The following is a 56,697-nucleotide window of genomic DNA, read 5'->3' as shown; positions in this document are numbered from 1 at the left end:
CCCCCTTCGGCAATAGCACTTCCATAAAGCTCGGTTGTCCGGTCTGCTTCACTGCCATCGCGATCTCCCAAGGCCACGTCTCAGAGAATCACAATCGCCGAATTACGCAACAGGCCCCTTGTGGGAGAGGGTCGCTTCGCGAAGCGAAGCGGGGTGAGGGGTCTGTCTCCGCGGGTCGAGCTCTCATTGAAAGAACTGCAACTGCCGAGAGAACCCCTCATCCGTCGCGGACTTCGTCCGCGCCACCTTCTCCCACAAGGGGAGAAGGAAGGGGCAGGGGCCTTGTTTTCTTCAAATTGCGTCGCAATTGATGTAATCAGATAAGCCGATCATTACGCTGCGCAGGCAAAAGCGCGCGCACTGTTTTCAGGAGAATTTCGATGTCGCTGGATTCGGACGTCATCGTCGATCGTCGCAGGATTCGCCGCAAGCTGACCTTCTGGCGCGTTGCCGCCGCCGTGGTCGCGATCCTCGCCGTGGTTGCGGTCGGTGTCGTCGTGGCGCCGGGCGGCCGCGGCACGCTGGCTTCGACGAGCTCGATCGCGCGCGTGAAAATCGACGGGCTGATCCGCAGCGACTCCGACCGCGTCGAGGCGCTGGAGCGGCTGGAGAAGTCGCAGGCCGCCGCCGTCATCGTGCACATCAACTCGCCCGGCGGCACCACCGCCGGCTCCGAACAGCTCTACGATTCGCTGGTGCGGCTGAAGGCGAAAAAGCCGCTGGTGGTCGTCGTCGAAGGACTGGCCGCGTCCGGCGGCTACATCACCGCGATCGCCGCCGACCACATCGTGGCGCAGCAAAGCTCGCTGGTCGGCTCGATCGGCGTGCTGTTCCAGTTTCCGAATTTCACCGAGCTGATGAAGACCGTCGGCGTGAAGGTCGAGGAAATCAAGTCCTCGCCGCTCAAGGCTGCGCCCAACGGGTTCGAGCCAACCAGCCCCGAGGCACGCGCCGCAATCGACGCGCTGGTCAAGGATTCCTATGCCTGGTTCCGCGGTCTGGTGAAGGAACGCCGCGGCATGGACGACGCGCAGATCGAGAAGGTCGCCGACGGCCGCGTTTTCACCGGCCGCCAGGCGGTCGAGCTGAAACTCGTCGACGCGCTCGGCGACGAGAAGGCCGCGGTGGCGTGGCTGGAAGCGAACAAGAACATCAAGAAGGGACTGCCGGTGCGGGACTACAAGCTGCAGCCGCGCTTCGGTGACCTGACCTTCCTGCGCGCGGCCACCTCGATCACCCTGGAGGCAGTCGGCCTGGGTGGCATCGCCCGCCGTCTCGAGCAGTCCGGGGTCAGCCAGGCGGTGGACCGCCTCTCGATGGACGGGATGCTGGCGCTCTGGCAGCCCGCCGCCTCCAACTAGGGGGCGGAATTCGCCCCCCTCCCGCGCCGCACCCGCTTTGCTTGTGTCGCGACAGGGCCATCCGGGGCCGCCTGTCACGTCCTTTCGCGCTGCCCAAAATTGATTTAGCGTCTTGACAGATCAAGGCATTTTCACGGAAATGGCTGAAGTAAACGGTCCCGGGTCCATTCCTCGATGATCAAATCCGAACTCGTTCAGCGCATAGCCGAGCACAACCCGCATCTCTACCAGCGGGACGTCGAGAATATCGTCAACGCGATTCTCGATGAGATCGTGGCTGCCTTGGCGCGCGGCGACCGGGTCGAGCTGCGCGGCTTCGGCGCCTTCTCGGTCAAGCATCGCCCGGCCCGCGCCGGGCGCAATCCCCGCACCGGCGCCCATGTGCCGGTCGACCAGAAGAGCGTGCCGTTCTTCAAGACCGGCAAGGAAATGCGCGAGCGGCTGAATCGCGAGCCGGCGACGCCCGAGGCCGGCAGCTAAAGCGTTTTTCAGCGGCCCGGCTCGGCCTGCAGCACTCGCCGCCGGACCCGTCCGGTAACCTCGATTCAGACGGGAGATGGTCATGCGAAAATTCCTCACCGCGCTGGTCGTCATTCCCCTCGGCATCTTCTTCGTCATCTTCGCGGTCGCCAACCGCCATCTGGTGACGGTGTCGTTCGACCCGTTCAATTCGGTGACGCCGACGGTCGCGGTGACGCTGCCGCTGTTCGTGGTGATCATTGCGGTGGCGATCCTCGGCGTTCTGGCCGGGGGCATGGCGAGCTGGTTCCGGCAGGGCAAATGGCGCCGTGCCGCCCGCCAGCATGAGGCCGAGGCCCGCCAGATGCGGACCCAACTGGCCGACTTGCGCAGCCAGGCGGCGCGCGAGCAGCGCTATCCGGCGCTCGCGCAGGGGGGCATTTACGGGTCCGTCGAGCGAGACAAGCAGGGCGCGACGTTGTAGAACCCGCCCCGTCAGCCGCCCGAAATTTCAGCCCTTTTGCGGTCCGAAGGAACCATGTCCCTGCTCGTCAAGATTTGCGGCCTGTCCACGCGCGAGACGCTCGACGTCGCGCTGGAGGCTGGCGCGGACATGGTCGGCTTCGTGTTCTTCCCGCCCTCGCCACGGCACCTTTCGCTCGAGACGGCGCGCGAGCTCGGTCGCCACGCCGGGGGGCGTGCCGTGAAGGTGGCGCTCACGGTCGATGCCGACGACGCGACCTTCGAGAACATCATCGATGCGCTGCATCCCGATATCCTGCAGATCCACGGCAAGGAGACGACGGCGCGGGTGCGCGACATCAAGCAGAAGTTCGGCTTGCCCGTGATGAAGGCGCTGCCGGTGGAGACCGTAGCCGACCTCGCGGGCCTGCCCGGCTATGCTGCGGTTGCCGACCGCATCCTGTTCGACGCCCGCGCGCCCAGGGGCGCCACGCGTCCGGGCGGGCTGGGCGCGGCTTTCGACTGGCATCTGCTGGAAAACCTCGATCTCAGGCTGCCCTTCATGGTGTCGGGCGGCTTGCATGCCGGCAACGTCGCCGAGGCGGTCCGCGTCACGCGGGCCGGCGGCGTTGACGTGTCGTCAGGCGTGGAGCGCACGCCCGGCGTCAAGGACCCCGACATGATCCGCGACTTCATCCGCGCCGCGCGCGCCACACACCTCTCTTTACCTCACGGGGATCGCGTCAGCGATCCGGGTGAGGGGGAGTCTCCGCGCGCTCAACTCTCAACGAATTTGCGGGGCTAGCCCCTCACCCCAACCCTCTCCCCGCAAGGGCGGGGAGAGGGAGTAAGAGGCCAACACAAGAATTGACGGTTCGATGAATCCAAGACTCCCAAATTCCTTCCGCAGCGGTCCCGACGAGCACGGGCATTTTGGCAAGTTCGGCGGCCGCTTTGTCGCGGAAACGCTGATGCCGCTGATCCTCGATCTTGAAAAGGCCTATGCCGCGGCCAAGGCCGATCCGGCGTTCCAGGCCGAGATGAACGGCTATCTCAAGGATTATGTCGGCCGGCCGTCGCCGCTGTATTTCGCCGAGCGTCTCACCGAGCACCTCGGCGGCGCCAAGATCTACCTGAAGCGCGAGGAGCTGAACCACACCGGCTCGCACAAGGTGAACAACGTGCTCGGCCAGATCATGGTCGCGCGGCGCATGGGCAAGAAGCGCATCATCGCCGAGACCGGCGCCGGCCAGCATGGCGTTGCGACCGCGACGCTGTGCGCGCGCTTTGGGCTCGAATGCGTGGTCTATATGGGCGCGGTCGACGTCGCCCGTCAGGCGCCGAACGTGTTCCGCATGGAGATGCTGGGCGCCAAGGTCGTGCCCGTGCAGTCGGGCACGCGCACGCTGAAGGATGCCATGAACGAGGCGCTGCGCGACTGGGTCACCAACGTGCACAACACCTTCTACTGCATCGGCACGGTGGCGGGCCCGCATCCCTATCCGATGATGGTGCGCGACTTCCAGTCGGTAATCGGCGATGAGACGCGCCAGCAGATGTTGGAGCACGAAGGCCGTCTTCCGAATTCGCTGATCGCCTGCATCGGCGGCGGCTCCAATGCAATGGGGCTGTTCCACCCCTTCCTCGACGAACCCTCCGTTGAAATCTTTGGCGTCGAGGCGGCCGGCCATGGCCTGATGCAACTTCATGCCGCCTCGATCGCAGGCGGACGGCCGGGCGTGTTGCATGGCAACCGCACCTATCTCTTGATGGACGACGACGGCCAGATCCAGGACGCGCATTCGATCTCGGCCGGGCTCGACTATCCCGGCATCGGGCCGGAGCATTCCTGGCTGCACGAGACCGGCCGCGTGACCTATCTGTCGGCAACCGACGACGAGGCGCTCGACGCCTTCATGCTGCTGTCCCGGCTGGAGGGCATCCCGCCGGCGCTGGAGTCGGCACATGCAATCGCCAAGGTCAAGGAGCTCGCGCCGAAGCGGCCCAGGGATCACCTGATGGTCGTCAACCTGTCCGGCCGCGGCGACAAGGACATTCCGCAGATCACGGAGATCCTGAAAGGCAGGAAGCAGTGACCACCCGTATCGACACGCGCTTTGCCGAACTCGCGAAGGAAGGCCGCTCGGCCTTCGTCACCTTCCTGATGGCCGGCGATCCCGATCCCGCCACCTCGCTCGACATCATCAAGGCGCTGCCCAAGGCCGGCGCCGACGTCATCGAGATCGGCATGCCCTTTACCGATCCGATGGCGGACGGGCCGTCGATTCAGGCTGCGGGTCTGCGCGCGCTCAAGGGCGGCATGACGCTCAGGAAGACGCTGGAGCTGGTGCGCGGCTTCCGCAAGGACGACAACGCCACGCCGCTGGTGCTGATGGGCTACTACAATCCGATCTACATCTATGGCGTCGACAGGTTCCTCGTGGATGCCAAGGCCGCCGGCGTCGATGGCCTCATCATCGTCGACCTGCCGCCGGAGGAGGATGACGAGCTTTGCATCCCCGCGCTGAAGGCCGGGCTCAACTTCATTCGCCTGGCGACGCCGACCACCGATGACAAGCGACTGCCGGCCGTGCTCGCGAACACGTCGGGCTTTGTCTATTACGTCTCCATCACCGGGATCACGGGCGCGGCTGCGGCCGACTCCGCTGCCGTTGGCGATGCAGTCGCGCGCATCAAGCGGCATACGAAGCTGCCGGTGTGTGTCGGCTTCGGTATCCGCACGCCGGAGGCGGCGCGCGCGATTGCGGAGACGGCCAATGGCGCCGTGGTTGGCACCGCACTGGTGGATGCGCTACGTGATAGCCTCGATGCGCAGGGGAAAGCGACCGGCAAGACCGTCGCGGCGGTGGCTGATATGGTGGCCTCGCTGGCGCAGGGCGTCCGCGGAGCGAAGCAGGCGGCTGAATAGGCCATTTTTGCCTGCGATTTAGCTTCAAGAGATGGCTTGCCCGGGGTTGTCCGGGCCGCCATATAGTCCGGTAATCCAGATGAATGCGTACCCACCCGCATTTCGGAGCGAACCATGAACTGGCTCACCAACGTCGTCCGGCCGAAAATCCGCAACATGCTGCGGCGTGAGACGCCGGAGAATCTCTGGATCAAGTGCCCGGATTCCGGGCAGCTCGTGTTCTACAAGGACGTCGAGGCCAACCAGTTCGTCATCCCCGGCTCCAACTACCACATGCGCATGGGCGCGGTGGCACGTCTGAAGTCGATCTTCGACAACGAGACCTGGTACGACATCGCGCTGCCGGAGGTCACGGTCGATCCCCTGAAATTCCGCGACGAGCGCAAATATGTCGACCGCCTGAAAGACGCCCGCGCCAAGACCGGGCTGAACGATGCGGTGAAGGTCGGCTACGGCAAGCTGGAGGGCGCCGCCGTCGTGGTCGCGGTGCAGGATTTCGATTTCATGGGCGGCTCGCTCGGCATGGCAGCGGGCGAAGCCATGGTGCGCGGCATGGAGCTCGCGCTGGAGAAGAAGTCGCCCTTCATCGTGTTCGCCGCTTCCGGCGGCGCGCGGATGCAGGAAGGCATCCTGTCGCTGATGCAGATGCCGCGTACGACGGTAGCCGTGCAGATGCTGCGCGAGGCAAAGCTGCCCTACATCGTGGTGCTGACCAATCCGACCACCGGCGGCGTCACCGCGTCCTACGCGATGCTGGGCGATGTCCAGATTGCCGAGCCCGGCGCGCTCATCGGCTTCGCCGGCGCGCGCGTCATCGAGCAGACCATCCGCGAGAAGCTGCCGGAGGGTTTCCAGCGCGCCGAGTATCTGCGCGACCACGGCATGGTCGACATGGTGGTGCATCGCCATGAGATGCGCCCGACGCTGGCGCGGCTCTGCCGCCTCCTGATGAAGTCGCCGGCGGCGGAGACCGAATCCAAGCCGGCGCCCGAGGTCACCGATCCCACGCAGATCATATCGGCGCCGGAATCGGTGCCGGCTGCGCCGCACGCGTGAACGCGCCTGCGGCCAGTCCCGCCTCGCCGCTCCACGAAGTGATCGCGCGGCTGTCGGCGCTGCATCCGGTCAAGATCGACCTCAGCCTCGAGCGCATGCACCGCGTGCTGGAGCGGCTCGGCCATCCCGAGCGCAATTTGCCGCCGGTGATCCACGTCGCCGGCACCAACGGCAAGGGCTCGACCGTCGCCTATCTGCGGGCGACGCTGGAAGCCGCCGACTATCGCGTCCATGCCTTCACGTCGCCCTATCTGGTGCGGGTCAACGAGTGCTTTCGGCTCGGCCGCGCCGGCGGAGGCGTTCTCGCCGGCGACGCTGAACTGACGGCTGCGCTGCGGCGTTGCGAGCAGGCCAATGCCGGCGCGCCGCTTACGGTGTTCGAGAGCAAGACCGCGGCAGCCTTCTGCCTGTTCGCCGACAACCCGGCCGATGTCGCGCTGCTCGAAGTCGGCCTCGGCGGGCGGCTGGATTCGACCAACGTGATCGAGAAGCCGCTGGCGAGCGTGATCTCGCCGGTCAGCATGGATCACATGGAATTCCTGGGCGACACGCTGGCCTCGATCGCGGGCGAGAAGGCCGGCATCATCAAGCGCGGCGTGCCTGTGGTCTGTGCCGAGCAGGCCGACGAGGCGATGGCGGTGATCGAGATGCAGGCTGGCCGCATGCGCGCGCCGCTGTTTGCAGCCGGTCAGCAATGGCATGTCGGCATCGAGCGCGGGCGGCTCGTCTATCAGGACGAGCGCGGCCTGATGGATCTTGCCGCACCAAAACTGTTCGGCCGCCATCAATTCGATAACGCCGGGCTTGCGATCGCGACGCTGCGCGCGACAGACGCCTTCAGGATCAGCCATGCCGCGTTCGAGGCCGGCATCGTCGGCGCCGAATGGCCGGCGCGGATGCAGCGGCTCTCGGCGGGCCGGCTGATCGAGCTCGCGCCCGCAGGCTCGGAAATCTGGCTCGACGGCGGCCATAATGCCGAAGGCGGCCGCGTCACAGCGGCGGCGCTCGGCGATCTCGAAGAACGCGTGCCGCGCCAGCTCGTGATCGTCGCGGGCATGATGGGCAACAAGGATGCCGGCGGCTTCCTCGCCAATTTTGCCGGACAGACCCGTCACATCGTTGCGGTGCCGATTCCCGATACGGACAACGCGATGCAGCCCGACCGCCTCGCCGACGCGGCGCGGCAGCTCGGCATGCGCGTGGAGATCGCCGACGGCGTCGAGGCGGCGTTGCGTTCGCTGGCGAAGCTCGCCTATGAAACGCCGCCGCGTATCCTGGTTACCGGCTCGCTCTATCTTGCCGGTCATGTGCTGGCGCTGAACGGCACGCCGCCGGGATAGGAATCGCCGATGCGCTTTGCCGCCATTGCCGACGTGCATGGAAATCGTCTCGCGCTGGAGGCCGTCATCGCCGACATCCGCGCGCATGGCGTCGGTGAGATCGTCAATCTCGGCGACATGGCTAGCGGGCCGCTCGATGCGGCGCGGACCATGGACATGCTGATGGCGCTGGATGCAGTCCACGTGCTCGGCAATCATGATCGCTGGCTGATTGACCGGCCGTTCGAGAAGATGGGCGTGTGGGAGCGTCCCGCCTACCCGCAGCTCAGTCCCGGTCATCTCGACTGGCTACGCACGGTGCCGTCAACGCGCGTGTTCCGCGACCAGGTCTATCTCTGCCATGCGACGCCGGTGGACGACAACACCTACTGGCTGGAGGCCGTGACGCCCGAGGGGGCGGTGAGGATGGCGCCCCTCGATTCGATCGAGAAGGAGGCGGAAGGAATCCCGCAATCGCTGATCCTTTGCGGCCACACCCATGTCGCGCGCGCGGTGAGGCTTCGCGACGGGCGCCTGGTGGTCAATCCCGGCAGTGTCGGCAGCCCCGGCTTCTCCTACGACGTTCCGTATCCGCACCTGATTGAGGCGGGCACGCCTGATGCCCGCTACGCGATCCTGGAGCTGACTCCTGCGGGCTGGAGCGTGACCTTCCGCCACGTTCCCTACGACCACGAAGCGATGGCGGCACTGGCGCGGCGCAACGGCGACGCGGAGTTTGCATCCGCGCTGATGACGGGCTGGGTCGGTTAGCTCCGGCCAAAACAAAAACGGCCGGCTGAGCCGGCCGTTTCGTCATTCACAATTCGAAAGCCGATCAGACGGCAGCGGAGATCCACTGCTGCAGCTTTGCCTTCGGCGCAGCGCCGACCTGGCGGGAAGCCATCTCGCCGCCCTTGAAGATCATCAGGGTCGGGATCGACATCACGCCGTATTTCGACGCCGTCTTCGGGCTCTCGTCGACGTTGAGCTTCACGATCTTGACCTTGTCGCCCATGGAGCCGGCGATCTCGTCGAGCGCGGGCGCGATCATGCGGCAGGGGCCGCACCATTCGGCCCAGAAATCGACCACGACAGGGCCGCTCGCCTTGAGCACTTCGGCTTCGAAATCGGCGTCAGAAACCTTGCCAACGGCCATGGGATACCTCGTTCGTTTACAGGATAAGGGGGCGCGGGAATCGCGCCCGAACAGCATGTGGCCAACCTATGAACGGCTCCTTGCCGGGTCAAGCAGGCTCACGCCGAGATGATGAGGATGCGAGGCCCGCGTCCAGCGCGGAGGTGGAAATCTCCATCAAATCAGGGGTTTCGGTCCAAAGCAGCGCCGCCCGGACGGGCTGCTGGGGATAAAGTTTTCCAAGCACCGCCCGGTAGAGGGCAAGCTGCCGGACATAGCCCTGGGGGGCCTCCTCGGGCGTCGCCGGCGGCGCGTGGTTGGTCTTGTAGTCCACGATCAGGATTTCGGCCGGGGTCACCACCAGCCGGTCGATCTGGCCGGAAACCAGCCGTCCCTCCAGCCGGCCGACGATCGGCACCTCGGCGCGGCTGCCGGGCGCGAACACCGCCGAAAAGCGCGGCTCGGATATCAGCGCCAGCACCTGCGCCGCCAGCGCCTCGCGTTCGGAGTCTGTCCAGGTCTCCGCATTGCGGACGAGATAATCCAGCGCGAGATCGCGGCGGCGGCCGGCGGCGAGATCGGGCAGCGATTGCAGCAGGCGATGCACCAGCACGCCGCGCTGCAACGCACGGGCGCGCTGCGCGATCGCTTCGCTGCTGCGGAAGGTCGTGGCCTCGCCCTCACCGGGATCGGAGGGCCGCAGCCTGGTGTCGATGAACGGCTCGGGCGGAGCGGGCACGCGCAGCCAATCGGGCAGCGAGACCGGCAAGTTTGCTGCGGCGTCGGCGTCGGCTTCCGCCACGGTCTTTTCGTCTTCGGCTCGCCTGTAGCTTTTCACCACACCGTCGTCGGCCGGGATCTCCTCGAATGCCAGACCGGAGCTCGCAAGGCCGCGCTCGACCAAATCGTACCAGGAATCCTCACGGACGCTGTTCCGGTTTCCTGGCATGCAGCCGGCGACGATCAGCCGGTCGGCCGCGCGCGTCATCGCGACATAAAGCAGGCGGCGATATTCATGCTCGGTCTCCTCCAGCATCGCAATGCGCGCGCTGGCTACGCCGGGCGGATCGTCCGCCTTGCGCCCGGCCCAGACCATGACCTCACCGCCATTTCCCCGCGGCACGCGAACGAGCCGCAGGCGCTGGGTGTCCGATGGCGATGTCGTGGTGTCGGCCATGATCACAACGGAGGCTTCCAGACCCTTGGCGCCGTGCACGGTCATCACGCGAACCTCGTCGCGCGAGATTTCCATGTCGCGCTTCACCTCGGTGTCGGCGGCGCGCAGCCAGGCCATGAACCCCTGCAGCGACGCCGGGGCTTTCCTCTCATAGGCGAGCGCCAGCTCGAGGAATTCGTCGAGCGCGTCATTGGCCTCATGTCCGAGCCGGCGCAGGATGCGCGCACGGCCGCCGTCACCGCCGAGCAGCCAGGCATAGAACGCAAACGGAGTCTCGGTGCGGAAGCGTTGCTCGCATTGCTCGAGGCGATCGAGCGCATCCTTGAGCCTGCTGTTTCCGTCAGCGTGCGCAGTCAGCGATACGCGCAGCGATCCCTTGCGATTCCAGGCGAGCGTGAACAAGTCTTCCTCGCCGAGGCCGAACAGCGGGCTCTTCAGGGCGACGGCGAGCGCCAGATCGTCCTGCGGCAGCAGCAGGGCGTCGGCAAGACTCATCAGGTCGATGATTGCGATGTGCTCGGTGAGCTTGAGCCGGTCAGCGCCGGCCACGGGGACGCCGGCGTGCTTCAGCGCCTGGATCACGGCATCGAACAGATTGCCGCGTCGGCGCACCAGCACCAACACGTCGCCATAGGAGAGACGGCGGCGATCGCCGAGACGTCCGGTCATGGTGTTGCCGGTGACGAGCCGCCTGATCTCGGCCTGGATGCGTTTCGCCAGTTTCACCTCGGCGCTCGTTACCGGCACGCCGTCGAACGGCGCGCGCCAGCCCTCGATGTCCTGTTTGTCATCGGCGACCGAAAGCTCCCAGAGATCGATCCGGCTCGGGCCGGCATCGGGCAGAGCCTCGTGCAGCGGATAGGCCTTTTCCGCGTGGATGCTGCGATAAATCGCCTCTTCGCGGAACACATGGTCGACGGATTTCAGGATCGCCTGTCCCGAGCGGAACGAATAGGTGAACGGAATGGACTCGAATTTCAGTGCGGCGTCCTCGAACTTCTTCTTCAGTTCCCATCGCCGCGCATCGAATTCCCGCGGCGCGGCACCCTGGAAAGAGAAGATCGACTGCTTCTCGTCGCCGACCGCGAACACGGTGCGCACCACGCCGTCGCGCGAACCCGCGCCCGTGGTGAATTCCGAGATGATATGCGCAATGATGTCCCATTGCCGGGGGCTGGTGTCCTGGGCCTCGTCGATCAGCACATGATCGACGCCGCGGTCGAGCTTGTAGTGCACCCAGGCGGACGCGCCGCTTGCGAGCAGGGCCAGCGTCCTGTCGATCAGGTCGTCATAGTCGAGCAGGCCGCGTTCCAGCTTTTCGCGCCGATAGTTGGCGGCGACCGCAATGGCGATATGCAGCAGGGCCTCGGTGCGGTCGCGCACCATCAGCGCGCGGCGCTTTTCGATCAGGGCCGGAAGCCGCTCCCGCTCGGCATTGAGCAACCGCCCAAGCGCTGGATTGTCGTCCGAAAACTTCTTGGTCACGACCGATTTGCGAAACGTCCGTTCGGTATCGGTCAAGAACACGCAAAGATACTCGTCGGCCTGGGCCGTACCTGTTGTCGCCAGGGCCGCGCGCAGCCGGTCCGCATTGTCGCGCTCGGTCTTGGCACCAAGCTCGAGCGCGCGCGCGAACTCCTCCCAACGCGATCGCGGCAGGTTCGGCCCGTCGACGATCTCGCGCTCGATGTCGTCAAGGCGATCAGTATCGTCCAGGCCAAGCACCGACGACACCTGCTGTGCCGCTGCGCCGGCGCTGCCGGCGGCATCGGTCCAGGCCATGAAATGATCGCGGCTGAGGCACGCCTCGCGCAGGATATCTTTGAAGGTGACGTCGGCGGCGCTCGCCATGGCGGTCAGCAAGGCGCGGCCGATGGCGCTGTCGGGGGCGCGCGAAGCGTCGAGCATCACGGCAAGGCTGGCGCGCTCCATTATCTCGGCCTGGTCGCGGTCGTCGAGCACAGTGAAGCGGGCCGGCACGTTGGCCTCGAAAGGGAACTGCTGCAGCAGGCGCGTGCACAGCGCGTGGATGGTCTGCACCTTCAACCCGCCCGGCGTTTCCAGCGCGCTCGCAAAGAGCTCGCGGGCGGACCTGCGCATTTTCGCCGTCGGATGCGCGATGCCGGCGTTGCTTATCGCGGCATCGAGCTCGTCGTCGTCGAGCGTTACCCAATGGCCGAGCGTGGTGAACACGCGCTCGGCCATGTTGGCGGCGGCCGCCTTGGTAAAGGTGAGGCAGAGGATCTTTTCCGGCGGCACGCCCGATAGCAACAGGCGGATCACGCGCTGCACCAGCACATGCGTCTTGCCCGAGCCGGCATTCGCCGACACGAAGGCCGACGCCGCGGGATCGGAGGCGCGGGCCTGCGCATCGCGGACTGGCGGCGGGATCGTGCGCGGAGCCTTCACCATTCCTCCAGTGCAATGCCGCCCGCGGCGGACCATTCCTTGACGCGGGCAAGGTTGTCGTAGTCGCCGTAACGGGCAGTCCACATCGACAGCACCAGCGACCGATAAGGCTCATCCGGGTTCTCGAACCGGCGGATCAGCGCCTCGAGCTGCGCCCGCGCATGGTCAGCCGCCTCATCGGGCGGCTGCGGCGTGTCGTTCTGCCTGATCTTCAGCGCCAGCGCCTTGTGCTCACCCGGCGGATTGTTGCCGCTGATCCTGACATAGGCGAGTTCGCCGACCGAAGAGCCGGCGTCGATCCCGTCAAAGCCTCCTGCGCGCAGGATCGCCGCCTCCAGCGTGAGCTGCGGGGACAGGCCCATTCGCACCTGCTTCGCCGTCGGCGGTGCGCCGGTCTTGTAGTCGAGGATGGCATAGCTGCCGTCGTGGCGGCGTTCGATGCGGTCGGCGCGCGCCGACAGGATGAATTTCCTGTCGTTGTCGAGCGCGATCTCGAGGTCGCCCTTGATCTCGGCGAGGATAGCGCCGAGATCGCCGCGCCGCGCGGTCTCCCAATCGGCGAACCAGCGCGCGATGCGCTGGAACCGGGGCCACCACAACGCCCGCGCTTCCGGACGCTCCATCAGCGGCTTGAAATGCTTTTCGCCGATGCTGCGCAACGCGCCCAGGATGTCGGAGGGCAATCGGCCGGAATAGGTCTGCGTGAACTCGCCCAGCGCAGCGTGGATTGCAGAGCCGCGATCGGCGGCCGATAGCGGCATGTCCACGGGATCGAGCGGATCGAGCCGCAGGATGTGGCGGGCATAGATCGTGTAGGGATCGCGCAGCCAGTCCTCGATCGCACTTACCGAAAGTCTCGTCGGTCGCGTCTCGCGTGGCGGCTTGGGCGCAGGCTGGTCGATCGGCCTGACTTCAGCCGGCTGATCGATCGCGCCGGCGTAGTAGACGTAGTTGTCGCCGGCCTTCCTCGCCGCCTTCCAGCGCTCTTCGCCCGCGACGGCTTCGAGCCTGTGCAGGAATCGCGAAGCCACCGCCGGCGCACCGCCGACCTTGGCCGAATGCGTGAGGATGACATCCTCATGGCCGAGCAGTTGCGCGAAGTCGTGAGCGGAGAGGCCGATGCGCCGCTCCGGCAGATCGAGGCCGAGGTCGTGACGCATCGGTCGGCTCAGCCAGGGATCGACGCGCGGTGCGGGCGGCCATACGGTTTCGACGAGACCGCCGAGTATCACGCGGTCGGCTTCCGTCAGCCGCGCCTCGAGCTGGCCGAAGATGTGGAGCCTCGCTCCCGGCTGCTCGGGCCGCCGCACCATGCGGTCGGCAAAGGCAGCCTGGAATACTTCGGCATAGTCCGAGATCTCGACCATGAGGCCGGTGTTCTGCTGCCGGCCGAGCAAATCGTCAAAGGCCGATGCCAGCGCCATTCCGTCCTGGCCTTCGAATGCCGAGGCAACCGCGTTTTCGTCGGCGGAGAGACCTGCCAGCACCTCGCGATGGCGTTGCGCCAGTTCGGCAAAGTCATGCGGGCTGGAGGATGAAAGACCTTCGAGCGGCGCCAGCGCCTTGTGAAGCGCAGATATCAGCAACTCCGCCTGGTCGAGGTCGCGATCGCCCACTCTCGTGCGCGGCTCCGCGCGATGGAGCGATGAAGTCTCGTTGCTCTTCAGCTTGTGCAGTTCGTCGCGGAAGCGCACGAAGTCGGCGGCAAGGCCCTCGCTTCCGGCCTGCGGGCGCGTGCCGCGCAGCAACACCAGCTCGAGCACCTCCATGCCGCGCTTCAAGGCGCCATGAGCGTCACCAAGCCGGAACAGCGGATGCTTGAGCAGCGCCAGCAGCGTCGGCGGCTCCAGTCCTCTGGTCGCGGCCTCGGCAGCGAGCCGCGCAAAGATGCCGGCCGGCGTTTCCATCAGTCCATCGCCGCCGGAATCGTCGAAGGCGAGATGCCAGCGGCCGAGCGCGGCGGTCACGCGCCGCGCCAGCGCGCGGTCCGGCGTCACCAGCGCAGCCGACTTGCCGAGATGCCGCGCCTCGCGCATCGCGACCGCAATCGCCAGCGCCTCCATCTCGGGATTGGGCGCCTCGACCACGGCAAGCTTCTTCATGCCGGCGGTGATGTGTGCCGCGATGGCGGGCTGCCGCAGCCGGTCATGCCATTGCCCGGTGGCGCCGGACGGCCGCATCGCCTCCGACATCAGGACTTCGCGGCCTTCCGCCGAAGGCGCGCCGAGAATCTCGACATCGCCGCGCTTGATGCCGAAGCGGTCAAGCAGGGCGTGCATGGCATATTGCGGATGGTTCGACGACGGCGACGTCGTAAATCTTCCGTCGTCGCCTCTTGCGCCGCCGATGCTGTCCCAGGACTCCTCGTCGAGTTCGGTATCGAGGCCCGGCAACACCACGGCGCCATGCGGCAACTTCGCGACGGCATGCAGGAATCTTGCGGTCGAAGGCATCGAGCCGGTGGAGCCTGCGGCGATCACCGGTCCGTCGGCATGTCGCGACAGCCGCGCCGCTTCGGCTTCGATCAGCAGGTCGCGGCGTGCGGCGGGCTCGATCCTGTTCTCCTCGGCGAGAAAAGCCGGCCAGAATTCTCGCGCGATTTGCAGGAACTCCAGCGAGTGCTGCCAGTATTCATCGAACTGGTCCGGTACCAGGCGGTCGAGCGCGCTCCAGTCGACGCCGCGCGTCACCATGTCGTCGATCAGCCGCGCCAGATCGCCGGCCAATGCGAGCGTGGACGCGGGGCCGCCGACCACCAGTGGCGACAGCACCGGACGCCTGGCCCAGGCGGCGACCAGCCTTGTCAGCGCCAGCCGGCGCGCCAGTTCGCCGAGCTTCGGTGGAATGTCGAGCGGGGCGATGCCGCCCGGCTCGGAATCCTCCGAGAAGGCGAGCTCGTCCTCGTCGATGTCACCGAGCGCAACGATGCGCGGCAGGATCGCGGCATCGGTGCCGAGCACATCGAGAAAGATGCCATGCGCCAGCCGTCCTGCGCGCCGGGTCGGCAAGTAAAGCGTCGCGCTGGCCAGCCGTTCGGGCTGCGTGCGCGCCTCAAAGCCTTCCAACAGGCGGCCGTCGACCAGCGCCGCGATGACGGTGCGCAGGAACGGCACGGAAAGGGGAACGCTGAGAACGCGCATGGACTTCCTGATTCGGGATCAGGTCGCATCATGGCATGGCGGGGAGACGGGAGGGAGTCGTGCCCAATGTTCCGTCATGGCCGGGCATAGCCGTTCGAAGAACGGCGTCGCTTCGCTCCGCCTGTGACCCGGCCATCCACGACTTTCTCGCAGGTTGCGCCCAAGACGTGGATGCCCGGGACAAGCCCGGGCATGACGACGTCAGAGAGTTGCCAGGACGCTAGGCCACGCTCTCCAGAAGCGCCTCTTCCGCGGCCTGGACCGCGTCGGGGGTTCCGACATGCATCCAGACGCCGTCGAGACGCAGGCCAAACAGGCGCTCCTGCTCGTTGGCGCGGTCGAACATTTTCGTCAGCGAGAATTCGCCGGATGGCGCGTCGGCGAACAGCGAGGGCGACATGATCGCCGCGCCGGCGTAGACGAACGGCACCACCTGCAGCTCGCGCCGCTTGCGCAGCGCGCCGTCCGGCAGCATCGAATAGTCGCCGCGGCCGGTATAGCCGATGCTGCTGGTGGTCGGCGCCATCAGCAGCAGGATGTCCATGCGCGCGGGATCGAAGGCCTCCGCCAGCCGCGCCAGGTTCGGCCGCACGCCGTCGATCCACATCGTGTCGGCGTTGAGATGGAAGAACGGCGCATTGCCCAGGATCGGCAGCGCCTTGACCACGGCGCCGCCGGTGCCCAGCACATGGTCGCGCTCGTCGGAGATGATGATGCGGGGCTTTTTGCGCAGCCGCGTGTGCTCGATGATCTGGTCGGGCAGGTAGTGCACGTTGACGACGGCCTCGCTGACGCCGGCGGCGGCCAGCTTGTCGAGCACGTGATCGAGCAGGGGCTCGCCGGCGACACGCACCAGCGGCTTCGGCATCCTGTCGGTGAGCGGACGCATGCGCACGCCGAAACCGGCGGCAAGGACCATGGCTTTGGTGGGTTGGACGGACATCAGCGGAAAGCTTCTCGAATTCGTTGGCCGGATCATATCACGGCGATTCGCCCCTGGGTGTGGTCGTCAGGCCATAGTGACCGGATATGACGGCCGTGCGACGGTGCCGTTCAGGCCTCGGCCGTGGCGCGCCGGGTTGCCTTCTTCTTGTCGCCTTGCTTGAGGAAGTTGACGCCGATCTGGTCGCCGTTGACCCAGGCCAGCTCGCAGCGGCGATAGGCAAGGCCGGTCGACGACAGCAGCAGGAAGAATTCCTTCAGGTGCAGGCCCTCGACGGAACCCTCGACCGTCAGCTTGGCGCCGGTCTCCGAAACGTCTTCCATGGTGCAGTCGCGCCGCCAGGTGCCGTCGATGGCCATCATGTGGGCCGGGATGCCCCGCTCGAATACGACTCGCTCGCCTCTGCGTCGCTCTGCCGTCGCCATGGCTTGCTTCCCATATGAACGAGCCACACGCCGGCGTGCGGCACCCTCCGCGAGATTAACGGCTGTTTGGCTAACAAGAGGTAAATCAGGAAGCCGGCGGCGGCACATTGGCCGCATACCAGTCGCGGAATCCGGCCAGCGCCGGATGCGCCAGCGAGCGGTTGAGATAGGTCCAGATCCGCGGCTGGTGCCGCAGATATTGCGGCTTGCCGTCGCGCCGGTTGAGCCGGGCAAAGGTGCCGAGCAGCCGCGTGTTGCGCTGCGCCGACATGATGGCGTAGAGCCCGGCGAAGCCGGCGGCATCGAAGCTTGCCTCGTCGACGCGGCGCGCCTTGATGTAGCGCGAGAGCAAGGTGAGCTCGAGCTGCTCGGGGACGTCGATGCGGGCATCCTGCAGCAGCGACACCAGATCGTAGGCGCCGGGTCCCAGCACCGTATCCTGGAAATCGATGATGCCGATGCGCTTGATGCCTTCGCGATTGGCGAGCCAGATGATGTTCGGCGAATGGAAGTCGCGCATCACCCAGGTCTTTGCAGCGGCGGCGAGCGTCCTGTCGAGCAGCTCGCGCCACATGCCGGTGAACTGCGCCCTGAGCTCGTCGGACAGTGCCGAGCCACGATCGGGCATGTACCACTCCGGCATCAGGCCGATCTCGACCAGCATTGCCTCGGTGTCGAAGGGCGGGATGGTGTAGGTGACATGCGGCGCCAGCGCCAGCGTGTCCGGCAACGGCTGCCGGTGCAGCGCCGCCAGCATGTCGGTGGCTGCCTCGTAGCGCTCAGCGATCGGCGCGGGCGGATCGCCCTCGATCACGCCTTCGGTGCCGAAATCCTCGGTGATGAGAAAACCGGTATCGAGATCGGCGTGGTGGATCGCCGGCGCCGAGAGGCCTTGCGCGCGAAGTCCGTTGTCGATGGCGACGAACGGCTTGACGTCTTCGGCCAGATGCACCGCGGCGCTGTAGGATTTTCCGTTGTAGATGGCCGGCCCGTCCGGCCGTTTCGGCGAGTTCATCAGGATGAACACGCCGTCGTCGCTGATCAGCCGCGCATAGGAGCGGATCGAGGCGTCGCCGGCCATGCGCTTGCGTCTGGCCTCGCCGAAAGCCGCGCCTTCGAGGAACGCGCGCAGCGTCTTCAGCCGCTCGACGGTCGCAGCACATTTGCCGTAGCCGGTGATCTCGGCCGCGCGCGCGGTCGAGCCCAGCGCGGGACGATGGCTGAGCGCGATGTCGATACGGTCGGCAGGCAGCGCGTTGGCTGCGCGCTCCGGCCATTCGATCAGTGCGACGATGCCTTCGGGCAGCGGGGAAAGGCCGATCTCCTCCAGCTCGGACGCGTCGTTGATGCGGTAGAGGTCGGCATGGATCAGCGGGAACGGCGGCAGTTCGTAAGTCTGCGCCAGCGTGAAGGTCGGGCTCGGCACTTCCAGCTCGTCGTCATCGGCGAGATAGCGGATCATGGCGCGCGCCGCCGCCGTCTTGCCGGCGCCGAGATCGCCCGAGAGCGTGATGACGTCGCCGGGGCCGGTCAACAGCGCGAGGTCGGCCATCAGATGCGCGGTCGCGGTCTCGTTCGGAAGCGCGAGCGAGAATGTGGCGGGCGACGTCATTCCGCGGCGTGGCGATGGGCGGCTCGGTCGAGCGGGAATTCGCAGATCACGGTCGTGCCCCTGGCGACATCGGGATCGAAGCGTACATCGCCGCCATGCAGTTCGACGAATGAGCGTACCAGCGACAGGCCGAGGCCGGCGCCGCGATGCCGCGAGCCGTTGGAATAGCTCTCGAACCAGTCGAACACCTTGTCCTTGGCCTCCGGCGGAATGCCGGGCCCGGAATCGGCGACGGTGAAGACGACATGCGTGTCGGTGCGCCGCGCGCTGATGGTCACGACCGCATCATGCGGCGAGAAGCCGACGGCGTTGGCGAGAAGATTATAGAGCACCTGCACCACGCGGCGTTCGTCGCCGGTGAAAGTGCCGATATTGTGTTCGATATCGACCTTCAGCGTGATGCGGTCGGTGGCGAGCCGGTCCTGGATTCCTTCGGCGGCGGCCTCGATCGCCTTCTGGATGTTGACCGGGCCGAGCTCGAGCTTCATCGCGCCGGCGTCGATGGTGGCGAGATCGAGGATGTTGTTGGTCAGCGCCAGCAGCGCATTGGTCGATTTGGTGACGTAGTCGAGATATTCGGCCTGCTTCGGCGTCAGCGGCCCGGTGGAGGGATCGCTGAGGAAATGCGCAAAGCCGATGATGGTGGTGAGCGGCGAGCGCAGCTCGTAGGAGACGTGGTGGACGAAATCCACCTTCATCTGGTCGGCGGTCTCCAGCGCCTCGTTGCGCTCGCGCAGCGCGCGCTCGACGTTCTCGGTGTCGGTGATGTCCTGGAAGGTCAGCATGGTCGCGCCGTCGGGTAGCGGCATGGTCATGCATTCCAGCACGCTGCCGTCCCTGCGCTCGATCTTCTGCGCAACCTGCGCGCGGTTCTCGATCGCGGTGATGGCTTCGCGCAGCGCGCGCCAGGTCAGCGCATCGTCGAACAGCGGCCTGCAGAGGGTTTCCACCGTTTCGACATGCGGCTGCTCGCGCAGAGTTTCCGGCGACAGCTTCCACATCTTCGCAAAAGCCGGGTTGAACAACTGCATGCGGCCGTTGCTGCCGAACACGGCGACGGCCTCGGTGAGATTGTCGAGCGTCTCGCGCTGTACCCGGATCAGGCCGTCGAAGCGGCGGGCCATGTCCAGGCTTTCGGTGACGTTGTCGAAGAGATAGGTGACGCCACCTTCGAGATTGGGCGTGGTGACGACAGCGATGGCGCGGCCGTCGGGCAGGAACCAGGTGTAGGTCTCCGATTCCACCGCGCGGTAGGCCTCGTGCAGCTTGGCCTTCCAGGCGCGGAAGTCCGGCTGCTCCGGCAGTTTGCGGTTGGCGCGCAGGCGATCGAGCACGCTGGAATCGTCGGGATGGGCGTCGAGGAAGGCCTGATCGAGACCCCAGAGCCGGCGATAGGACTCGTTATAGAAGGCCAGCCTGCGGTCGGCGTCGAACACGGCGACGCCCGAGGAGAGCTGGTCGAGGGTGCGGCGGTGCGCTTCCGCCATCCGCTGCAGCGCCGCCTTCAGCTGCGCTACTTCGCTGGCGTCGACGGCGATCGCCGCGCTGCCAGAGGGAAACTTCATCGCCTGCACGTCGTAGGTACGCCGCTCGCCGCTGAGCACCACCGGCAGCCGCGCCGAATAGGCGGCATTGTCGTTGAGCGCCCGGCTCATGTCGGCGCACTGGTCGCTCTCCAGCAGTTCGAGATTGCGATGGATTGCGTCGGCGGTGCCGTTCGCTTCCGTCGCCTTCGCGTAGGCCGCATTGGCGTAGCGCAGCGCGCCCCGCGAATCCTTGGCCCAGATCGGCCAGGGAGCGGCATCGGCGAAATCGCGCAACAGCTCGGTTTCGTCGAGCAGCGTCTTGTAGCGGAGGTTGGCTTCGGCGAGTTCGCGGCGGACGCCGGAAAGTTCGCGAATCCTGACAATGGCTTGCCCGCCGATGGCGCGGCCCATCGCCTCCACGGCGCGTCCCGCCGATGTCGCAAGGTTGAGCAGGAAGCCTTCGCCTTTTTCACGAAGGGCGTCGACCGCGCGGTCCATCTGCAACGCCGGCTCCGGCGGCAGCCAGGAGCCGAAGGCGAGGACCCGCTGCGGCGACTGCTGCAGGGCGTATTCCGGCAAGAGCAGCGAAATGTCGCCGCTGATCAGGGGCCGGTCGTCGCCGGCGGGCCAGGAGACCAGCACCTGCGGCTCGGCGAACAGCAGCGCGCTCAGCCGGTCGGTCTGGGAGGTCAGTTCGTTGATCTCGGCGCGCAGCTTGCTCTCGTTCCGTGCCGCGCGCGTCCGGTTCCGCATCAAGAGGATGGCGGAGACGACGGAGAAGCCGAGCAGCGCCATGGCGGTGGCGAGAACGGCGAATTCCTGGTGATTGAGGTCGAGCCAGTCGGCGAGGGCATCGGTGATCGCGACGTCGGCGGCGAGCGCCGAGCCCACGGGCAGCAAAGCCGAAAAGGCGAGTCCGATCAGGCCGTTGCGCGCCAGTGAGGTGCACGACAGCAGGGTTCGACGCATTGCCGCGACTACGCCCGACATGATTTGCCCCAAAGAACGCTCGGCTTGAACGCAAGACTACAGGCCCGGCGCTACCCCCGCCGTGCACGAATCAAATGAGAATAGTCCCAACGTGACTCGGGGGGTAAGAGTCCAGACCGTGAACGCGAATCCGGCCGTGGAAAATTGCGCCGCAGTTTTGGAAAACTGTCCGTAATCGTACGCTTGTGCGGCTTATGCAGGGCCGGCGAGCTGCTGCTTGATGACCGCGATGACATCGTCGATCTGCGAAAGATCGCCGGTCGCGCGCTTGACCAGCAGCGCGCCTTGCAGGGCTCCGAACATCATCCGCGCGACCTTGGGCGGCGGCGCCTGCAATGCGAATTCGCCGCGAGCCACGCCGCGCTGAAGGATCTTGGTCAGCCACGCCTGATGCGTTCTGAAGAAATGTTCGACCCTTTCGCGTATCTGCGGCGGCAAGGCGAGCATTTCGCCGGCCAGCGCAGCGCTGAGGCACACCCTGTCCGGCGTCCCGGCGAACAGCAGGTAGGGTTGGACATAGAAATCCAGCATCGTCATCGACGATTGCGTCTGGTCTGCCGCGATCTGGTTCAGCGCGGAATCGAACCGCGCGATGTAGCGGTCGATCACGGCGACGCCGAGATCGGCCTTTGACGGAAAGTGGTAATGGATGCTGGCCTTGCGGATGCCGAGCGCGTCCGCAATGTCCTGGTAGGAAAAGGCGCTGTAGCCGCGGGTCTGGATCAGCGTCTCGGCGAGATCGAGGATCTGTTCGGCGGTTTCCGATCTCTGCCTTGTCGCCGTCGTCATTGCTTTCCCGTCACGAGGCCGGGCGCTGATGACCTCGTTTCACCCGATAGGTTGCTCCCTCGGGTGATTGAAGGCTGCGCCGGAATCTGGCCGGGTTCCTGATCCAGGCGCCCGCGCCGTAGTTGCCATATTCATCCCTGAGCGATCCCGACAACAGGAAAATCTCTTCGTCGGCAGGGCAGTCACGCCGGAAAGACGGGCGCCGGGGCCGGACTGCTCCAGCGCCAGCTGCTTTCCGGTCGCTTCGACGAGCAGAAGCGGACGGACCATGACTGTCGGATCTTTGGGCCGTCAGATCCAGCGCAGGATGCTCGCGATGATGGCGATCTGCGCCAGCCAGCCGGCGGTGAAGGCGAGCGTGCGCGCCGCCGGGATTGCCGCCGAGTAGACCACGAAGTGGATGAGCCGCGCGAAGAAGTAGACCACGACCGCCGCCCTGGTGGCGCCGTTGGAAATGTTCAGCAGATGGGCGGTGAGCACGACCGGCGCGAAGATCGCGAGATTCTCGATCGCGTTGGCATGCGCCTTGATGGCGCGGTTGGCCCAGGCGGAATGACCCTCGCTGGTCGGCGAGGTGCCGGCAAGCGCGCCGCCAAGTCCGGCAATTGCGATGCGGTTGAGAACGTAGGGCACCCAGAACAGGGCGGTCATCAGGGCGGTCAGCGTCAGCCAGTAGAGCTCGGTTGTCACGGCAATGATCCTTCGGGTTGGGGAAACACCCATCGCATATCTACCTACTAGTAGGTAAAGTCAATGGCGCTGATTCGTCCCGTTTGAGGCATGTCGGAAATTACAATGAAATGAGCCGCTTAGCGGCCGGTCGAGCCGAAGCCGCCGCTGCCGCGGTCGGTGTCCGGGAGGGAGACGACGGGCACGAGCTGCGCCTGGACCACCGGCGCGATCACCATCTGCGCGATGCGCTCGCCGCGGCGGATGGCAAAGGCGGCCTCGCCGTGATTGATCAGGATGACGCTGATCTCGCCGCGATAATCCGCATCGATCGTGCCGGGCGAATTGAGCACCGTGACGCCGTGTTTGGCCGCCAGCCCCGAGCGCGGGCGCACCTGTGCTTCGAACCCTGGGGGCAAGGCAATCGCGAGTCCCGTCGGCACCATCGCGTGCTTGCCGGGGCCGAGGATCAGCGGCGTGCCTTCCGGCACCGCCGCGAGCAGGTCGAGGCCGGCGGCATCGGCGCTCTGATAGGCCGGCAGCGCAAGGCCTTCGCCATGCGGCAGCTGGCGGATATCGACCTTCACAGTGCTGCTCACGCCTTCGCTCCAACTTGCTGCGCGATACGCGCCACCAGTTCCATCGCGACCTGCTCCTTGGTCATGACAGGCCAGGAATCGACGTCGATCTCGGCGCCGTCCCGCTTCAAGAGGTGCACGGTGTTGCGATCGCCGCCCATCACGCCCGATGCGGGCGAGACGTCATTGGCGACGATCCAGTCGCAGCCCTTGCGCTTGATCTTGGCCTTGGCGTTGTCGATCAGGTGCTCGGTCTCGGCCGCAAAGCCGACGACAAGCGGCGGGCGCTTGTCCTTGAGCTTGGATACCGTGGCCAGGATGTCGGGATTCTCGACCAGCTGCAGCGGCGGCATCCCGGCGGAAGTCTTCTTCAGTTTCTGCGCGCCTTCGCTGGCGACGCGCCAGTCGGCGACCGCTGCGGCAAAGATCGCGATGTCGGCCGGCAATGCGGCTTCCACCTTGTGCAGCATGTCGCGCGCGGACTCCACGCGGATCACGGTGACCCCTGCGGGATCGCGCAGATCGACCGGACCGGTCACCAGAACGACGTCGGCGCCGGCGGCCTGCGCCGCTGCGGCAATCGCAAAACCCTGCTTGCCCGAAGAGCGGTTGGCGATGTAGCGCACGGGATCGATCGGCTCGTGCGTCGGCCCTGCGGTGATCAGGACGCGCTTGCCGGCTAGCGGCCGCGGCCTTGGCGGTCGCAGCATGTGTTCTGCGGCGGCGGCAATCTCGGTGGCTTCCGACATCCGGCCGACGCCGGCTTCGCCCGCTTCCGCCATCTCGCCTGCGTTGGGGCCGACGGTGTGGATGCCGTCGCGGCGCAGCTGCATGACGTTGCGGCGGGTGGCGGCATTGTTCCACATCAACGGATTCATCGCAGGCGCCAGCAGGACAGGCTTGTTGGTGGCGAGCAGGATGGCGCTGGCGAGATCGTCGGCATGGCCATGAGCCATCTTCGCCATCAGGTCGGCGGTGGCGGGCGCCACCACGATCAGGTCGCAGTCTCGCGCCAGCCGAATGTGTCCGGCGTCGAACTCGCTCTCGGGGTCGAACAGGTCGGTGTAGACGCGCTCATGCGACAATGCGCTGGCGGAAAGCGGCGTGACGAATTGCTGCGCGGCTTTGGTCAGCACGCAGCGAACCTCGATCTGGCGCTCCTTCAGCCGGCGGATCAGCTCGAGGGATTTGAAGGCGGCAATGCCGCCGGCGATGATCAGGGTGATGCGCGGCTGGCGGGTGGCGGCGTCCGGCGACGCCGCCGAATACTCGGCCGGAGCGGGCAGGGTGGCCCCGGCGGGCGCATGGTTCTGGGCGGCCTCGCGCAGGATCACCCGCACTTCGTCCTCGACCGACCGGCCGTTGCGGGCGGCGCGCAGCCGCAATTCGTCGCGGATAGCGTCGTCGAGCTTGCGGATGGTGAGACTGGCCATGGGCGGCCCTCAGGACTGAACAGATGCTAGCATTGCTAGCACAACTATGATTGCCTTGCAATCAGAGCCGCATGACGGCGAAGAGAATCCCGATGAAGGTCAGCGCGATGATCCAGACTGCGATCGTCCGCCAGCGGTCCTTTCTGGCCTCGGCGCGGCTGAAGGCGGCAATCGTTTCGGGCGACAGCGTCACGCCCTCCCGGACCATCTTCTCCAGATGCTCCAGCACGGTCACGGCGCGCCCGGCCAGGATGGGCAGGCTGGCCGCCACCCGGCCCAGTTCGCCGGCGCCTGCCATGGCGCCCTGGATACGGCCGATCGGGCCGAGATTGCGCTCGATCCATTCCCGCACCACGGGATCGGCGACCTTCCAGATGTCGAGCTTGGGATCGAAGCCGCGCGCCACGCCCTCGACCACCACCATGGTCTTCTGCAGCAGGATCAACTCCGGGCGCGTCTGCATGTCGAACAGCCCGGTGACCTCGAGCAGCAGCGTCAGCAGCTTCGCCATCGAGATTTCTTCGGCGGTGCGATTATGGATCGGCTCGCCGATGGCGCGGATGGCTTGCGCGAAATTCTCCACGGAGTGGTGGCCCGGCACATAGCCGGCCTCGAAATGCACCTCGGCTACGCGGCGATAATCGCGGGTGATGAAGCCGAGCAGGATTTCCGCAAGGAAGCGCCGCTCCTTCAGCCCGAGCCGGCCCATGATGCCGAAATCGACCGCAACGAGCCGCCCGGCATCGTCGAGGAAGAGGTTGCCGGGATGCATGTCGGCGTGGAAGAACCCGTCGCGCAGCGCATGGCGCAGGAAACTCTGGATCACCTTGCGGCCGAGATCGGGCAGGTCGACCTGCGCCTGGGCTAGCCGCGCATGATCGTTCAGCGCGATGCCGTCGATCCACTCCATCGTCAGCACGTTGTGGGTAGTGCGGTCCCAGTCCACGGTCGGCACGCGGAAATCCGCATCGTCGCTTGTGTTCTCCGCCATCTCGGACATCGCGGCCGCCTCCAGCCGCAAATCCATCTCCATCGCGACCGAGCGCGACATGGTGTTGATGACCTCGATCAGGCGCAGCCGCCGCGCTTCCGCCGAATGCGCTTCCGCCTTTCGCGCGACAAAGAAGAAATCGCCGAGGTCGCGGCGGAAGCGCGAAGCGACATTGGGGCGGAGCACCTTGACCGCCACCGGCTGTCGCACACCCTCCCGCATCACCTCGCCGCGATGCACCTGCGCGATCGAGGCCGCCGCCACTGACGGGCCGAAGCTGGCAAAGGCCTGCGATACAGGCCTTTCCAGCGATTGCGCGACCGCGGCTTCGGCCTCTCCTTGCGAGAACGGCGGCAGGCGATCCTGCAGGTTCTCAAGATCCCGCGCCATGACGACGCCGACCACGTCGGGCCGCGTCGCCAGAAACTGTCCGAGTTTCAGATACGCCGGTCCCAGCCGCGTCAGCGCGCGAGACAGCCGCGGGCCGGACTTGGCGCCGGGCCGCTCCACCAGCCGCGCCAGTTTCATCAGCAGCTGCGCCGGCGGTGGCACCAGGCCCGGATCGATGACGCCGAACACGCCCTCGCGCGCGAACACGAAACCGGCGCGGGCGAGCCTTGCGATGTGGGTTATTGCCGAGATCACAAACGCCAGCCCGAATGCAGCGCGACGATGCCGCCCGACAAGCTCTGCCATTGCACGCGCGAGAAGCCGGCGGCGCGGATCATGTCGGCAAACGCATTGGGCTTGGGAAACTTGCGGATGGATTCGACGAGATACCGGTAGGACTCGGCATCTCCAGTCACCGCACGGCCGAGCGGCGGAATGACGCGGAACGAGAACAGGTCATAGATCCTGTCCAGCCCGGGGACGTCGACGGTGGAGAATTCCAGGCACAGGAAGCGGCTGCCGGGGCGCAGCACGCGATAGGCTTCCTTCAGCGCGAGATCGATCTGCGGCACGTTACGGATGCCGAACGCGATGGTGTAGGCGTCGAAACTGCGATCGGGAAACGGCAATGCCTCGGCATTGCCCTCGACAAACCCGACGCGGTCATCGAGCTGCTGCGCAGCCGCGCGGTTGCGGCCGACCTCGAGCATGTCGACATTGATGTCGCAGACGGTGGCGCGGAACCCTTTGCCCGACGCCTTGGCGGCGCGGAAAGATATATCGCCGGTGCCGCCGGCAACGTCGAGCAGACGGAACGGCGCGTCGTTCTTCGGCGGATTGAGCGTGGTGACCATGATGTCCTTCCAGGCCCGGTGCAGGCCGATCGACATCAGGTCGTTCATCAGGTCGTAACGCGAGGCGACGCTGTGAAACACCTCGTTCACCAGCGTCTGCTTTTCGCCCAGGGGCACGTCCCTGAAGCCGAAATGCGTGGTTTGGTCCGGCCGATCCATCACTCTACTCAAAAGCCCCAACCCGGCGGACCATAGCGCGCCGGCCGCAATGGGGCTATCACACGCCCATCATAAGGTGAATGACCTCCATGCCGGAATTACCCGAAGTCGAGACCGTGCGCCGCGGCCTGCAACCGGTCATGGAAGGCTCGAAAATCCTCAAAGCCGAGGCCCGGCGCAAGGATCTGCGCTTTCCCTTCCAGAAGGATTTTGCCGCCCGCCTGCAGGGCCAGACCGTCACCGGGCTCGGCCGCCGCGCCAAATACCTGATGGCGGACCTCACCTCCGGCGACGTGCTGCTGATGCATCTGGGCATGTCCGGCTCGTTCCGCGTGCTCAAGGGCGAGACGAATTCGACGCCGGGCGAATTCCACTATCCGCGCAGCGAGGACCGCGCCCACGACCATGTCGTGTTCCACATGTCCTCGGGCGCCTCGGTCGTGTTCAACGATCCGCGCCGCTTCGGCTACATGAAGATCATCGCCCGCAACGAGCTGGAAGACGAGCCGCTGCTGGCCGGGCTCGGCCCCGAGCCGCTCGGCAATGAATTCGACGCCGACATGCTGGCGCGCGCCTGCCACAACAAGAAGACCAGCCTGAAGGCCGCGCTGCTCGACCAGCGCGTGGTGGCGGGACTTGGCAACATCTATGTCTGCGAAGCGCTCTATCGCGCGCATCTGTCGCCGCGCCGGCTCGCCGCGACGCTTTCGACGAGGAAGGGCGAGACCACCGATCACGCGCGGCGGCTGGTAGGAGAAATCCACACCGTGCTGAACCAGGCGATCAAGGCCGGCGGCTCGTCGCTGCGCGACCATCGCCAGACCTCCGGCGAGCTCGGCTACTTCCAGCATTCCTTCCAGGTCTACGATCGCGAAGGCGAGAAATGCAGGACACCGCGCTGCGGCGGCACCGTGCGCCGCTTCAACCAGAACGGCCGCTCGACCTTCTGGTGTCCGAAGTGCCAGAAGTAAAATTCAAACCACCGACGTCCGCGTCGTGCCGGCCCCGGGGCCAGAGTACGGCCAACGGCAGACATCGGTGGTTCGGCCCCCGCTTCTGCGGGAACGAGGCCTTATGCGAAGCTGAGCGCTTCGGCTGACGGCTGCACCGCCGGCATCGTTGCGACCGGCAGGTCGCTCAGCTGATCCGGCGCCAGGGTGGCGGCGATGCCGAGCCGGGCCTCGATCCACGACCAGAGGCCGCGGATTTCGTCGGCGGATTTGCCCGACGGCGCGAATTCGCTGACCGCAAGGCCCGCGCTCAGCGCATCCTGGTGGTCGTTGCGCATCACGATGAAGGGCTGCGCCACCACATCGGGAATATCGAGCGCGCCATCGCCGAGCGTCGTCGCCGCATTGGTGAGGCGCTGGCCGCGGATCGGCGTCTGGTTGAGCACGAAGGCGAACGGCTTTGCGGCGCGCCGCACTTCGGCGAGCGTCACGGCGGTTGCCTCGATGTCGACAACGCTCGGGCGCGCCGGGATCAGGCAGAGATCGGCGTTGCCGATCGCGACCGACGTTGACGCGCCGACGCCGCCGGCGGTGTCCACGATCGCGAGCGTCACGCCTTCCTCGGCGAGCCTTGCGAGCCGGTCGGCGATATCGCCGGCCGCATAGATCGGATCGACGCGCGGCTCGGCATAGCTGCGGCGGGCCTGCCAGTTGGAGAGGGTGCCCTGCTGATCGGTTTCGATCAGGCGGACGGTGTGTCCGGCATCAATCGCCGCCCGGGCGAGGCCGATGGCGAGCGTGCTTTTGCCGGAGCCACCTTTCTGGGTGGCCAAAACGATCGTGTGCATTTCGAGGTCCTTTGGATTGCGCTGGTCGGGGTATGCGTACGCCACAAACAGGGTGCATCGCATTCGCGCGTTGCCGGGCAGTTCTTGCCCAGGACGTGCCGGCCCGATCCTCCCAAGGGGATCGCGGAAGTCCGAATCGTTCTGACACCATCATCGCCGATTACAGAAATGTGGCAATTCCGTATGACTACCGCGAAATTTCTGCCTATCCGCAGAAGCACGGAGAATGCCGGGCGGAGGAAAATCGCAGGCGGTTGACCGCGCCCGCAGGGCCGGCGAACATGGCAGCGATCGCTCCACAGAACGAGAAAACAAACGGCGATGGGCGGAAACTGGCGCGACCGTGCGGCGACGGTCTTCGAATGCGACAAGAGGCCTGCCACTTCCAGCCGCGGCATGGTGGTGAGCAATCATCCGCTGGCTTCGGCTGCCGGCATGGAAATGCTCGCGGCCGGCGGCAATGCGGTGGATGCCGCGATCGCGACGTTGTTTGCGCTCACCGTGGTCGAGCCCATGATGGTCGGCATCATCGGCGGCGGCATGGCGCATATCCGGCTGGCCGACGGCAGCCATCGCTTTATCGACGGGCAGAGCACGGTGCCGCTGGCGGTGAAGGCGGACACGTACATTTCGAAGCCGGGTTCGCCGCATGACGTGTTCGATACGGTCGATGACGAGAACCTCAACGGACCGAAAGCGGTCGCCGTCCCCGGCTCGCTGAAGGCCTGGTGCGAGACGCTGGCGCGGTTCGGCAGCATGAGCCTTGCCGATGTGATGCAGCCCGCGATCAGGCACGCCGCGCGCGGTTTTGCGGCGACGCCCTACCTGCACGAATGCATCGCCGATGGCGCCGAAGTGATGCTGAAGGACAAGCCGATCTCGGCGATCTATCTGCCCAAGGGCGTGCCGCTGAAACCGGGAGAGCGGGTGGTGCAGGCGGAATATGCGGAGACGCTGTCCTACATCGCGCAGCATGGCGCGGATGCCCTGTATAACGGCCTGCTCGGCAACGTGCTCGTCGACTACATGAAGGCGAACGGCGGCTTCATCGCGCACGAGGATCTCAGGTCGTACAAGACGGTCGAGCGGCAACCGATCCGCGCCGATTATCGCGGCTGGCAGATCATGGGACCGCCGCCGCCGGCGGCATCGGGCGTGCATATCGCGCAGATGCTGAACATCCTGGAAGGCTTCGATATCGCCGCGCTCGGATTCGGCACGGCACAGACGATCCACTATCTCGCCGAGGTGATGAAGATCGCTTTCGCCGACCGCGAGGCGGCGAGCGGCGATCCCGCCCATGTCAACGTGCCGGTGGAGCGGCTGACGTCCAAGGCCTATGCCGACGAGCGCCGCCGTGCCATCGATCCCGGCCGCGCGCAGGCCTGGGGTGCCGGCGTCGCGCAGCTCGAAGGCGCGCACACCACGCATATGACGGCGGCCGATGCCTATGGCAACGTGGTGGCGACCACGCAGACCATCAACAATTTGTTCGGTGCCAAGATTCTCATCCCGGGCCTCGGCACCATCCCGAACAACTACATGAACCTCTACGATCCCAGGCCGGGCCACGCGCTGTCGCTGGCACCTGGCAAGCGCGTCACCACCTCGATGTCCCCGATGATGGCCTTGCGCGACGGCAAGCTGCGCTTTGCGCTCGGCCTGCCCGGCGGCAAGCGCATTTTCCCGAGCGCGATGCAGGCGTTGGTCAATCTGATCGACCACGGCATGACGCTGCAGGAAGCCGTCGAGGCGCCGCGGGTCTGGACCGAGGGCAATGCGCTGGAAGTCGAGCAGGCGGTGCCGGAGAGCGTGCGCGCCAAACTCGCGGCGATGGGCCACACGGTCGTGGCGATGTCCACGGTTGGCGGCGGCATGAACGGCATCGAATTCGATCAGGACGGTGGCATGTCAGGCGCCGCCTGCTGGCGCGCCGACGGTACGCCGATCGGAATGTCCGGCGGCCTCGCGCGTGCCGGCGTGCGGTTTCGCCTGCGGTGAACGTTGCGCTTGCAGCGCGCTCACTTGTACAGGATGCGCTGCCAGACGGTGCCGCCCAGATATTTGCTGCCGGCGACGAAGTAGACGACGATCAGGGCGAACAGCACGATCGCCGGCGCACCCTCGAGCTTGAAACCTTCCGACGTCGTGCCGCCGGTGAGGTAGCCGATCGCGTAACCTCCGACGAAGAACACCATCAGGAAGTCGAGGATGGCGGCAAGCACCTTGCGCCATGTGGCTGTCTGCGGGACGGAGTCGTTCACGGCCGCCCCCCGCTGCTTGCTCCGGAGATGTCGGCGGCCGCGCGCGCCAGCAGCTCGGCCGGGCCGGCATCGCTCGAGGATTGATTCCTGACCTTGACGTCGATCACCACCGGCTTCCACTCGCCTTCGGAGATGAAGTAGTCGAGTTGATAGGTGAGGCGCGAAGGCGTGGTGTCAAAATGGCCGCGCAGCATCAACTCGCCCCGGCTGCCGATCTCCGGCTTGCTCGAAGCGACGATGGGCATCGCCGCAATGACGTCGATGTGGCGGCCGGCGAAGGACTTGAATCCCTGCTTCAAGGCGTCGGCGGTCAGCTTGTCACGGAATGGCTTGGCCATCTTGGCGAACAGCACGTCGTAATTGCCGGTGAGGTTGGCGTCGTTGAGCGTCAGAAGCGTGGTCTTGACCATCACTTCCTCCACCATCGGCGTGGGCAAAGGCGGCGACTGGGCAGCCGCATTGCCGCACATCGCGATTCCCGCGGCAAACCCTGTCGCAAGCTTCATGGAACGGTTCATGATCATGACCTCATCGCGCAGGATAGTTACGCGCAATTGACGGCAGTCTGCGGGGAATGTCGTTGACATGCGTCAAAACTCCCGGCCCGCAAGGCGGTCGTCCGTACAGGCCGCGCCCTACTTCCGCACACAGATCACGCGCACCACGGAGGCCCTGGCGTCCGCCGACGTGCCGGCTGCGGTGACGCCATTGGCCTTGAGGAAATCCCTGATGGCATCGGCCGGCACCAATGCGGCCTGCGATGGCGCGCCGCCGGCGGGGCCCGCGACCACCACCGGCTTGAGCTGCGCGAGGCCTGCGAACTTGCCGTCGGCGTCGATGGCAACCGCGCCCGAGAAACCGAGCGCCGGCGCCGGCGCGAGATCGGCGCCGCTGACCGAAGCTTTCACGGTACTGACGGCGCTGCCGCCGCCCTGGTTCTGTGGATCGGCGATCCCCGTGAGATCGACGGCGGTCTTGCCGCCGCCACCGGCGAGATTCAGCGGCTTGAGCCCGCGCGCGCCATAGATGCGCAGCAGCGCGAGATCGCGCTCCTTGTCTTCGGCGACGCGGTCGGCATTGCCGAAGCCGGGGATGGCGATGGCGGTGCAGGCATCGACGAGCTGGCGGTCGGTGACGATGCTGCCGTCCTCGGCCACGACGATGCCGGTGCCGTATTCCACCGTCCTGCGCGCCGGCGGTCCGGCCAGCGGTCCCGTCGGAAATGCGTTGAACGCGCTCGACATGGCGATGACGACCGGCTCGACCGTGTTCTCCACCGCCTGGTCGTAGAGGATCGTCATGATGCGGACCTCGTCGCCCTTGAAGGTGCCGCGCAGATAGAACTTCTTCAGGCCCTGCAGCCCGGACAGCACGAAAAAGTCGGGCTTCACCACGTTGTAGTCGACCGCGCGTCCGTTCGCCTTCTTCTCCTGCTCGGCGAGCTTTGCGGTGCTGGGGTTTGCTTCCTTGCGCCGCGACAGCACGATCTGCACCGTGCCGGTCGGCGAGGTCCATTTCGCGCCGCCGGCGTCGCTCGCCTGCTGCGGCACCAGCTTGGTCGGGATGCCGAGCCGCACACCGGTTCCGGCGTCCGTGATGATCTTCCAGCCGACATTTTCCTGCCGCCTCCGCGCGGTGTCGGCGAGGATGCCGCGCTCCTGCGGGTTGAGCACGCCGGTTTGCCTCGCGCCGCGGCTCTTCTGGAATTCCTTGATGGCGTTGACCATGCGCTCGCTGACTTCGCCCGTGATCGCGCCGTTATACTCGCCGACCCAGGCGAGATCCGATTGCAGTGCCAGCCGCTCGGCCTGTGCCATGGCATTGGCGGTGTCGGCCGGGGTTTGTGTCTTTGGCGGACGCACTGGCGTGGTCGCAACCGGCTTCGGCTGGGCGCCTGCGGTAGCCGGCGCCTGCATCTGGGCCTCTGCGGCGCCGCCCATGGCCACCACCAACAATGTTGCCGAAAGCACCGTTCTCATGACTAATCCCGGGATTGCAGCCATGGCCGATTATGCACATCTGCTTGGCAGGCAACAACCGGACGCCGGTTCAGGGGCCGGGACCTCATCCTGAGGAGCGGCCGTCAGGCCGCGTCTCGAAGGATGGGCCACGGGCGAGACAGGGGCCTCATGGTTCTCAAGGCGATGCGCAAGCATCGTCCGGAGCCTCACCATGAGGGGAGAGATCGGATGCTGAGCGACAAGGAACTCGAACGCTACGCCCGCCACATCGTGCTGCGCGAGGTCGGCGGCCCCGGCCAGACGGCGCTGAAGGAGGCTTCGGTGCTGGTGATCGGCGCGGGCGGGCTCGGCGCGCCGGCGCTGATGTATCTGGCCGCAGCCGGAATCGGCACGCTCGGCGTCGTCGACGACGACAGGGTCTCGCTGTCCAACCTGCAGCGCCAGATCATCCACACCACGCCGGAGGTGGGACGGCTCAAGGTCGACAGCGCCGCCGAGCAGGTCCGCGCGCTCAATCCGCACGTGCTGTTCGAATCCCATGCGGTCCGGCTCAACGCCGCCAACGCCATGGCCGTCATCGGCGGCTACGACCTCGTGCTCGACGGCTCAGACAATTTCGAGACGCGCTATCTCGTTTCCGATGCCTGCTATCTCGCGGCCAAGCCGCTGATAACAGCCGCGCTCGGCATGTTCGACGGTTCGCTCACCACCATCCGCGCCCACGAGCGCAATGCGGCAGGCGAGCTGAACCCGACCTATCGCTGCCTGTTCCCGGAGCCACCGCCGGCCGGCACGGTGCCGACCTGTGCGGAGGCCGGCGTGATGGGTGCGCTCGCCGGCGTATTGGGATCGATGATGGCGATGGAGGCGATCCGCGAGATCGTCGGCTTTGGCGATGGCCTGGTCGGCCGCCTCTTGATGGTCGATGCGCTGTCGATGCGGTTCGAGACGCTGCGCTACAAGCGCGATCCGCAAAACCCGCTCAATGGCGATGCACCCGGTATCATCGATCTGAGCGGGCATCGCTGAGCGATCGGGAATTCCACTTCAGTATTTTCGGCGCGCCGGGATCGTTGTAGTCGATCACGATATCGGCTGCTTGCTGCGGATTGCATTCGGCGAGATAGCGCTGCTGCCCGCCGACATAGCGGCGGGTGGACGGGGCCTCGGGATCGAGCGCTTCCGGTGTGCCGTCGCGCGCGGCGTTGCGCGCCGTCGAGACGGCGAAATCGACCTGCAGGAAGATCGAGAGATCCCAGCATTCGCGCAATTCAGTGCGATGCAGGAAGATGCCGTCGACAATCAGCGCGACCGTCTGGGCTGCCTGTTGCGGCCGCGGCACGACGGGCTGATCGGTGCGATGGTCGAAATGTCTTGCGATGTAATTGCCTGAGCTGCCGGACCCCAGCGGATCGAGCAGCAGGCGGCGAAACGCGGCGTAGTCGTAGGAATCCAGGTAGAAGCCGTCGGGTGAATGACGCCCGCGCGCATAGCGAACGGCGCGCGGGTTGTGGAAGCCATCGACACTGGCCCGAATGACTTCGCGGCCCTTCGCGATGACCAGCGGCGCCAGCGCATCCGCCAGCATGGTCTTGCCGGCCCCGTCGACGCCATCGATGGCGACGCGGATGCGCCGGTCCGGATGCAACGTCGCAATGGTGGCGGCGAGACGGTCCAGCAGCGCGTTGCGGGTCTCGCTCACGCCGCTCCGCTCAGCGCATGTTCGGTAGCAGGTAACCGGTAGGGCGTCCCATTTCTACTTTGCATGGGGTTGTTTTCGCGGTTTTGGTTCCGGCACGCCGCCGCGCTCAGAGCATGCTGGGCAGCACGCGATCCGGCGGCTTGTGGTTGTCGAGGAAGGTCCGGATGTTGATGATCACCTTCTCGCCCATGTCGACGCGGCCTTCGATGGTGGCCGAGCCCATATGCGGCAGCAGCGTCACCTTGCCGGCCTTGCCGAGCCGCACCAGCTTCGGATTCACCAGGGGTTCGTGCTCGTAGACGTCGAGGCCGGCGCCGCCGATCTCGCCGGATTCGATCAGCTTGACCATGGCGTCTTCGTCGATCACCCCGCCGCGCGCGGTGTTGACGATATAGGCTTCCCTGCGCATCAGCTTCAGCCGCCGCGCCGACAACAGATGATAGGTCGCCGGCGTATGCGGACAGTTCACCGAGATGATGTCCATCCGCGCCAGCATCTGGTCGAGGCTTTCCCAATAGGTCGCGCCCAACTCCTCGGCGATCTGCGGCGCCACCGGACGGCGGTTGTGGTAGTGGATCTGCAGGCCGAAGGCCCGCGCGCGGCGCGCTACGGCTTGTCCAATCCGGCCCATGCCGACAATGCCGAGGCGCTTGCCGCCGATGCGGTGGCCGAGCATCCAGGTCGGCGACCAGCCCGCCCAGTTCTTGCCTTCGGTGAGGATGGAAGCGCCCTCGATCATCCGCCGCGGCACCGCCAGGATCAGCGCCATGGTCATGTCGGCGGTATCTTCGGTGAGCACCTTCGGCGTATTGGTCACCGTGATGCCGCGGGCATGCGCGGCGGCGACGTCGATATTGTCGACGCCATTGCCGAAATTGGCGATCAGCCTGAGCTTGCAGTCAGGCTGCTTCAATACGTCTTCCTTGATCTCGTCGGTAACGGTCGGCACCAGCACGTCGGCGGTGCACACGGCTTCGGCGATCTGCTCGGACGTCATCGGGGTGTCGTCGAGATTGAGCTTCGCGTCGAACAGCTCGCGCATCCGGGTCTCGATGGAGTCCGGCAGCTTGCGCGTGACGACGACGAGAGGCTTTTTCTTAACCGACATTTCCTGCTTTCATGAGGCTGAGCTTAACAAAAGCCTGCCGTTCAGACCTCATTAACCCGGGTGTTCGACACTGCAATCTTGCAGTGCGGTCCCCGGCGTTTCCTTGGGTTCCCCGACATTTAACCCGGTTTTCCCCGGGAAAATTCGGCTCTTCTTGCGTTCCGTCCTCTCTAGCAGAAGGCCGGGCCAAGACAAGAACCAAGGAACTGCAAGCCGAGGCGATTCCGCAACTGCACAGGGATTTGGGGTGTTGGCGTAAGACGAGCGGGTTCAGCTCCGGGAAGTTGAGCCTGTCGCGTTCTCGACAGGAGACGAGTTGATGGGGTTGGGGCGTTTCGGTGCGGTGGTGGTGCTGGCGGCGATGCTGGGAGCTGTCCCCGGCACGGGTCATGCGGCCAAGGATTCGGCGGCGGCCACCAGCGGGCTGCCCGTTCCGCGCTATGTCAGCCTCAAGTCGGATCACGTGAATGTCAGGGCCGGCCCGACCAAGGACAATGACGTGGCCTGGATCTATACCCGCGCGGGCCTGCCGGTGGAGATCACCGCCGAATTCGAGAACTGGCGCCGGGTGCGCGATTCCGAAGGCTCGGAAGGCTGGGTCTATCACTCCATGCTGTCGGGCCGCCGCACCGCCGTCGTCACCATGAAGAGCAAGAACGAACTCGCGCCGCTCTATGACCGCGCCGATCCCGCAAGCGCGATTGCGGCAAAGCTGCAGGCCGGCGTCGTCGCGCAGGTGAAGAAATGCACGAACGGCTGGTGCCGTGTCACCGGCAGCGGCTTTGACGGCTGGATCGAGCAGCAGCGTCTCTGGGGCGTCTACGCCGACGAGAAGGTGGAATAGTCCCCGCGAGTTGCGGGACAAGTTGACGTCGTCATGCCCGGGCTTGTCCCGGGCATCCACGTCTTTCTTTTTTCGCAGCTCAAGAACATGGATGGCCGGGACAAGCCCGGCCATGACGAAACTCTAACAGCTTGGCTTAGATCTCAGCGCTTCTTGCGCAGGCGCACGACCATGTCGACGCGGGCGATTTCGTAGCCCTCGGGCACGTCGGGCATCTTCGAGAGCACGAGATGGGGGTCGGGGATATCGACCAGCTCGTGATTGTTCTCGAGATAGAAATGGTGGTGCGCCGTCACATTGGTGTCGAAATAGGTTTTCGTGCCGTCGACGCTGACCTGGCGCAGCAAACCCGCATCGGTGAGCTGGTTGAGCGTGTTGTAGACGGTTGCCAGCGACACCGGCACCTTGGCCAGCGTCGCTTCCTCGTAAAGCATTTCCGCGGTGAGGTGCCGCGCGCCCTTGCCGAACAGCAGCCAGCCCAAGGCCATGCGCTGCCGCGTAGGGCGCAATCCAGCGGCCTGCAGCATTTCGTTGACGTCATGCCACGGGCAACCGGTCAGCGCGGGTTGATGTCCGGCCGGGCGTACCGCCATGTTGTCCGCATCGTCGTTGCGGGTCGTTGCGTCGTTGATATCCAAGGTCGGGCCCGTACTCGTACTTCCAGCTCTATTCTGCTGGAATATAGAGGGAAACGCCTCAGATGCAAGTTTTTCGCAACTAGAACTTGACCAAGGTTAAGCGGAACGTTGCAGGCCGGCGCGGCGATTTACCCCGCATCGGCGCTTTGCCGCCTGTGGATGGCATGTTACAGAGCGCCCCGATCCGAGCCATGCGATTTCAGCATTGGCCAATGCCGGTTCCTGCAGGGCATCAGCGCCTGCGCGGCTTGCCTGGGGACGGTGTGCGTCGCCCGCGGGGTTGCTATCCCCGCCCAAAACGCGCAATCCGGAATTCGAGAGGTTCTTGATACGATGCTCAATCGGCGCAACGGCTATGAGTATGAGGATTTGCTGGCCTGCGGCCGAGGCGAATTGTTCGGTCCCGGCAATGCCCAGTTGCCGCTGCCGCCGATGCTGATGTTCGACCGCATCAGCGAGATCACCGATACCGGTGGCGAATATGGCAAGGGCCTGGTCCGCGCTGAGCTCGATGTGAAGCCGGATCTCTGGTTTTTCGGCTGCCATTTCAAGAACGACCCGGTCATGCCGGGCTGCCTGGGGCTCGACGCCCTGTGGCAGATGGTTGGGTTCTACCTCGGCTGGATCGGCGGCGAGGGCCGTGGCCGGGCACTGGGGCTGAGCGAGCTGAAGTTCTCCGGCCAGGTCCTGCCGCACGCCAAAAAGGTCGTCTACCAGACGGATATCAAGCGTGTGATGCGTGGAAAGCTGGTGCTCGGCATTGCCGACGGGTGGCTTTCCATGGACGGCGAGATTATCTATCGCGCGAAGGACCTGAAGGTCGGACTGTTCAGGCAGGGCACGCAGCCCGGCAATTGAACTTGTCTGCAAGCTATCACACCAAGGATGAACGGACAGGGCGAGGCGAACATGAGGCGGGTTGTCATCACGGGGATGGGCATCGTCTCGTCCATCGGAAACAACACCCAGGAAGTGCTGTCGAGCCTGCATGAGGCAAAGTCCGGCATCACCCATGCTTCGAAATACAAGGAGCTTGGCTTCCGTTCGCAGGTGCAGGGCGCACCGACGCTCAATCCCTCCGACGTGATCGACCGCCGCGCCATGCGCTTCCTCGCCGATGGCGCGGGCTGGAATCACATCGCGATGGAGCAGTCGATCCAGGATTCCGGTCTCGAGCCGTCCGAAGTCTCCAACATCCGCACCGGCATCATCATGGGTTCGGGCGGGCCGTCCGCGCGGACCATCGTCGAAGCCGCCGACATTACGCGCACCAAGGGCCCCAAGCGGGTCGGCCCCTTTGCGGTGCCGAAGGCGATGTCGTCGACCGCATCGGCGACGCTCGCCACCTGGTTCAAGATCAAGGGCGTGAACTATTCGATCTCGTCGGCCTGCGCGACGTCGAACCATTGCATCGGCAATGCCTATGAGACGATCCAGATGGGCAAGCAGGATGTCATCTTCGCCGGCGGTTGCGAGGAGCTCGACTGGTCGCTGTCGGTGCTGTTCGACGCCATGGGCGCGATGTCCTCGAAATACAACGACACGCCCGCCACCGCCTCGCGTCCTTACGACGTCAGCCGCGACGGTTTCGTCATCGCCGGCGGCGCCGGTGTTGTCGTTCTGGAAGAGCTCGAGCACGCCAAGGCGCGCGGCGCGCGCATCTATGGCGAGGTGGTCGGTTACGGCGCGACCTCCGACGGCTATGACATGGTGGCGCCGTCCGGCGAAGGCGCCGAGCGCTGCATGCGCATGGCGCTGGCGACCGTGAAGACGCCGGTCGATTACATCAACCCGCACGCCACTTCGACGCCGGCCGGCGATCCCCCGGAGATCGAGGCGATCCGCAAGGTGTTCGGCACCGGCGACAAGTGCCCGCCGATCTCGGCGACCAAGGCGCTCACCGGCCACTCGCTCGGCGCCACGGGCGTGCAGGAAGCGATCTACTCGCTATTGATGATGAACAACGGTTTCGTCTGCGAAAGCGCCCACATCAGCGAGCTCGATCCGGTGTTTGCCGACATGCCGATCGTGCGCAAGCGCATCGACAATGCCAGGCTCGGCACGGTGCTGTCGAACTCCTTCGGCTTCGGCGGCACCAACGCCACGCTGGTGTTCAAGCGGATGGATGCGTGACGTTCTTCGTGCGTGGAATAATTTGAGTTGTGTCGTCATGGCCGGGCTTGTCCCGGCCATCCACGTCTTGGTACTAGGCTAGAAAGCCGTGGATGCCCGGGACATCTGGCGCGAAGACGCGCTTCGCGCTTTTGCCCGGGCCTGACGTAAATGGAGTAGGTGACAATGACGGGCCTGATGCAGGGAAAACGCGGTCTGATCATGGGCATTGCCAATGATCATTCCATCGCCTGGGGCATCGCCCAGGCACTCAAGGCCCAGGGCGCGGAGCTTGCCTTCACCTATCAGGGCGAGGCGCTGGGCAAGCGCGTCAAGCCGCTCGCCGAAGAGCTCAAGGTCGACACCGTCCTGCCCTGTGACGTCGAGGACATCGCCAGCGTCGATGCGGTATTCGCCGCGCTGCGCGCCAAATGGGGCGGCCTCGATTTCCTCGTCCACGCCATCGGCTTCTCCGACAAGAACGAGCTGAAGGGACGTTACGCCGACACCACGCGCGCGAATTTCTCGCGCACCATGGTGATTTCCTGCTTCTCCTTCACGGAGCTGGCCAAACGCGCGGCCGAGCTGATGCCGGAATCCGGCGGCACCATGATCACGCTCACCTTCGGCGGCTCGATGCGGGTGATGCCGAACTACAATGTCATGGGCGTGGCCAAGGCGGCGCTCGAGGCTTCCGTGCGCTACCTCGCGTCCGATTTCGGCCCGCGCAACATTCGCATCAATGCGCTCTCCGCAGGTCCGATCCGCACGCTCGCCGGCTCCGGCATCGGCGACGCGCGCGCCATGTTCGCCTTCCAGCAGAAGAACTCGCCGCTCGGTCGCGGCGTGACGCTGGAGGAACTCGGCGGCTCGGCGCTGTACCTGTTGTCGGGCCTCTCCGGCGGCGTCACCGGCGAAGTGCATTACGTCGATTCCGGCTACAACATCATCTCGATGCCGCGGCCGGAAACGCTGAAGCCCGAGAAGGACTAGCCCGCCGCGATCTTCTCCGCGCGCTGGAACGCCGGGCGCGCCATGCAGCGCGCGATGTAGGCGTCGAACGACGGCCGCGACGGGATCATCTTGAACAGCCGCACGCCGAAATTCAGGCCCGAGCCGATCACGATGTCGGCGGCGGAGAAATTCTCCCCAAGCAGCCACGGTCCCTTCTGCAGGGCGGCATCGAGAACGTCGACCACCCGCTGCGCATCGCCCCAGCCGGCGGCGACCGGGTTCATCTCGATCTTGGTGGCAAGCTGCACGATCGCAGGCTCGATGCAGCTCGGGCCGAAGAACAACCAGTAGAGATATTTCGCGCGCGACGGTTCGCCGACGGGCGGTGCGAGCTTCGCCTCCGGGCAGCGCTCGGCGACATAGGCGCAGATCGCGGCGGCTTCAGCCAGCGTCGCATCTCCGTCCTGCAGCGCCGGCACCTTGCCCATCGGGTTGATCGCGAGATATTCCGGCGTGCGCTGCGCGCCGGTGGCAATATCGGTCAGCACGCGCTCGTAAGGCACGCCGGCTTCTTCCATCAGCCAGAGCGCGGTGAACGAGCGCGAACGCGGCGACCAGTAGAGTTTCATCATCGGACCGTTTCCTCATTCTTCCATCGATAATATTTCATCATGAATCCCGTCGCGCTCGCGACCTCTTCCTTTTCGTGGACAAATCCCTCGCGCTCGTACCAGCGCCAGGCCTTTTCGTTCTCGCGTACGCAGCGCAGCCAGATTTCGTCAGGCAATTGTTGCCGCGTGAAGGCAAGCAGCTGCCGGCCGACGCCCTTGCCCTGATATTCCGGCGCGACGAACAGCTGGTCGAGATATCTGTCCGGCAGATGCAGCGCCAGCATCGCGGCAAGAATGCCGCTGTCGTCGGCGACGAACAGGCTCCAGCCGCCCTCGATTTCCTGACGGACGCGCGCGCGCAGATTGGCGAGCAGGAAGTTGCTGGCCTCCGCAAGTCCGGTGGAGACCCAGCTCTCCATCCAGACGCGGGCGACCTCGTCATATTCGCGCGGCAGCGCAGGGCGGATGATCGGAGCCGGCATGCGGACGTTCTCGGCCAGGGCGGCCGGCGATGCAAGCGTCACGCAAGCGTGCCGTTCAGCTGCGGTGGTTGCGCGCCGGCGGCGCGGTCTGCTTGCCGCGCGGCTTGCCGGCCGACAGGCACACGACTTCGGAGATTTGCGTGAGTTGCCGGGCCAGCGGGCTGGTCTTGCGCCAGACCATGCCGATGGTTCGCGACGGCTGCGGGTTCCTGAAGCGCGCGACCGACACCGCCGCCGAGCGTGTCTCCACCTGGACGGCCATTTCCGGGATCAGCGTGACGCCGACGCCGGCGCTCACCATCTGCACCAGCGTCGACAGCGAACTCGCGTCCAACAGCTCGCGCGGCGAGGAATGCATCTTGCAGAACGACAGCGCCTGGTCGCGGAAGCAGTGGCCTTCTTCCAGCAGCAGCAGCCGCATCTCGCGCAGCATCTCGCGGCTGGGCACTGGCGTTCCCTCGTCCTCGAGAGGCCGCACCAGCAGGAAATCCTCGCTGAACAGGGCCACCTCGGTCAGCGAGGCCTCCGATACCGGCAGCGCAACGATCGCGGTGTCGAGCCGGCCCTCGGAAAGCTCCTGGATCAGCTTGGATGTTAGCGCTTCGCGCACCTGGATATCGAGTTCCGGATGCATCCGCGTCAGGTCGCCGATGATGCGGGGCAGCAGATAGGGCGCAACCGTCGGGATCATGCCGATGCGCAGCCGTCCGGCAAAGCGGTCGCGCGAGGCGCGCGCAAAATCGCCGAGCTCGTCGACCGAGCGCAGGATGTCGCGGACGCGCTCGATCAGCTCCTCGCCGAGCCGGGTGAGCGTGACCTGGCGGGCGCTTCGTTCGAGCAGCGTGCCGCCGAGGCCTTCCTCCATTTCCTTGATCTGCATCGACAAGGCCGGCTGCGAAATCGAGCATGCTTCGGCGGCGCGGCCGAAATGGCCATGTCGGGCCAGCGCATCGAAATACCGGAGCTGACGGAGCGTAGGATTTATCATCAGATTATCTTATCGCTTCGATCATTAAAATCAACTTCCCCTGATGGGATAGCCTGCTTAGATTGCTTCCAATCCCCTCAGGAAACGACCGCCAGGAGACGATCATGGACGACAGAACAAAATGCCCGTTCACGGGCAGCCGTGGACATTCGAACCGCGAATGGTGGCCGGATGCGCTGGACATTTCGGTGCTTCACCGCAATTCCACTTTGTCCGATCCGATGGACGCGGCGTATGACTACGCCAAGGAGTTCAAGTCTCTCGACCTCAAGGCCCTCACCCGGGACCTGCGCGCCCTGATGACGGACTCGCAGCCGTGGTGGCCGGCGGATTTCGGTCACTATGGCGGATTGTTCATCCGCCTGGCGTGGCACGCGGCGGGCACCTACCGCATCACCGACGGCCGCGGAGGCGCCGGCGCCGGACAGCAGCGCTTTGCGCCGCTGAACTCCTGGCCGGATAACGCGAACCTCGACAAGGCGCGCCGCCTGCTGTGGCCGATCAAGCAGAAATACGGCCGCAAGATTTCCTGGGCCGACCTGATGGTTCTGGTCGGCAACGTCGCGCTGGAATCCATGGGATTCAAGACGTTCGGTTTCGCGGGCGGCCGCGCCGATGTCTGGGAGCCGGAGGAGCTCTACTGGGGCCCCGAAGGCTCGTGGCTCGGCGACGAACGCTACAGCGGCGAACGCCAGCTTTCCGAGCCCCTCGGCGCCGTGCAGATGGGCCTGATCTACGTCAATCCGGAAGGTCCTAACGGCAATCCCGACCCGCTCGCGGCGGCCAAGGATATCCGCGAAACCTTCTTCCGCATGGCGATGAATGATGAAGAGACCGTCGCGCTGATCGCCGGCGGCCACACCTTCGGCAAGGCCCACGGTGCCGGCGATCCGTCGCTGGTCGGACCGGAGCCGGAAGCCGGCGCGCTGGAAGATCAGGGCCTGGGGTGGAAGAGCAAGCATGCCACCGGCATCGGCGCCGACGCCATCACCGGCGGCCCGGAAGTCACCTGGACGCAGACACCGACGAAGTGGAGCAACCACTTCTTCAAGAACCTGTTCGAGAACGAGTGGGAGCTGACCAAGAGCCCGGCCGGCGCGAAGCAGTGGAAGGCGAAGAATGCCGAAGCCACGATCCCCGACGCCTTCGACCCCTCGAAGAAGCATGTGCCGACCATGCTGACCACCGACCTGTCGCTGCGCTTCGATCCCGCCTACGAAAAAATCTCGCGGCGCTTCTACGAGCATCCCGACCAATTCGCGGACGCGTTCGCGCGCGCCTGGTTCAAGCTCACCCACCGCGACATGGGCCCGATCCAGCTCTATCTCGGCCCGCTGGTGCCGAAGGAGACGCTGATCTGGCAGGATCCGATTCCGAAGCTCAATCACAAGCTGATCGACGCTCGGGACATCACCGCCCTGAAGGCGAAGATCCTGGCCAGCGGCCTGTCGGTGGCGCAGCTCGTCTCGGCTGCGTGGGCATCGGCGTCGACCTTCCGCGGTTCGGATAAGCGCGGCGGCGCCAATGGCGCGCGCATTCGCCTAAGCCCGCAGAAGGATTGGGAAGTGAACAATCCGGCTGAGCTCGCCAAGGTGCTGGGCAAGCTCGAGGCGGTCCAGGCCGCCTTCAACAAGTCGGCCAAGGGCGGCAAGAAGGTGTCGCTGGCCGACCTGATCGTGCTCGGCGGTGCCGCCGCGGTCGAGAAGGCCGCGAAGGCCGCCGGCGTCAACGTCAAGGTGCCGTTCACGCCGGGACGCATGGACGCCTCGCAGGAGCAGACGGACGCCGATTCCTTTGCGCCGCTGGAGCCGCGCGCCGACGGCTTCCGCAATTATGTCAGCGGCAAGCGGCTTCAGTTCATGAAGCCCGAGGAGGCGCTGATCGATCGCGCGCAACTGCTGCGGATGACGGGTCCGGAGATGACGGTTCTGGTCGGCGGTTTGCGCGTGCTCGGCGCCAATGCCGGCGGATCGAAGGCCGGCGTTTTCACCAAAAAGACGGGTGCGCTGACCAACGACTACTTCGTCAACCTGCTCGACATGGGCACGGTCTGGCACCCGACCGGGGAGAATTCCTACGAGGGCCGCGACCGCAAGACCGACGCGGCGAAGTGGACCGGCACCCGCATCGACCTCATCTTCGGTTCGCACTCGCAGCTCCGCGCCTTCGCGGAAGTCTATGCGTGCAAGGACTCGAAGGAGAAGTTCGCCAAGGACTTCGTGGCGGCGTGGAGCAAGGTGATGGACCTCGACCGCTACGACATTGTTCGTCGCTAGAACCGATCGCCGGTAGTTTGACCGGCAGGCGAACCGGGTGCAGGGATGACCTGCACCCGGTTTTCTCTTGCCTAAACGCCGAGGGTGCCGGCCTTGGCGGCCGCAAAGCGCTCGCCGATCACCTTCCAGTTCACCGTGTTCCACCACGCCTTGAGATAGTCGGCGCGGCGGTTCTGGTAGTTGAGGTAATAGGCGTGTTCCCACACGTCGTTGCCGAGCAGCACGCGCTTGCCGTCCATCATCGGATTGTCCTGGTTGGGACGCGTCTCGATGGCGAGCTTGCCGTCTTTCGTCACGGTCACGAACACCCAGCCGGAACCGAACACCCGTCCGCCGGCCGCATTGAAGTCGGTCTGGAATTTCTCCATGCCGCCGAGGTCGCGGTCGATCGCGGCCAGCACGTCGCCTTCCGCCTTGCCGCCGTTGGGGCCCATGATCTGCCAGAACATGGTGTGGTTGGCATGACCGCCCATGCTGTTGCGCACGCCGGTGCGGATCGCTTCCGGCACGTCGTTGAGATTGCCGAGGATGTCCGGTACCGGCTTGGCCGCGATCTGCGGGTTGTCCTTGGCGAAATTGTTCAGATTGGTGATGAAGGCCTGATGATGCCGGTCGTGATGGATTTCCATCGTCCTGGCGTCGATATGCGGCTCCAGTGAGTTGGCGGGATAGGCGAGCGGATCGAGCTTGAACGGACCCGCCGGTGCCATCTGCCCCTGCGCGAACACGATACGCGGGGCGGCGGCAGCGGCGATGATACCGGTAGCGGCGAACATGAGATGGCGCCGGGATAGGGTTGACATTGGTTTCTCCTGTCAGGGGCGGGTCTGCTGTGCACAACGCGCGACAGCGCGATGAGATACGCGGGAGGCGTCATACCCGTTTTCGAATGCAGTCACGGTGACGCTGCGGCGGAATCGCGCAGGCTATCCTAGGGGCGCAGCGGGTGAGGGAACAAACAAAAAGGGCGGCCTTGCGGCCGCCCTTTCCGGATTGTGATGTCGCAGGCGCCTATTCGCCGGCCGCTTCCCGCGGCGCGGGAGCCTCGGACTTGCCCTTGGCCTCGAGATCCTCGCCGGTGGCCTGGTCGACCGCCTTCATCGACAGCCTCGTCTTGCCGCGGTCGTCGAAGCCGAGCAGCTTGACCTTGACCTTGTCGCCTTCCTTGACGACGTCGGAGGTCTTCTGCACGCGGGCCGAAGCCAGCTGGCTGATATGGACCAGGCCGTCGCGGGCGCCGAAGAAGTTCACGAAGGCGCCGAACTCCATCACCTTGACCACGGTGCCTTCGTAGATCTGGCCGACTTCCGGATCGGAGGCGATCGACTTGATCCACTTGATGGCGGCCTTCATCGCCTCGCCGTCGGCGGAGGCGACCTTCACGGTGCCGTCGTCCTCGATGTTGATCTTGGCGCCGGTCTTCTCCACGATCTCGCGGATCACCTTGCCGCCGGTGCCGATCACTTCGCGGATCTTGTCGGTGGCGATCTTGAAGGTCTCGATGCGCGGCGCGTATTCGCCGAGTTCGGCGCGCGCAGCGGTGAGGGCCTTGGACATCTCGCCGAGGATGTGGATGCGTCCGTCCCTGGCCTGGCCAAGCGCGACACGCATGATCTCCTCGGTGATGCCCTCGATCTTGATGTCCATCTGCAGCGAGGTGATGCCGGCTTCCGTGCCCGCCACCTTGAAGTCCATGTCGCCGAGATGGTCCTCGTCGCCGAGGATGTCGGACAGCACCGCAAAACGCTTGTCCTCGAGAATGAGGCCCATCGCGATGCCCGCGGTCGGCCGCTTCAGCGGCACGCCGGCATCCATCAGCGACAGCGAGGCGCCGCAGACCGATGCCATCGACGACGAGCCGTTGGACTCCGTGATCTCCGACACCACGCGGATCGTGTAGGGGAACTCATGGTGCGGCGGCAGCACGGGATGGATGGCGCGCCAGGCGAGCTTGCCATGTCCGGTCTCGCGCCGCTTGGTGCCGCCGAGACGGCCGGTCTCGCCGACCGAGTAGGGCGGGAAGTTGTAGTGCAGCAGGAACTGCTCCTTGTACGTTCCCGACAGCGCGTCGATGTACTGCTCGTCCTCGCCGGTGCCGAGCGTGGTGACCACCAGCGCCTGGGTCTCGCCGCGGGTGAAAAGCGCCGAGCCATGGGCGCGCGGCAGCACGCCGACCTCGTTGACGATGTTGCGCACCGTCTTGACGTCGCGGCCATCGATGCGGCGGCCGGTGTCGAGGATGTTCCAGCGGACGATCTTGGCTTCCAGTTCCTTGAACACGCCGGCGACGCGGAGCTTGTCGTATTTCGGCTCCTGGCCTTCCGGGAAGTAGTGCGCCATCACCTTTTCCTTGGCGGCGCCGACAGCGGCGTAGCGCTGTTGCTTCACCGGAATGGCGTAGGCGGCGCGCAGCTCCTGCTCGATCATGCCGAGCATTTCCTTCTCGATCGCCGAATTGTCGATGACCGTGACCTCGCGCGGCTCCTTCGCCGCCTTTTCCGCCAGATCGATGATCGCATTGATCACCGGCTGGAAATGGCGGTGGCCGAACATCACGGCGCCGAGCATGACGTCTTCGTTGAGCTCCTTGGCTTCCGATTCCACCATCAGCACGGCGTCCGCCGTGCCGGCGACGACGAGGTCGAGCTGGGTGTCGACCATCTCGTCGAGCGTCGGGTTGAGGATGAATTCGTCGTTGGCGAAGCCGACGCGGGCCGCTCCAATCGGGCCCTTGAACGGTGCGCCGGAAAGCGTCAGTGCGGCGGAAGCCGCCACCAGCGCCACGATGTCGGGATCGTTCTCCATGTCATGCGACAGCACGGTGACGATCACCTGGGTCTCGTTGCGCCAGCCGTCGACGAACAGCGGACGGATCGGGCGGTCGATCAGGCGGGAGACCAGCGTCTCCTTTTCGGTCGGCCGGCCTTCGCGCTTGAAATAGCCGCCGGGAATGCGGCCCGCGGCATAGGTCTTTTCCTGGTAGTCGACGGTGAGCGGCAGGAAGTCCACGCCCTCGCGCGGCGTCTTCGCCGCCACCACGGTGGCGAGCACGACGGTCTCGCCATAGGTCGCCACCACGGCGCCGTCGGCCTGCCGGGCGATCTTGCCGGTCTCAAGCTTGAGGGGACGTCCACCCCAATCGATTTCCACGGAATGCTTATTGAACATATCGGTCTTCTTTCATGGGTTCACGAAAGGCCGTCCGCCCAAAAACAAAAAGACCATGCGCAAGATGGCGAGATGCTGATCGAAAATGCCGATCAGCATCCGGCGATCCTGCCATGGTCTTGATGTCTCGGATGGCGTCCATCCTCTCGTCAGTCTTGGGCACCTTGCCCGGTCCAGCGGCCGGATTGCTGCTGGACGCTTGCTTTGCGCATGACCCGTCATGTCTTTCGGGGTCATGGCCTTGTGCATGATCGTCTTTCGGGAATCGAAAGCCGGATCTTCCGTAAAGATCATGCGAAAACGCGCGCCAGCGGCGCGCGTCGTGACGTGCTCAGCGACGGATGTTGTGCTTCTCGAGCAGCGCCTTGTAACGCGCCTCGTCCTTGTTCTTCAGGTAGTTGAGCAGGGAGCGGCGCGTCGACACGAGCTTCAAGAGGCCACGGCGGGAATGGTTGTCCTTCACGTGGGTCTTGAAATGGTCGGTGAGGGCGTTGATGCGTTCCGACAGGATCGCAACCTGCACCTCGGGAGAGCCGGTATCGCCGGCCTTGGTGGCATTGGTCTTGATGACTTCCGCTTTGCGTTGCGCGGTAATCGACATCGTCAACTTCTTTCATCGTTGCGGCCGGAGCTGGCAACCAGCCCGGTCAGGTTGAACACGCGCTTGGGGATGAGTTCGCCATTGCCCAGTTCGGCAAGCGCCAAAAGCCGGCCTGCCACCGTGACATAGACTGTGCCGCTACTATTGGGCGCATCCCGTCCGCGCAACAAAACGGCCTGGCCCCGATGGAGCCTTGCCGCATCCGCCCGTGTGACGGCCAGTGCCGGGATGTCGTCCAGCGCGGTCTCAACGGGCAGGAGCGCGTCGGCGAGGCTTCCCTCGCCGGACGCGGCTCTATTGCACAAAGCCTCCAATTCTTCCAGCGGAATCATGTCCGCTTCGGTAAACGGGCCCACCAAGGTACGGCGCAGCTCGCAGATATGGCCGAAACAGCCCAAAATCCGGCCGATATCGCGGGCGAGCGCCCGCACATAGGTTCCCTTGCCGCACTCGGCCTCGAACACCGATCGGTTGCTATCTAGTTGTTCTACAAGGGATAAATAGTGAATCTCGATCGGGCGGGGCGCCAGCTCGACCGTCTCGCCGTCCCGCGCCAGGTCATAGGCCCGCTCGCCCTGCACCTTGATGGCCGAATATTGCGGCGGGATCTGCTCGATCAACCCGGTAAAGCGGGGCAAGAGGGCCGAAATCGCCTCCGCCGTCGGGCGCAACTCGCTGGTCCTGACCACCCGGCCCTCGGTGTCGTCGGTGTCGCGCTCCTCGCCCCAGCACACCGTGAAGCGGTAGCGCTTGCGGCCGTCCATCACGAAGGGAACGGTCTTGGTGGCCTCGCCGAGCGCAATCGGCAGTCCGCCGGAAGCGAGCGGATCGAGCGTGCCGGCATGACCGGCGCGCTTGGCATTGAACAGGCGCTTCACCACGGCCACGGCCTGGGTCGAGGTCATGCCGATCGGCTTGTCGAGCACGACCCAGCCATGGACGTCGCGGCGGTCGCGCTTGACCTGCTGCTGCTTGTTGCGCGGATCGTTGTTGGTGCGGCGCGGCTCGCGCTGCGCATCCGGAAAAATATTTTCGTTGGCGTCGCGGGCTTGCGCATTCTGCGCATCCGGCGCGCTGTTCGCCGTGGTCACGGTCATTCCTTGTCGTCCTGTCCGGGTGCGAGGTCTCTCTGCACCGCAGGTGTTCGCAGTAATTTCTCGATCCGTTCCGCTTCGTCGAATCGCTCGTCGGCGCGGAATCGAATCTCAGGTGCAAATTTCAGGTTAACGCGGTGTGCGATCTCGCCGCGCAGATACTTCTTGTTGCGGTCGAGTGCAGCAATCACGAGCTCGGTGTCGCGTCCGCCGAGCGGCATCACGTAGACGGTCGCAAGCTTGAGGTCGGGTGACATCCGCACTTCCGGCACGGTGATGATGTGGCCCTCGAGGTCCGCGTCATGCACGCTGCCCTGTGCGAGGATATCGGCCACCGCATGCCGTACCAGCTCGCCGACGCGCAATTGCCGCTGCGAACCGCCGGGGGCGGAGCCCTTCTTCTGATGATGCCGAGGCATAACGGTTTTCTCAAAACCGCCATGGCCCGCGCGATTGCCGGGCGATGGCGTCTTTCTCGTTTCAATCGGGACAGGGCGTGGATGGCCGGAACGCGTCCGGCCATGACGCCCTTAGTTCAGTTCGCAAAAAATCCAGTCGCTTTGTAAGATTCGGACTTACAGCGAGCGCTGGATCGTCTCCACACGATAGCACTCGATGACGTCACCGGCGCGCATGTCGCCGTAGTTCTCGAACGCCATGCCGCATTCCTGGCCGGACTGAACTTCCTTCACTTCGTCCTTGAAGCGCTTCAGCGTCGACAGCTTGCCTTCGTGCACGACGACGTTGTCGCGAATGAGGCGCACGTTGGCACCGCGTTCCACGGTGCCGTCGGTGACGCGGCAGCCCGCGACCTTGCCGACCTTGGAAATGTTGAAGATTTCCAGGATCTGCGCGTTGCCGAGCATGGTTTCGCGCAGCGTCGGCGCGAGCAGGCCCGACATCGCCTTTTTGATGTCGTCGACCAGGTCGTAAATGATGTTGTAGTAGCGGATCTCGATGCCGTTGCGCTTGGCCGCTGCCGCCGCTTCCTTGTTGGCGCGGACGGAGAAGCCGATGATCGCGGCGTTGAAGCCTTCGGCGAGCGTCACGTCGGACTCGGAGATGCCGCCGACGCCGGCATGCAGGATGCGGGCGGCGACTTCCTCGGTGCCGAGCTTTTCCAGCGAGCCGAGGATCGCTTCCAGCGAGCCCTGCACGTCGGCCTTGACGATCAGCGGGAATTCCTTGCGGCCCGCGGTCTTGAGCTGCGACATCATCTGCTCGAGCGAGCCGCGCATGCCCGAGATCGAGGCGGCGGCATTCTCGCGCTTCTGGTGCGCGCGGTAGCTGGTGACCTGGCGGGCGCGGGCTTCGTTCTCGACCACGGCGAGGCGATCGCCGGCTTCCGGCGGGCCGTTGAAGCCGAGCACCTCGACCGGCACGGACGGGCCGGCCTCCTCGAGATTCTCGCCCTGGTCGGAGATCAGTGCGCGGACGCGGCCCATCTCGGCGCCGGCCACGATGATGTCGCCGATGCGGAGCGTACCGCGCTGGACCAGCACGGTCGCCACCGGACCGCGGCCGCGGTCGAGCTTGGCCTCGATCACGGTGCCTTCGGCGGGACGCTGCGAATTGGTCTTCAGCTCGAGGATGTCGGCCTGCAGCGCGATCATTTCGAGCAGGCGATCGAGGTTGGTCTTGTTCTTGGCGGAAACCTCGACGTCGACGACGTCGCCGCCGAGCGATTCGACCTGCACCTCGTACTGCAGGAGCTCGGTGCGCACGCGCTCCGGCTTCGCATCGGGCTTGTCGATCTTGTTGATCGCCACGATCATCGGCACCTTGGCCGCCTTGGCGTGGTTGATGGCTTCCACCGTCTGCGGCATGACGCCGTCATCGGCCGCCACCACCAGCACGACGATGTCGGTCACCTTGGCGCCGCGGGCGCGCATCGCGGTGAACGCGGCGTGGCCGGGCGTGTCGATGAAGGTGATCTTCTTGCCGCTCTCGGGCGAGGTCACCTGATAGGCGCCGATATGCTGGGTGATGCCGCCGGCTTCGCCGGACACCACATTGGCGTGGCGCAGCGCGTCGAGCAGCGAGGTCTTGCCGTGGTCGACGTGACCCATCACGGTCACCACGGGCGAACGCGGCTCGGTGTCGGTGGAATCGTCGACCGCGTCGAACAGGCCTTCTTCCACGTCGGAGGCGGCGACGCGCTTGACGGTGTGGCCGAGTTCCTCGGCGATCAGCTGCGCGGTATCGGCGTCGATCACGTCGGTGATCTTGTGCATCGCGCCCTGCTTCATCAGCATGCGGATGACGTCGACCGCGCGCTCCGACATGCGGTTGGCGAGTTCCTGGATCGTAATCGCTTCGGGAATAATCACTTCGCGGATCAACTTTTCCTTGGCTTCGTTCGACGCATGGCCCTTCAGGCGCTGGGTGCGGCGGCGGAACGAGGCGATCGAACGCTCACGCACTTCGTCGGCGTTGAGCGCGGTGGTCACGGTAAGGCGGCCGCGCTGCTTCTGCGGGCCGGGCTTGTGGGTGGTCTTCGGCGCGGCGGCGGGGCGGATTGCGCCGCCGGGACCGCGGCGGATCTGTCGCGGACCGTCGTCCTCTTCGACTTCGACGGCAATGCCGGGCGCCTTGACGGAAGGGGGCGTACGGACGGTCGTCGTCGCAGGCTTGGCCGTCGCGGCAGGCTTTGCTGCGGCAGCCTCGGCTTCGCCGAAGCGGCGCTTGGCTTCCTGCTCGGCCTTGCGCTTGGCCTCTTCCTCGTGGCGATGCCGCTCTTCCTCGGCCTTGCGGCGGGCTTCGGCGGCCTCGCGTTCGGCCTGCTCGATGCCTTCGCGGCTGGCGCGGCGCTTGGCTTCCTCTTCGGCGATCCGGCGCTCTTCTTCCTCGCGCACCTTGGCATCGGCGAGCGCGCTGGCGCGGGCGGAACGTTCATCCTCGGTCAGCGTGCGCAGCACGACGCCGGAACCTGAGCGCGGTGCGGCCGGCGCGGCAGGACGTCCACCCGGCGCAGGCCTGGCGGGGGCGGCCTTGGCAACGGGCTCTGGCGCGGGTGCTTCGCCAGGCGAGGCTGCCTCGCCGGGCAGGCGGCGCTTGCCGCGCTTTTCAACCACAACCTGCTTGCTGCGGCCGTGGCTGAAACTCTGGCGCACGGTGCCGGTCTCGACCCGCGGCTTCAGCGTCAGGGTCTTGCTCGGCATGCTCAGCTTGTCGCCAGGCGTTTTGGTATCAACCATTCAGCAGTCCTAATCTCGTTACGCTGTGCGCATCGCGCACATTTGATTGCAGTGTGTCGCGAGCTGGATGACGTCGAATCGTCATCCCGCCCTATCGTTGTTTGAGCATGATCCCTTCGGAAAACCGGTCCCCACTTTTCCGGATCATGCTTCAGAATTCTTTGCCGCCCCCGGCCGTCTTGTCGTCGTCCGCCATCCGGTATCGGACCAGGATCTGGCTACGCGACAGGAAGGTCTTGCCCGCCGGGCCCGCGAGCAGCGCAGCATGTATCACATTTGACCGCCCTAGTGCCAAATCCAATTCTGCGGATGTCAGCACGGTGACAATGGGGAAAGGCGCGGATTCACCATGATTCCCGCCCCTTTGCCTGACGATGGCGTCCAATTTGCGGATTCCATCGGCCGCCCCGTCCGAGGCATGGATCAGGGCCGATACCCCGGACTTGGCCGGCCCCCCATGGAGGGCCTCCTCGACCTTGGCAAAGCCCGCCACCACCTGGCCGGCCTTTGCCACCATGGCCAGCGCCTCGATGGCGCTCTTGACCAGCAGTTTTTCGGTATCGGAGGCCAGGGTCTGCGCGGCGCGGACGTCGCGCTTGAACCCACGGCTGAATTGGTTACGCCGAACCGCTTCCGCAACCCGCGTCCGGGAGGCCGAAATCCAGAGACCGCGGCCCGGCAATTTGCGCTTCAGGTCCGGAATCACCTCGCCTTGCGGCGACAGGACGAAACGGATCAGCTCGTCGACGGGGCGAACCTCGCGGCTGACCGCGCACATCCGCATCGTCGCGGACCTGTCGGTCCGCGGCCCGTTGTCGAGTTCGGGGCTGGCGATGGCGAGCATGCGCGGGGCATCTCCCTAAGCCGCTTTATCTGGCGCGAATCCTTGACGCAAAACCGGTCTCCACTTCTGCCGAACGCGCGGCTCAGGCCGCCGGCTGGTCTTCGGAGGCTTCGGCCTCCGCAGACTGCTTGGCGAGCTCTTCCTCGGTGATCCAGCCCGCCTTGACGCGCGCCTGCATGATCAGGGCTTCGGCGTCTTCGCGGGAAACCTCGATCCCGTCGAGGAAGCCGGCATGCTTGACGGGCTCGGCTCCCTCCTTGCGTTCGGTCCAGCCGACGAGGTCGTCGGTGGCGCAGCCCGCGAGGTCCTCGACCGTCTTGACGTCGTTCTCGCCGAGCTTGACCATCATCTTGGAATTGATGCCGGGGACATCCTTTACGTCGTCCTCGACGCCGAGTTCCTTGCGGCGGCTTTCCAGCTCGGCTTCCAGCGCCTCGAGATATTCCTTGGCGCGGTTCTGCAACTCGTTGGCGGTTTCCTCGTCGAAGCCCTCGATGCCGGCGAGCTCGCGCACGTCGACCAGCGCCAGTTCCTCGACCGAGGTGAAGCCTTCCGACGCCAGCAGCTGACCGACGACCTCGTCGACATTGAGCGCTTCCATGAAGACGCGGGTCGAATTCTCGAAGTCGGCCTGGCGGCGCTCCGATTCCTCCTGCTCGGTCAGGATGTCGATGTCCCAGCCGGTGAGCTGCGAGGCGAGGCGGACGTTCTGGCCGCGGCGGCCGATCGCCAGCGAAAGCTGGTTGTTGGTGTCGGGCACCACGACCTCGATGCGCTCGCGGTCCTCGTCGATGACGACCTTGGCGACTTCGGCCGGCGCCAGCGCGTTGACCACGAAGGTCGCGATGTCGGGCGACCACGGAATGATGTCGATCTTCTCGCCCTGCAGCTCGTTCACCACGGCCTGCACGCGCGAACCGCGCATGCCGACGCAGGCGCCGACGGGGTCGACGGAGGAATCGCGCGAGACCACGCCGATCTTGGCACGCGAGCCGGGATCGCGGGCGACCGCCTTGATCTCGACGATGCCGTCATAGATCTCCGGCACTTCCTGCGCGAACAGCTTCGCCATGAATTGCGGATGGGTGCGGGAGAGGAAAATCTGGGGCCCACGGGTTTCGCGGCGGACGTCGAAGATGTAGGCGCGGACGCGGTCGCCGTTGCGGAACACCTCGCGCGGCAGCATCTCGTCGCGGCGGATGATGGCCTCGCCGCGGCCGAGATCGACGATCACGCTGCCATATTCGACGCGCTTGACCACGCCGTTGACGATGTCGCCGATACGGTCCTTGAATTCCTGGTACTGGCGGTCGCGCTCGGCTTCGCGCACCTTCTGCACGATCACCTGCTTGGCGGATTGCGCGGCGATGCGGCCATATTCCAGCGGCGGCAGGGTGTCGGCGATGGTGTCGCCGATCTGCGCGCCCGGATTGGCGCGGCGGGCATCGGCCAGCGAGATCTGGTTGGCGTGGTTCTCGACGTTCTCGACGACGAGCATGTGGCGCGACAGCCGCAGCTCGCCCTTCTTGGCGTCGATCTCGGCGTGCACGTCGGTCTCGCTGCCGTAGCGGGCGCGCGCCGCTTTCGCGATGGCGTCCTCCATCGCGGCGATCACGATCGAACGGTCGATCGACTTCTCGCGCGCAACGGCGTCTGCGATCTGCAGCAGTTCGAGTTTGTTGGCGCTGACTGCCATGGTCTAGTCTCCTTCGGTAGGATCGATTTCGCCCCTGCGCGCGCGTTCGGCGGCGAGGCGGTGTTGCTTGGTGTTCTCGGGTAGCGGCTTCTGGCTGTTCGGAAGAGTCTTGGGATTCTTCTTGGGATTCCTGGGCTTGTGGCCCTTCGACAGATCGCGCCTGGCATGTTCGGGCAGCGGCGGCGCCAGCCCGAGATCCCGGCGCATCTCGCGCTCGGCGGCCTTGCCGCGCCGCATCGATTCCGCGACCAGCTCGTCGGTGAGGACGAGACGCGCATCGGCGATCTCTTCGATGACCAGCAGTACCTCGGCATCTTCGCCGGCCTTCAAATCGTCGCGCCGGATGCGCACGGCATTGCCTTCGACGCCGGCGATCGACCCGCGAAAGCGCTTGCGGCCGTGGGCTGCAACCGCCATCTCGATCTTCACGAGATGGCCGGCATGGCGCTCGAAATCGGACCTGCGCACCAGCGGGCGGTCGATGCCCGGCGAGGAAATTTCCAGCCGATAGGCGCGCTCGATGGGATCGGCGATGTCGAGCACCGGGGACAGCGCCCGCGACACCGCCTCGCAATCCTCGATCAGCATGGTTCCGTCCGGCCGCTCGGCCATGATCTGCACCGTGCAGCCGGCTTCGCCGGAAACGCGGGTGCGGACGAGGCGATAGCCCATCCCCTGTAGCACCGGCTCCGCAATCGCCGACACCCGCGCCGCCATCCCCGGCTCGACCACGAGGCGTGGCTCGGCCAGCAATCCGGCATCCATTGAAGGCGCGGTTCGATCGGTCATCAGCAGCGTCAAGTTCGCTCGTTTGTGCAGGTTTGACAGGGCCTTAGGCCTGGGCCCGGCCGGCTCCCCGAACAGCCGCCGCGCCCCGCTTCGGGCCGGCCTCGTTCAGGTAATAAAAAAGAGCGGGTCCCGGGGGGCCCACTCTCAATACGCGATCGTATGAGACATGTAAGTTGCTGCCGATATAGCGGTTTTGCCGCAATCCGGCAAGGCCCAATAGACGTCGAGACCCGTCAACAGGCCCCGTTAAGCAAGAATTCAGCTCGCTTCGGGCCGATTTGCTCCGAAACGCTTCGTTCATCTCGCCTGCCTAGATTGCCCAGCAACCCGGCAAAGTGCGCCGGGTTGAGTAGGTTTGATGGCTCTCGCGACGTCGCTGATCCCCGGGCTCGATGAAATCGTCAGGGGTGACGATCCGAACCGTCGTGCCGATGCGGCGCGGCGGATCGCCGAGCTGTTTTTCGAAGGTGCGGCCGGCTTTCGGCCTGAGCATGTCGAGTTCTTCGACGGCATCCTGATCGGGCTCGTGCCCGGCACCGAGCTGACGATCCGCGCCGACATCGCCGAAAAGATGGCTTCCGTCGCCAATGCGCCGCGCAACCTGGTCGGCAAGCTCGCGCGCGAGGACGAGATCATGATCGCGGGTCCGCTGCTGCGCCGCTCCCCCGTCATCGACGAGAAGGTGCTGGTCGAGATCGCGCGCGAAAAGGGCCAGGAGCATCTGCTTGCCATGGCGGAGCGGCCGGCGCTTTCGACCGGCTTGA

At 65.5% G+C, this 56,697-nt stretch carries 51 protein-coding genes and 1 pseudogene (1 of these 52 running past the window's edge); 18 read left to right on the top strand and 34 right to left on the bottom strand.

All coding sequences use genetic code 11. The annotated features are described in order from the left end of the window. Positions 1 to 380: 380 nt before the first annotated feature. From sppA to HZB49_RS28560, 9 genes are all read left to right on the top strand, one after another. Positions 381 to 1,361 (top strand): signal peptide peptidase SppA, encoded by a 981-nt coding sequence (sppA, locus tag HZB49_RS28600; RefSeq protein WP_291617490.1) that lies wholly within the window; start codon positions 381 to 383, stop codon positions 1,359 to 1,361. Positions 1,362 to 1,535: 174 nt separating this feature from the next. Continuing rightward, positions 1,536 to 1,841 carry an integration host factor subunit beta gene (locus tag HZB49_RS28595; RefSeq protein ID WP_291617489.1) on the top strand — a complete coding sequence of 102 codons (306 nt, stop codon included), beginning with the start codon at positions 1,536 to 1,538 and terminating at the stop codon, positions 1,839 to 1,841. Between the two features lie 82 nt (positions 1,842 to 1,923). After that, positions 1,924 to 2,304, top strand: a complete 381-nt coding sequence (locus HZB49_RS28590; protein WP_291617488.1) for a LapA family protein — start codon at positions 1,924 to 1,926, stop codon at positions 2,302 to 2,304. A gap of 54 nt (positions 2,305 to 2,358) precedes the next feature. Continuing rightward, a complete protein-coding gene (locus HZB49_RS28585; protein WP_291617487.1) occupies positions 2,359 to 3,087 on the top strand; it encodes a phosphoribosylanthranilate isomerase in 729 nt (242 codons plus the stop codon). 73 nt (positions 3,088 to 3,160) lie between these two features. After that, positions 3,161 to 4,378: a tryptophan synthase subunit beta gene (gene trpB / locus HZB49_RS28580; RefSeq protein WP_291617486.1), complete on the top strand. Its 1,218-nt coding sequence runs from the start codon at positions 3,161 to 3,163 to the stop codon at positions 4,376 to 4,378. Continuing rightward, a complete protein-coding gene (trpA, locus tag HZB49_RS28575; protein ID WP_291617485.1) occupies positions 4,375 to 5,211 on the top strand; it encodes a tryptophan synthase subunit alpha in 837 nt (278 codons plus the stop codon). The genes trpB and trpA overlap by 4 nt, the downstream gene beginning before the upstream one ends. Before the next feature lie 114 nt (positions 5,212 to 5,325). Further along, on the top strand, positions 5,326 to 6,267 hold the full coding sequence (gene accD / locus HZB49_RS28570) for an acetyl-CoA carboxylase, carboxyltransferase subunit beta (RefSeq protein WP_291617484.1): 942 nt from the start codon (positions 5,326 to 5,328) through the stop codon (positions 6,265 to 6,267). Then, complete coding sequence (locus HZB49_RS28565) at positions 6,264 to 7,607, top strand: folylpolyglutamate synthase/dihydrofolate synthase family protein (protein WP_291617483.1); 1,344 nt, start codon at positions 6,264 to 6,266, stop codon at positions 7,605 to 7,607. The genes accD and HZB49_RS28565 overlap by 4 nt, the downstream gene beginning before the upstream one ends. Positions 7,608 to 7,616: 9 nt before the next feature. Continuing rightward, positions 7,617 to 8,357, top strand: coding sequence for a metallophosphoesterase family protein (locus HZB49_RS28560; protein ID WP_291617482.1), 741 nt, complete (start codon positions 7,617 to 7,619; stop codon positions 8,355 to 8,357). Positions 8,358 to 8,421: 64 nt separating this feature from the next. Here the strand turns inward: HZB49_RS28560 and trxA are convergent, their stop codons facing one another. From trxA to ubiE, 14 genes and pseudogenes are all read right to left on the bottom strand, one after another. Further along, positions 8,422 to 8,742, bottom strand: a complete 321-nt coding sequence (gene trxA / locus HZB49_RS28555; RefSeq protein WP_291617481.1) for a thioredoxin — start codon at positions 8,740 to 8,742, stop codon at positions 8,422 to 8,424. A gap of 66 nt (positions 8,743 to 8,808) precedes the next feature. Further along, positions 8,809 to 12,310 (bottom strand): annotated as a pseudogene (addA, locus tag HZB49_RS28550) (double-strand break repair helicase AddA). Then, entirely contained in the window at positions 12,304 to 15,447 is a 3,144-nt protein-coding gene (gene addB / locus HZB49_RS28545; RefSeq protein WP_291617480.1) for a double-strand break repair protein AddB, read from the bottom strand. Before addB ends, addA begins: the two are co-directional and overlap by 7 nt. Positions 15,448 to 15,667: 220 nt before the next feature. Next, positions 15,668 to 16,390, bottom strand: a complete 723-nt coding sequence (locus HZB49_RS28540; protein WP_291617479.1) for a nucleotidyltransferase family protein — start codon at positions 16,388 to 16,390, stop codon at positions 15,668 to 15,670. 110 nt (positions 16,391 to 16,500) lie between these two features. Then, on the bottom strand, positions 16,501 to 16,815 hold the full coding sequence (locus tag HZB49_RS28535) for a PilZ domain-containing protein (protein WP_291617478.1): 315 nt from the start codon (positions 16,813 to 16,815) through the stop codon (positions 16,501 to 16,503). 85 nt (positions 16,816 to 16,900) lie between these two features. Further along, positions 16,901 to 18,427 carry a tRNA (adenosine(37)-N6)-threonylcarbamoyltransferase complex ATPase subunit type 1 TsaE gene (gene tsaE, locus HZB49_RS28530; RefSeq protein ID WP_291617477.1) on the bottom strand — a complete coding sequence of 509 codons (1,527 nt, stop codon included), beginning with the start codon at positions 18,425 to 18,427 and terminating at the stop codon, positions 16,901 to 16,903. Then, positions 18,424 to 20,943, bottom strand: a complete 2,520-nt coding sequence (locus tag HZB49_RS28525; protein WP_291617476.1) for a PAS domain-containing sensor histidine kinase — start codon at positions 20,941 to 20,943, stop codon at positions 18,424 to 18,426. Before HZB49_RS28525 ends, tsaE begins: the two co-directional genes overlap by 4 nt. Before the next feature lie 192 nt (positions 20,944 to 21,135). After that, positions 21,136 to 21,732: a TetR/AcrR family transcriptional regulator gene (locus HZB49_RS28520; protein WP_291617475.1), complete on the bottom strand. Its 597-nt coding sequence runs from the start codon at positions 21,730 to 21,732 to the stop codon at positions 21,136 to 21,138. 10 nt (positions 21,733 to 21,742) lie between these two features. Beyond that, positions 21,743 to 22,027: a cupin domain-containing protein gene (locus HZB49_RS30110; RefSeq protein ID WP_365859598.1), complete on the bottom strand. Its 285-nt coding sequence runs from the start codon at positions 22,025 to 22,027 to the stop codon at positions 21,743 to 21,745. Beyond that, complete coding sequence (locus HZB49_RS28515; protein WP_291617474.1) at positions 22,024 to 22,422, bottom strand: MAPEG family protein; 399 nt, start codon at positions 22,420 to 22,422, stop codon at positions 22,024 to 22,026. The genes HZB49_RS30110 and HZB49_RS28515 overlap by 4 nt, the downstream gene beginning before the upstream one ends. Before the next feature lie 119 nt (positions 22,423 to 22,541). Further along, entirely contained in the window at positions 22,542 to 23,000 is a 459-nt protein-coding gene (gene dut, locus HZB49_RS28510) for a dUTP diphosphatase (RefSeq protein WP_291617473.1), read from the bottom strand. Further along, a complete protein-coding gene (gene coaBC, locus HZB49_RS28505; RefSeq protein WP_291617472.1) occupies positions 22,997 to 24,412 on the bottom strand; it encodes a bifunctional phosphopantothenoylcysteine decarboxylase/phosphopantothenate--cysteine ligase CoaBC in 1,416 nt (471 codons plus the stop codon). Before coaBC ends, dut begins: the two co-directional genes overlap by 4 nt. Positions 24,413 to 24,473: 61 nt before the next feature. Beyond that, entirely contained in the window at positions 24,474 to 26,048 is a 1,575-nt protein-coding gene (gene ubiB, locus HZB49_RS28500; protein WP_291617495.1) for a 2-polyprenylphenol 6-hydroxylase, read from the bottom strand. Next, the gene (gene ubiE / locus HZB49_RS28495) at positions 26,045 to 26,806 is read right to left on the bottom strand and encodes a bifunctional demethylmenaquinone methyltransferase/2-methoxy-6-polyprenyl-1,4-benzoquinol methylase UbiE (RefSeq protein ID WP_291617471.1); all 762 of its coding nucleotides are present in this window, start codon (positions 26,804 to 26,806) and stop codon (positions 26,045 to 26,047) included. Before ubiE ends, ubiB begins: the two co-directional genes overlap by 4 nt. An 89-nt stretch (positions 26,807 to 26,895) precedes the next feature. On the opposite strand from ubiE, the gene mutM reads away from it, so the two are divergent. Then, on the top strand, positions 26,896 to 27,777 hold the full coding sequence (mutM, locus tag HZB49_RS28490) for a bifunctional DNA-formamidopyrimidine glycosylase/DNA-(apurinic or apyrimidinic site) lyase (protein ID WP_291617470.1): 882 nt from the start codon (positions 26,896 to 26,898) through the stop codon (positions 27,775 to 27,777). A gap of 101 nt (positions 27,778 to 27,878) precedes the next feature. On the opposite strand, the gene HZB49_RS28485 is transcribed toward mutM, so the two are convergent. Beyond that, positions 27,879 to 28,604, bottom strand: coding sequence for a ParA family protein (locus HZB49_RS28485; RefSeq protein ID WP_291617469.1), 726 nt, complete (start codon positions 28,602 to 28,604; stop codon positions 27,879 to 27,881). A gap of 321 nt (positions 28,605 to 28,925) precedes the next feature. Between HZB49_RS28485 and ggt the strand changes: the two genes are divergently transcribed. Continuing rightward, entirely contained in the window at positions 28,926 to 30,605 is a 1,680-nt protein-coding gene (gene ggt / locus HZB49_RS28480) for a gamma-glutamyltransferase (protein WP_291617468.1), read from the top strand. 20 nt (positions 30,606 to 30,625) lie between these two features. Here the strand turns inward: ggt and HZB49_RS28475 are convergent, their stop codons facing one another. The 3 genes from HZB49_RS28475 to HZB49_RS28465 are packed head-to-tail and all read right to left on the bottom strand — an operon-like array spanning position 30,626 to position 32,847. Next, the gene (locus HZB49_RS28475; RefSeq protein WP_291617467.1) at positions 30,626 to 30,868 is read right to left on the bottom strand and encodes a hypothetical protein; all 243 of its coding nucleotides are present in this window, start codon (positions 30,866 to 30,868) and stop codon (positions 30,626 to 30,628) included. Further along, positions 30,865 to 31,455, bottom strand: a complete 591-nt coding sequence (locus HZB49_RS28470; RefSeq protein ID WP_291617466.1) for a hypothetical protein — start codon at positions 31,453 to 31,455, stop codon at positions 30,865 to 30,867. Before HZB49_RS28470 ends, HZB49_RS28475 begins: the two co-directional genes overlap by 4 nt. A 48-nt stretch (positions 31,456 to 31,503) precedes the next feature. Next, positions 31,504 to 32,847 carry a serine protease gene (locus tag HZB49_RS28465; protein ID WP_291617465.1) on the bottom strand — a complete coding sequence of 448 codons (1,344 nt, stop codon included), beginning with the start codon at positions 32,845 to 32,847 and terminating at the stop codon, positions 31,504 to 31,506. A gap of 210 nt (positions 32,848 to 33,057) precedes the next feature. Between HZB49_RS28465 and moeB the strand changes: the two genes are divergently transcribed. Further along, positions 33,058 to 33,858: a molybdopterin-synthase adenylyltransferase MoeB gene (moeB, locus tag HZB49_RS28460; protein WP_291617464.1), complete on the top strand. Its 801-nt coding sequence runs from the start codon at positions 33,058 to 33,060 to the stop codon at positions 33,856 to 33,858. On the opposite strand, the gene HZB49_RS28455 is transcribed toward moeB, so the two are convergent. After that, on the bottom strand, positions 33,833 to 34,531 hold the full coding sequence (locus tag HZB49_RS28455) for a uridine kinase (RefSeq protein ID WP_291617463.1): 699 nt from the start codon (positions 34,529 to 34,531) through the stop codon (positions 33,833 to 33,835). The two genes, moeB and HZB49_RS28455, sit on opposite strands and share 26 nt — an antisense overlap. Positions 34,532 to 34,637: 106 nt before the next feature. Beyond that, on the bottom strand, positions 34,638 to 35,639 hold the full coding sequence (locus HZB49_RS28450) for a D-glycerate dehydrogenase (RefSeq protein ID WP_291617462.1): 1,002 nt from the start codon (positions 35,637 to 35,639) through the stop codon (positions 34,638 to 34,640). A gap of 319 nt (positions 35,640 to 35,958) precedes the next feature. On the opposite strand from HZB49_RS28450, the gene HZB49_RS28445 reads away from it, so the two are divergent. Continuing rightward, the gene (locus HZB49_RS28445) at positions 35,959 to 36,483 is read left to right on the top strand and encodes an SH3 domain-containing protein (protein ID WP_291617461.1); all 525 of its coding nucleotides are present in this window, start codon (positions 35,959 to 35,961) and stop codon (positions 36,481 to 36,483) included. 143 nt (positions 36,484 to 36,626) lie between these two features. Here the strand turns inward: HZB49_RS28445 and irrA are convergent, their stop codons facing one another. Continuing rightward, on the bottom strand, positions 36,627 to 37,076 hold the full coding sequence (gene irrA, locus HZB49_RS28440) for an iron response transcriptional regulator IrrA (protein WP_291617494.1): 450 nt from the start codon (positions 37,074 to 37,076) through the stop codon (positions 36,627 to 36,629). 378 nt (positions 37,077 to 37,454) lie between these two features. Here irrA and fabA point away from each other — a divergent pair, with 378 nt between their 5' ends. The 3 genes from fabA (at position 37,455) to fabI (ending at position 40,226) form a co-directional block, all read left to right on the top strand. After that, positions 37,455 to 37,979: a 3-hydroxyacyl-[acyl-carrier-protein] dehydratase FabA gene (gene fabA, locus HZB49_RS28435; protein ID WP_291617493.1), complete on the top strand. Its 525-nt coding sequence runs from the start codon at positions 37,455 to 37,457 to the stop codon at positions 37,977 to 37,979. A gap of 51 nt (positions 37,980 to 38,030) precedes the next feature. Then, a complete protein-coding gene (fabB, locus tag HZB49_RS28430) occupies positions 38,031 to 39,254 on the top strand; it encodes a beta-ketoacyl-ACP synthase I (RefSeq protein WP_291617460.1) in 1,224 nt (407 codons plus the stop codon). 165 nt (positions 39,255 to 39,419) lie between these two features. After that, positions 39,420 to 40,226, top strand: a complete 807-nt coding sequence (gene fabI / locus HZB49_RS28425) for an enoyl-ACP reductase FabI (RefSeq protein WP_291617459.1) — start codon at positions 39,420 to 39,422, stop codon at positions 40,224 to 40,226. Here the strand turns inward: fabI and HZB49_RS28420 are convergent. From HZB49_RS28420 to HZB49_RS28410, 3 genes are read right to left on the bottom strand one after another with little or no spacing between them, the layout of a single operon-like run. Next, positions 40,223 to 40,819, bottom strand: coding sequence for a glutathione S-transferase family protein (locus HZB49_RS28420; RefSeq protein WP_291617458.1), 597 nt, complete (start codon positions 40,817 to 40,819; stop codon positions 40,223 to 40,225). The two genes, fabI and HZB49_RS28420, sit on opposite strands and share 4 nt — an antisense overlap. Beyond that, positions 40,816 to 41,280 carry a GNAT family N-acetyltransferase gene (locus HZB49_RS28415; protein WP_291617457.1) on the bottom strand — a complete coding sequence of 155 codons (465 nt, stop codon included), beginning with the start codon at positions 41,278 to 41,280 and terminating at the stop codon, positions 40,816 to 40,818. The genes HZB49_RS28420 and HZB49_RS28415 overlap by 4 nt, the downstream gene beginning before the upstream one ends. Positions 41,281 to 41,335: 55 nt before the next feature. Continuing rightward, positions 41,336 to 42,268 carry a LysR substrate-binding domain-containing protein gene (locus HZB49_RS28410; RefSeq protein ID WP_291617456.1) on the bottom strand — a complete coding sequence of 311 codons (933 nt, stop codon included), beginning with the start codon at positions 42,266 to 42,268 and terminating at the stop codon, positions 41,336 to 41,338. 104 nt (positions 42,269 to 42,372) lie between these two features. On the opposite strand from HZB49_RS28410, the gene katG reads away from it, so the two are divergent. Continuing rightward, positions 42,373 to 44,544: a catalase/peroxidase HPI gene (gene katG, locus HZB49_RS28405; protein WP_291617455.1), complete on the top strand. Its 2,172-nt coding sequence runs from the start codon at positions 42,373 to 42,375 to the stop codon at positions 44,542 to 44,544. Between the two features lie 71 nt (positions 44,545 to 44,615). Here the strand turns inward: katG and HZB49_RS28400 are convergent, their stop codons facing one another. The 10 genes from HZB49_RS28400 to rimP form a co-directional block, all read right to left on the bottom strand. After that, a complete protein-coding gene (locus tag HZB49_RS28400) occupies positions 44,616 to 45,347 on the bottom strand; it encodes a superoxide dismutase (protein ID WP_291617454.1) in 732 nt (243 codons plus the stop codon). Between the two features lie 208 nt (positions 45,348 to 45,555). Then, positions 45,556 to 47,712, bottom strand: coding sequence for a polyribonucleotide nucleotidyltransferase (gene pnp, locus HZB49_RS28395; RefSeq protein ID WP_291617453.1), 2,157 nt, complete (start codon positions 47,710 to 47,712; stop codon positions 45,556 to 45,558). A gap of 12 nt (positions 47,713 to 47,724) precedes the next feature. Then, entirely contained in the window at positions 47,725 to 48,006 is a 282-nt protein-coding gene (locus HZB49_RS28390) for a hypothetical protein (protein ID WP_291617452.1), read from the bottom strand. 37 nt (positions 48,007 to 48,043) lie between these two features. Further along, entirely contained in the window at positions 48,044 to 48,313 is a 270-nt protein-coding gene (gene rpsO / locus HZB49_RS28385; RefSeq protein ID WP_291617451.1) for a 30S ribosomal protein S15, read from the bottom strand. A gap of 2 nt (positions 48,314 to 48,315) precedes the next feature. Continuing rightward, a complete protein-coding gene (gene truB / locus HZB49_RS28380) occupies positions 48,316 to 49,410 on the bottom strand; it encodes a tRNA pseudouridine(55) synthase TruB (RefSeq protein ID WP_291617450.1) in 1,095 nt (364 codons plus the stop codon). Then, positions 49,407 to 49,826, bottom strand: a complete 420-nt coding sequence (rbfA, locus tag HZB49_RS28375; RefSeq protein WP_291617449.1) for a 30S ribosome-binding factor RbfA — start codon at positions 49,824 to 49,826, stop codon at positions 49,407 to 49,409. The genes truB and rbfA overlap by 4 nt, the downstream gene beginning before the upstream one ends. Before the next feature lie 156 nt (positions 49,827 to 49,982). Continuing rightward, a complete protein-coding gene (gene infB / locus HZB49_RS28370; protein WP_291617448.1) occupies positions 49,983 to 52,604 on the bottom strand; it encodes a translation initiation factor IF-2 in 2,622 nt (873 codons plus the stop codon). A gap of 151 nt (positions 52,605 to 52,755) precedes the next feature. Further along, positions 52,756 to 53,448 carry an RNA-binding protein gene (locus HZB49_RS28365; protein WP_291617447.1) on the bottom strand — a complete coding sequence of 231 codons (693 nt, stop codon included), beginning with the start codon at positions 53,446 to 53,448 and terminating at the stop codon, positions 52,756 to 52,758. An 82-nt stretch (positions 53,449 to 53,530) separates the two neighbouring features. Next, positions 53,531 to 55,144: a transcription termination factor NusA gene (gene nusA / locus HZB49_RS28360; RefSeq protein WP_291617446.1), complete on the bottom strand. Its 1,614-nt coding sequence runs from the start codon at positions 55,142 to 55,144 to the stop codon at positions 53,531 to 53,533. Positions 55,145 to 55,147: 3 nt separating this feature from the next. After that, a complete protein-coding gene (rimP, locus tag HZB49_RS28355) occupies positions 55,148 to 55,933 on the bottom strand; it encodes a ribosome maturation factor RimP (protein ID WP_291617445.1) in 786 nt (261 codons plus the stop codon). A 358-nt stretch (positions 55,934 to 56,291) separates the two neighbouring features. Here rimP and HZB49_RS28350 point away from each other — a divergent pair, with 358 nt between their 5' ends. Further along, positions 56,292 to 56,697: the beginning of a DUF2336 domain-containing protein gene (locus HZB49_RS28350; protein WP_291617444.1), read on the top strand. It continues 677 nt past the right edge of the window; the window shows 406 of its 1,083 coding nt (coding positions 1-406); its start codon is at positions 56,292 to 56,294; its stop codon lies off the right edge, out of view.

It is taken from the genome of Bradyrhizobium sp. (assembly GCF_016219575.1).
GTDB lineage: Bacteria > Pseudomonadota > Alphaproteobacteria > Rhizobiales > Xanthobacteraceae > Bradyrhizobium.
The sequence above is the reverse complement of the archived record's forward strand: the minus strand, read 5'-3'. Positions and strand labels throughout refer to the sequence as shown.

Excerpts from the sequence above, each read along its gene's own strand:
- rbfA (WP_291617449.1), bottom strand. The coding sequence starts at position 49,826 with ATGCCTCGGCATCATCAGAAGAAGGGCTCCGCCCCCGGCGGTTCGCAG.
- truB (WP_291617450.1), bottom strand. The coding sequence starts at position 49,410 with ATGACCGTGACCACGGCGAACAGCGCGCCGGATGCGCAGAATGCGCAA.
- ggt (WP_291617468.1), top strand. The coding sequence starts at position 28,926 with ATGGGCGGAAACTGGCGCGACCGTGCGGCGACGGTCTTCGAATGCGAC.
- mutM (WP_291617470.1), top strand. The coding sequence starts at position 26,896 with ATGCCGGAATTACCCGAAGTCGAGACCGTGCGCCGCGGCCTGCAACCG.
- HZB49_RS28420 (WP_291617458.1), bottom strand. The coding sequence starts at position 40,819 with ATGATGAAACTCTACTGGTCGCCGCGTTCGCGCTCGTTCACCGCGCTC.
- addB (WP_291617480.1), bottom strand. The coding sequence starts at position 15,447 with ATGCGCGTTCTCAGCGTTCCCCTTTCCGTGCCGTTCCTGCGCACCGTC.
- HZB49_RS28585 (WP_291617487.1), top strand. The coding sequence starts at position 2,359 with ATGTCCCTGCTCGTCAAGATTTGCGGCCTGTCCACGCGCGAGACGCTC.
- irrA (WP_291617494.1), bottom strand. The coding sequence starts at position 37,076 with ATGGCGGTACGCCCGGCCGGACATCAACCCGCGCTGACCGGTTGCCCG.
- pnp (WP_291617453.1), bottom strand. The coding sequence starts at position 47,712 with ATGTTCAATAAGCATTCCGTGGAAATCGATTGGGGTGGACGTCCCCTC.
- HZB49_RS28470 (WP_291617466.1), bottom strand. The coding sequence starts at position 31,455 with ATGTCAACGACATTCCCCGCAGACTGCCGTCAATTGCGCGTAACTATC.
- infB (WP_291617448.1), bottom strand. The coding sequence starts at position 52,604 with ATGGTTGATACCAAAACGCCTGGCGACAAGCTGAGCATGCCGAGCAAG.
- HZB49_RS28410 (WP_291617456.1), bottom strand. The coding sequence starts at position 42,268 with ATGATAAATCCTACGCTCCGTCAGCTCCGGTATTTCGATGCGCTGGCC.
- accD (WP_291617484.1), top strand. The coding sequence starts at position 5,326 with ATGAACTGGCTCACCAACGTCGTCCGGCCGAAAATCCGCAACATGCTG.
- tsaE (WP_291617477.1), bottom strand. The coding sequence starts at position 18,427 with ATGACGTCGCCCGCCACATTCTCGCTCGCGCTTCCGAACGAGACCGCG.
- HZB49_RS28535 (WP_291617478.1), bottom strand. The coding sequence starts at position 16,815 with ATGGCGACGGCAGAGCGACGCAGAGGCGAGCGAGTCGTATTCGAGCGG.
- HZB49_RS28560 (WP_291617482.1), top strand. The coding sequence starts at position 7,617 with ATGCGCTTTGCCGCCATTGCCGACGTGCATGGAAATCGTCTCGCGCTG.
- rpsO (WP_291617451.1), bottom strand. The coding sequence starts at position 48,313 with ATGTCGATTACCGCGCAACGCAAAGCGGAAGTCATCAAGACCAATGCC.
- HZB49_RS28520 (WP_291617475.1), bottom strand. The coding sequence starts at position 21,732 with ATGACGACGGCGACAAGGCAGAGATCGGAAACCGCCGAACAGATCCTC.
- HZB49_RS28445 (WP_291617461.1), top strand. The coding sequence starts at position 35,959 with ATGGGGTTGGGGCGTTTCGGTGCGGTGGTGGTGCTGGCGGCGATGCTG.
- HZB49_RS28450 (WP_291617462.1), bottom strand. The coding sequence starts at position 35,639 with ATGTCGGTTAAGAAAAAGCCTCTCGTCGTCGTCACGCGCAAGCTGCCG.
- coaBC (WP_291617472.1), bottom strand. The coding sequence starts at position 24,412 with ATGGCCAGTCTCACCATCCGCAAGCTCGACGACGCTATCCGCGACGAA.
- sppA (WP_291617490.1), top strand. The coding sequence starts at position 381 with ATGTCGCTGGATTCGGACGTCATCGTCGATCGTCGCAGGATTCGCCGC.
- ubiE (WP_291617471.1), bottom strand. The coding sequence starts at position 26,806 with ATGGATCGGCCGGACCAAACCACGCATTTCGGCTTCAGGGACGTGCCC.
- HZB49_RS28365 (WP_291617447.1), bottom strand. The coding sequence starts at position 53,448 with ATGCTCGCCATCGCCAGCCCCGAACTCGACAACGGGCCGCGGACCGAC.
- trpB (WP_291617486.1), top strand. The coding sequence starts at position 3,161 with ATGAATCCAAGACTCCCAAATTCCTTCCGCAGCGGTCCCGACGAGCAC.
- HZB49_RS28590 (WP_291617488.1), top strand. The coding sequence starts at position 1,924 with ATGCGAAAATTCCTCACCGCGCTGGTCGTCATTCCCCTCGGCATCTTC.
- HZB49_RS28540 (WP_291617479.1), bottom strand. The coding sequence starts at position 16,390 with ATGTCCGTCCAACCCACCAAAGCCATGGTCCTTGCCGCCGGTTTCGGC.
- HZB49_RS28595 (WP_291617489.1), top strand. The coding sequence starts at position 1,536 with ATGATCAAATCCGAACTCGTTCAGCGCATAGCCGAGCACAACCCGCAT.
- HZB49_RS28390 (WP_291617452.1), bottom strand. The coding sequence starts at position 48,006 with ATGATCTTTACGGAAGATCCGGCTTTCGATTCCCGAAAGACGATCATG.
- HZB49_RS28485 (WP_291617469.1), bottom strand. The coding sequence starts at position 28,604 with ATGCACACGATCGTTTTGGCCACCCAGAAAGGTGGCTCCGGCAAAAGC.
- HZB49_RS28400 (WP_291617454.1), bottom strand. The coding sequence starts at position 45,347 with ATGTCAACCCTATCCCGGCGCCATCTCATGTTCGCCGCTACCGGTATC.
- rimP (WP_291617445.1), bottom strand. The coding sequence starts at position 55,933 with ATGACCGATCGAACCGCGCCTTCAATGGATGCCGGATTGCTGGCCGAG.
- nusA (WP_291617446.1), bottom strand. The coding sequence starts at position 55,144 with ATGGCAGTCAGCGCCAACAAACTCGAACTGCTGCAGATCGCAGACGCC.
- HZB49_RS28465 (WP_291617465.1), bottom strand. The coding sequence starts at position 32,847 with ATGAGAACGGTGCTTTCGGCAACATTGTTGGTGGTGGCCATGGGCGGC.
- moeB (WP_291617464.1), top strand. The coding sequence starts at position 33,058 with ATGCTGAGCGACAAGGAACTCGAACGCTACGCCCGCCACATCGTGCTG.
- katG (WP_291617455.1), top strand. The coding sequence starts at position 42,373 with ATGGACGACAGAACAAAATGCCCGTTCACGGGCAGCCGTGGACATTCG.
- HZB49_RS28525 (WP_291617476.1), bottom strand. The coding sequence starts at position 20,943 with ATGTCGGGCGTAGTCGCGGCAATGCGTCGAACCCTGCTGTCGTGCACC.
- fabA (WP_291617493.1), top strand. The coding sequence starts at position 37,455 with ATGCTCAATCGGCGCAACGGCTATGAGTATGAGGATTTGCTGGCCTGC.
- fabI (WP_291617459.1), top strand. The coding sequence starts at position 39,420 with ATGACGGGCCTGATGCAGGGAAAACGCGGTCTGATCATGGGCATTGCC.
- HZB49_RS28415 (WP_291617457.1), bottom strand. The coding sequence starts at position 41,280 with ATGCCGGCTCCGATCATCCGCCCTGCGCTGCCGCGCGAATATGACGAG.
- trxA (WP_291617481.1), bottom strand. The coding sequence starts at position 8,742 with ATGGCCGTTGGCAAGGTTTCTGACGCCGATTTCGAAGCCGAAGTGCTC.
- fabB (WP_291617460.1), top strand. The coding sequence starts at position 38,031 with ATGAGGCGGGTTGTCATCACGGGGATGGGCATCGTCTCGTCCATCGGA.